47 protein-coding genes and 1 pseudogene (1 of these 48 only partly in view) are annotated in these 57,671 nt (G+C 46.5%); 22 read left to right on the top strand and 26 right to left on the bottom strand.

The genetic code is table 11. The annotated features are described in order from the left end of the window. The 6 genes and pseudogenes from ABUE30_RS13300 to ABUE30_RS13275 form a co-directional block, all read left to right on the top strand. A protein-coding gene (locus ABUE30_RS13300; protein ID WP_408624286.1) for an enolase C-terminal domain-like protein crosses the window boundary here: on the top strand, positions 1 to 895 show its 3' portion. 443 nt of this gene lie to the left of the window's left edge; the window shows 895 of its 1,338 coding nt (coding positions 444-1,338); its start codon lies off the left edge, out of view; it ends in the stop codon at positions 893 to 895. 1,078 nt (positions 896 to 1,973) lie between these two features. Next, a complete protein-coding gene (garL, locus tag ABUE30_RS13295) occupies positions 1,974 to 2,741 on the top strand; it encodes a 2-dehydro-3-deoxyglucarate aldolase (RefSeq protein WP_408624285.1) in 768 nt (255 codons plus the stop codon). Positions 2,742 to 2,778: 37 nt separating this feature from the next. After that, a pseudogene (gene garR, locus ABUE30_RS13290) lies at positions 2,779 to 3,672 on the top strand (2-hydroxy-3-oxopropionate reductase); the annotation flags it as partial. Positions 3,673 to 3,734: 62 nt separating this feature from the next. Further along, entirely contained in the window at positions 3,735 to 4,922 is a 1,188-nt protein-coding gene (locus tag ABUE30_RS13285) for a glycerate kinase (protein ID WP_408624284.1), read from the top strand. A gap of 25 nt (positions 4,923 to 4,947) precedes the next feature. Beyond that, positions 4,948 to 6,168, top strand: coding sequence for a sugar diacid recognition domain-containing protein (locus tag ABUE30_RS13280; protein ID WP_408624283.1), 1,221 nt, complete (start codon positions 4,948 to 4,950; stop codon positions 6,166 to 6,168). A 91-nt stretch (positions 6,169 to 6,259) separates the two neighbouring features. Next, a complete protein-coding gene (locus ABUE30_RS13275; protein ID WP_408624282.1) occupies positions 6,260 to 6,643 on the top strand; it encodes a hypothetical protein in 384 nt (127 codons plus the stop codon). Here ABUE30_RS13275 and ABUE30_RS13270 read toward each other — a convergent pair. After that, on the bottom strand, positions 6,614 to 7,012 hold the full coding sequence (locus ABUE30_RS13270) for a MerR family DNA-binding protein (protein WP_408624280.1): 399 nt from the start codon (positions 7,010 to 7,012) through the stop codon (positions 6,614 to 6,616). The genes ABUE30_RS13275 and ABUE30_RS13270 overlap by 30 nt on opposite strands. A gap of 63 nt (positions 7,013 to 7,075) precedes the next feature. After that, positions 7,076 to 9,433, bottom strand: a complete 2,358-nt coding sequence (locus ABUE30_RS13265) for a heavy metal translocating P-type ATPase (RefSeq protein ID WP_408624278.1) — start codon at positions 9,431 to 9,433, stop codon at positions 7,076 to 7,078. Positions 9,434 to 9,995: 562 nt separating this feature from the next. On the opposite strand from ABUE30_RS13265, the gene dnaA reads away from it, so the two are divergent. From dnaA to ABUE30_RS13240, 5 genes are all read left to right on the top strand, one after another. Continuing rightward, positions 9,996 to 11,399, top strand: coding sequence for a chromosomal replication initiator protein DnaA (gene dnaA / locus ABUE30_RS13260; RefSeq protein ID WP_408624276.1), 1,404 nt, complete (start codon positions 9,996 to 9,998; stop codon positions 11,397 to 11,399). A gap of 10 nt (positions 11,400 to 11,409) precedes the next feature. After that, complete coding sequence (gene dnaN, locus ABUE30_RS13255; RefSeq protein ID WP_408624275.1) at positions 11,410 to 12,513, top strand: DNA polymerase III subunit beta; 1,104 nt, start codon at positions 11,410 to 11,412, stop codon at positions 12,511 to 12,513. Between the two features lie 15 nt (positions 12,514 to 12,528). Continuing rightward, positions 12,529 to 13,593, top strand: coding sequence for a DNA replication/repair protein RecF (recF, locus tag ABUE30_RS13250; protein WP_408624273.1), 1,065 nt, complete (start codon positions 12,529 to 12,531; stop codon positions 13,591 to 13,593). 13 nt (positions 13,594 to 13,606) lie between these two features. Further along, entirely contained in the window at positions 13,607 to 16,030 is a 2,424-nt protein-coding gene (gene gyrB / locus ABUE30_RS13245; RefSeq protein ID WP_408624272.1) for a DNA topoisomerase (ATP-hydrolyzing) subunit B, read from the top strand. Positions 16,031 to 16,331: 301 nt separating this feature from the next. Continuing rightward, the gene (locus tag ABUE30_RS13240) at positions 16,332 to 16,802 is read left to right on the top strand and encodes an Hsp20 family protein (protein ID WP_408624271.1); all 471 of its coding nucleotides are present in this window, start codon (positions 16,332 to 16,334) and stop codon (positions 16,800 to 16,802) included. A 1,210-nt stretch (positions 16,803 to 18,012) separates the two neighbouring features. Here ABUE30_RS13240 and ABUE30_RS13235 read toward each other — a convergent pair. The 10 genes from ABUE30_RS13235 to glgC all read right to left on the bottom strand — a co-directional run bounded on the left by ABUE30_RS13235 (position 18,013) and on the right by glgC (position 26,486). Then, positions 18,013 to 18,447 (bottom strand): hypothetical protein, encoded by a 435-nt coding sequence (locus ABUE30_RS13235; RefSeq protein ID WP_408624270.1) that lies wholly within the window; start codon positions 18,445 to 18,447, stop codon positions 18,013 to 18,015. Positions 18,448 to 18,753: 306 nt separating this feature from the next. Beyond that, complete coding sequence (gene hemB, locus ABUE30_RS13230) at positions 18,754 to 19,761, bottom strand: porphobilinogen synthase (protein ID WP_408624269.1); 1,008 nt, start codon at positions 19,759 to 19,761, stop codon at positions 18,754 to 18,756. A gap of 19 nt (positions 19,762 to 19,780) precedes the next feature. Then, entirely contained in the window at positions 19,781 to 20,572 is a 792-nt protein-coding gene (locus ABUE30_RS13225) for a TatD family hydrolase (protein WP_408624268.1), read from the bottom strand. Beyond that, positions 20,565 to 21,341 (bottom strand): twin-arginine translocase subunit TatC, encoded by a 777-nt coding sequence (gene tatC / locus ABUE30_RS13220; protein ID WP_408624267.1) that lies wholly within the window; start codon positions 21,339 to 21,341, stop codon positions 20,565 to 20,567. The genes ABUE30_RS13225 and tatC overlap by 8 nt, the downstream gene beginning before the upstream one ends. Further along, on the bottom strand, positions 21,331 to 21,687 hold the full coding sequence (tatB, locus tag ABUE30_RS13215) for a Sec-independent protein translocase protein TatB (RefSeq protein WP_408624266.1): 357 nt from the start codon (positions 21,685 to 21,687) through the stop codon (positions 21,331 to 21,333). The genes tatC and tatB overlap by 11 nt, the downstream gene beginning before the upstream one ends. A 9-nt stretch (positions 21,688 to 21,696) precedes the next feature. Beyond that, on the bottom strand, positions 21,697 to 21,909 hold the full coding sequence (tatA, locus tag ABUE30_RS13210) for a Sec-independent protein translocase subunit TatA (protein ID WP_408624265.1): 213 nt from the start codon (positions 21,907 to 21,909) through the stop codon (positions 21,697 to 21,699). A gap of 32 nt (positions 21,910 to 21,941) precedes the next feature. Beyond that, entirely contained in the window at positions 21,942 to 23,567 is a 1,626-nt protein-coding gene (ubiB, locus tag ABUE30_RS13205) for a ubiquinone biosynthesis regulatory protein kinase UbiB (RefSeq protein ID WP_408624363.1), read from the bottom strand. Continuing rightward, entirely contained in the window at positions 23,557 to 24,165 is a 609-nt protein-coding gene (locus ABUE30_RS13200; protein ID WP_408624264.1) for a ubiquinone biosynthesis accessory factor UbiJ, read from the bottom strand. The genes ubiB and ABUE30_RS13200 overlap by 11 nt, the downstream gene beginning before the upstream one ends. Before the next feature lie 8 nt (positions 24,166 to 24,173). Beyond that, positions 24,174 to 24,929 (bottom strand): bifunctional demethylmenaquinone methyltransferase/2-methoxy-6-polyprenyl-1,4-benzoquinol methylase UbiE, encoded by a 756-nt coding sequence (gene ubiE / locus ABUE30_RS13195; RefSeq protein WP_408624263.1) that lies wholly within the window; start codon positions 24,927 to 24,929, stop codon positions 24,174 to 24,176. Positions 24,930 to 25,220: 291 nt separating this feature from the next. Beyond that, complete coding sequence (gene glgC / locus ABUE30_RS13190; RefSeq protein WP_408624262.1) at positions 25,221 to 26,486, bottom strand: glucose-1-phosphate adenylyltransferase; 1,266 nt, start codon at positions 26,484 to 26,486, stop codon at positions 25,221 to 25,223. A 478-nt stretch (positions 26,487 to 26,964) separates the two neighbouring features. On the opposite strand from glgC, the gene pstS reads away from it, so the two are divergent. From pstS to asd, 6 genes are all read left to right on the top strand, one after another. Beyond that, positions 26,965 to 28,002 (top strand): phosphate ABC transporter substrate-binding protein PstS, encoded by a 1,038-nt coding sequence (gene pstS / locus ABUE30_RS13185; protein WP_408624261.1) that lies wholly within the window; start codon positions 26,965 to 26,967, stop codon positions 28,000 to 28,002. 89 nt (positions 28,003 to 28,091) lie between these two features. After that, positions 28,092 to 29,054 carry a phosphate ABC transporter permease PstC gene (gene pstC / locus ABUE30_RS13180; protein WP_408624260.1) on the top strand — a complete coding sequence of 321 codons (963 nt, stop codon included), beginning with the start codon at positions 28,092 to 28,094 and terminating at the stop codon, positions 29,052 to 29,054. Then, positions 29,051 to 29,938 carry a phosphate ABC transporter permease PstA gene (pstA, locus tag ABUE30_RS13175; protein WP_408624259.1) on the top strand — a complete coding sequence of 296 codons (888 nt, stop codon included), beginning with the start codon at positions 29,051 to 29,053 and terminating at the stop codon, positions 29,936 to 29,938. Before pstC ends, pstA begins: the two co-directional genes overlap by 4 nt. 47 nt (positions 29,939 to 29,985) lie before the next feature. Continuing rightward, a complete protein-coding gene (pstB, locus tag ABUE30_RS13170; protein ID WP_408624258.1) occupies positions 29,986 to 30,762 on the top strand; it encodes a phosphate ABC transporter ATP-binding protein PstB in 777 nt (258 codons plus the stop codon). A gap of 17 nt (positions 30,763 to 30,779) precedes the next feature. Beyond that, positions 30,780 to 31,511 carry a phosphate signaling complex protein PhoU gene (gene phoU, locus ABUE30_RS13165; protein WP_408624257.1) on the top strand — a complete coding sequence of 244 codons (732 nt, stop codon included), beginning with the start codon at positions 30,780 to 30,782 and terminating at the stop codon, positions 31,509 to 31,511. Between the two features lie 221 nt (positions 31,512 to 31,732). Next, a complete protein-coding gene (asd, locus tag ABUE30_RS13160) occupies positions 31,733 to 32,842 on the top strand; it encodes an aspartate-semialdehyde dehydrogenase (protein ID WP_408624256.1) in 1,110 nt (369 codons plus the stop codon). Between the two features lie 53 nt (positions 32,843 to 32,895). On the opposite strand, the gene arfB is transcribed toward asd, so the two are convergent. The 3 genes from arfB to ABUE30_RS13145 all read right to left on the bottom strand — a co-directional run bounded on the left by arfB (position 32,896) and on the right by ABUE30_RS13145 (position 36,595). Then, on the bottom strand, positions 32,896 to 33,306 hold the full coding sequence (arfB, locus tag ABUE30_RS13155; RefSeq protein WP_408624255.1) for an alternative ribosome rescue aminoacyl-tRNA hydrolase ArfB: 411 nt from the start codon (positions 33,304 to 33,306) through the stop codon (positions 32,896 to 32,898). 123 nt (positions 33,307 to 33,429) lie between these two features. After that, positions 33,430 to 35,439: a methyl-accepting chemotaxis protein gene (locus tag ABUE30_RS13150; protein ID WP_408624254.1), complete on the bottom strand. Its 2,010-nt coding sequence runs from the start codon at positions 35,437 to 35,439 to the stop codon at positions 33,430 to 33,432. 544 nt (positions 35,440 to 35,983) lie between these two features. Then, positions 35,984 to 36,595, bottom strand: coding sequence for a trimeric intracellular cation channel family protein (locus ABUE30_RS13145; RefSeq protein WP_408624253.1), 612 nt, complete (start codon positions 36,593 to 36,595; stop codon positions 35,984 to 35,986). Positions 36,596 to 36,735: 140 nt separating this feature from the next. On the opposite strand from ABUE30_RS13145, the gene ABUE30_RS13140 reads away from it, so the two are divergent. Next, on the top strand, positions 36,736 to 38,166 hold the full coding sequence (locus tag ABUE30_RS13140) for a cryptochrome/photolyase family protein (RefSeq protein WP_408624252.1): 1,431 nt from the start codon (positions 36,736 to 36,738) through the stop codon (positions 38,164 to 38,166). Here ABUE30_RS13140 and ABUE30_RS13135 read toward each other — a convergent pair. Further along, positions 38,163 to 38,786: a LysE family translocator gene (locus ABUE30_RS13135; RefSeq protein WP_408624251.1), complete on the bottom strand. Its 624-nt coding sequence runs from the start codon at positions 38,784 to 38,786 to the stop codon at positions 38,163 to 38,165. The two genes, ABUE30_RS13140 and ABUE30_RS13135, sit on opposite strands and share 4 nt — an antisense overlap. Before the next feature lie 292 nt (positions 38,787 to 39,078). Between ABUE30_RS13135 and ABUE30_RS13130 the strand changes: the two genes are divergently transcribed. From ABUE30_RS13130 to ABUE30_RS13115, 4 genes are all read left to right on the top strand, one after another. After that, positions 39,079 to 40,110: an oxidoreductase gene (locus tag ABUE30_RS13130; RefSeq protein ID WP_408624250.1), complete on the top strand. Its 1,032-nt coding sequence runs from the start codon at positions 39,079 to 39,081 to the stop codon at positions 40,108 to 40,110. A 98-nt stretch (positions 40,111 to 40,208) separates the two neighbouring features. Then, positions 40,209 to 42,050 (top strand): 7TM diverse intracellular signaling domain-containing protein, encoded by a 1,842-nt coding sequence (locus ABUE30_RS13125; RefSeq protein WP_408624249.1) that lies wholly within the window; start codon positions 40,209 to 40,211, stop codon positions 42,048 to 42,050. A 527-nt stretch (positions 42,051 to 42,577) separates the two neighbouring features. After that, a complete protein-coding gene (nhaC, locus tag ABUE30_RS13120; RefSeq protein ID WP_408624248.1) occupies positions 42,578 to 44,071 on the top strand; it encodes a Na+/H+ antiporter NhaC in 1,494 nt (497 codons plus the stop codon). Between the two features lie 314 nt (positions 44,072 to 44,385). Continuing rightward, entirely contained in the window at positions 44,386 to 45,516 is a 1,131-nt protein-coding gene (locus ABUE30_RS13115; RefSeq protein ID WP_408624247.1) for a glycerol dehydrogenase, read from the top strand. A gap of 44 nt (positions 45,517 to 45,560) precedes the next feature. On the opposite strand, the gene ABUE30_RS13110 is transcribed toward ABUE30_RS13115, so the two are convergent. The 10 genes from ABUE30_RS13110 to ABUE30_RS13065 all read right to left on the bottom strand — a co-directional run bounded on the left by ABUE30_RS13110 (position 45,561) and on the right by ABUE30_RS13065 (position 57,480). Continuing rightward, entirely contained in the window at positions 45,561 to 46,844 is a 1,284-nt protein-coding gene (locus ABUE30_RS13110; RefSeq protein ID WP_408624362.1) for a cytosine permease, read from the bottom strand. 8 nt (positions 46,845 to 46,852) lie between these two features. Continuing rightward, positions 46,853 to 47,716 carry a pyridoxal kinase PdxY gene (pdxY, locus tag ABUE30_RS13105; RefSeq protein ID WP_408624246.1) on the bottom strand — a complete coding sequence of 288 codons (864 nt, stop codon included), beginning with the start codon at positions 47,714 to 47,716 and terminating at the stop codon, positions 46,853 to 46,855. Positions 47,717 to 47,795: 79 nt separating this feature from the next. Beyond that, positions 47,796 to 48,713, bottom strand: a complete 918-nt coding sequence (locus ABUE30_RS13100) for a hypothetical protein (protein WP_408624244.1) — start codon at positions 48,711 to 48,713, stop codon at positions 47,796 to 47,798. Between the two features lie 726 nt (positions 48,714 to 49,439). Beyond that, complete coding sequence (locus ABUE30_RS13095) at positions 49,440 to 51,377, bottom strand: glycosyltransferase (RefSeq protein WP_408624243.1); 1,938 nt, start codon at positions 51,375 to 51,377, stop codon at positions 49,440 to 49,442. A gap of 6 nt (positions 51,378 to 51,383) precedes the next feature. Next, entirely contained in the window at positions 51,384 to 51,962 is a 579-nt protein-coding gene (locus tag ABUE30_RS13090; protein ID WP_408624242.1) for a DedA family protein, read from the bottom strand. After that, on the bottom strand, positions 51,892 to 52,854 hold the full coding sequence (locus ABUE30_RS13085) for a UDP-2,3-diacylglucosamine diphosphatase (protein WP_408624241.1): 963 nt from the start codon (positions 52,852 to 52,854) through the stop codon (positions 51,892 to 51,894). The genes ABUE30_RS13090 and ABUE30_RS13085 overlap by 71 nt, the downstream gene beginning before the upstream one ends. 239 nt (positions 52,855 to 53,093) lie before the next feature. Then, on the bottom strand, positions 53,094 to 54,473 hold the full coding sequence (locus tag ABUE30_RS13080) for an ATP-binding protein (protein ID WP_408624240.1): 1,380 nt from the start codon (positions 54,471 to 54,473) through the stop codon (positions 53,094 to 53,096). Further along, positions 54,470 to 55,138 carry a response regulator gene (locus ABUE30_RS13075; protein WP_408624361.1) on the bottom strand — a complete coding sequence of 223 codons (669 nt, stop codon included), beginning with the start codon at positions 55,136 to 55,138 and terminating at the stop codon, positions 54,470 to 54,472. Before ABUE30_RS13075 ends, ABUE30_RS13080 begins: the two co-directional genes overlap by 4 nt. A 391-nt stretch (positions 55,139 to 55,529) precedes the next feature. Then, on the bottom strand, positions 55,530 to 56,897 hold the full coding sequence (gene eat / locus ABUE30_RS13070; RefSeq protein ID WP_408624239.1) for an ethanolamine permease: 1,368 nt from the start codon (positions 56,895 to 56,897) through the stop codon (positions 55,530 to 55,532). A gap of 181 nt (positions 56,898 to 57,078) precedes the next feature. Beyond that, positions 57,079 to 57,480: a hypothetical protein gene (locus ABUE30_RS13065; RefSeq protein WP_408624238.1), complete on the bottom strand. Its 402-nt coding sequence runs from the start codon at positions 57,478 to 57,480 to the stop codon at positions 57,079 to 57,081. Between the last annotated feature and the right edge of the window lie 191 nt (positions 57,481 to 57,671).

The following is a 57,671-nucleotide window of genomic DNA, read 5'->3' as shown; positions in this document are numbered from 1 at the left end:
TTATTTATTTTATGTCGGCGACAGCCAAAGAACAGATTGCCCCTACCTAACCGCCGACGACCAAATCGATGCTTGGTATCGTCTGCGTCGTAGACCCACCATGGATGCCCCAGCTATTGTAGCGCTAGCCGAAGCGGCCTTTGAAAAATATGGCTTTGCCGATTTCAAATTAAAAGGAGGCGTTCTCAACGCAGAGGACGAAGCGCAAGCTGTCACAGAGCTAAGCCAGCGCTTTCCCGAAGCACGGATTACCCTCGATCCAAACGGTTCGTGGAGTCTTCAACAAGCCATCAGCATAGGCCATCAGCTTAAGGATATACTCACTTATGCCGAAGACCCATGTGGCGCCGAACAAGGCTATTCGGGCCGTGAAATTATGGCTGAATTTCGTCGTGCAACGGGCATTCCGACCGCAACTAATATGATCGCAACCGATTGGCGACAGATGCAACATAGCATCCAACTTCATAGCGTTGATATCCCCCTAGCTGATCCGCATTTTTGGACCATGCAAGGCTCCATTCGGGTTGCGCAGATGTGTCACGAATGGGGGCTCACTTGGGGGTCTCACTCCAATAATCACTTCGATATCTCATTGGCGATGTTGACACAAGTAGCCGCCGCCGCGCCAGGAGAGATCACCGCCATCGATACCCACTGGATTTGGCAAGAAGGTGATGAACGATTGACTCGCGCACCACTTACCATCAACAATGGGATGATACAGCTTCCACAGCGCCCGGGACTGGGTGTCGAGATTGATATGGCTCAGATTGAGGCGGCGCATCGGCTATATGTAGACCAACATCTAGGTGCGCGGAATGATGCGCAAGGGATGCAATTTCTCATTCCTGATTGGCAATTTGATCCCAAACGCGCGGCCATGCTGCGCTAGCTCTTGTCATGGGTTCAAATCCATCAATTCGTTGCTCAACATTGAGCAGCGAGTTGGATTTATCAATTGATCCTCACGATTTCCATCAGCTTGATTCGCGCGAACTAAGTATCACACTCACATGACACAACATACTCAAACAAGTTTGAAATGATAGCCCAGCGACGATAAAAACCAGTTATCGCTTACCGAGGTATTTCAAAGGAAGGCACCCTCGAAATAGCTGTAAAATAAATAGAATAGTGATCAACCGATAAAACATGACTTGCCAATGCCACCAATGATTAATCATTTAGCACAGGGCTGTATGCAGCTCATCGATACATTAATTATCTATTACACATTATCCATAACACGATTCACGCAGATGCTTTTATAACGAATGAAGACAAAAGTTCAACTGAGTACCGGATCAAAATACTATTTTTAGCTTTTATTTGACGCCTATTTAATTATGAATGCAGTTCAAAGACACTATAACTGATTCATTTAAATATATTTTTAAGAAATGAATTCCCTCGCCTATTTCTAGAGAAATGAGATACGCTGCGACTGCGATCCTAAATAACTGTTCCTAATAGTGCTACATCTTGCTAGGGGCATTGTGCGACAAAATTTTCCCGTCATCAGTAGCAAGGTAACACAACAAGGATAGGCCACATTATGTGCTCAATATCTCTTAAAGTGATTGCATCAGTGCAGCGATCTACATTTAGGAGCCATTATTTAGAGACCACTTTATTTAACGTAATGTGGTCGAGTACTCTGTCACTCATAGTTTATTTCTAAATAAAACGTTTCACCAAAATGATTAAGAGTTCTGAGCAAGTCTTTCTTATTTTGATGATTTAGAAAATGAATAAATGGGGATTGAGACAGCACGTAACTCATTGATTTTTATAATTTGTGAAGGCAATACCGATCACTTGTTAAGTCGAACAAAAAAAATCTTAATATGTATCGTTGATTTGGGCAGTTGCCCAATGTCCTCATTCGATAGAACTCCTATGATGGTTATCACATTAACAAAGCCATCAAAGTCGACTCATCTATCTGAATTTTATGCAAGGACATCGATATGACAAACACAATAATACCCAATCGGCTGCGTGATAAACTCAAAGCCAGAGAACGCCTTATCGGGTGTTGGTCGGCACTCGCCAATCCTATCTCAACTGAGATATTGGGAATGGCAGGATTTGATTGGCTCCTGTTAGATTTAGAACACTCCACCAATGAATATAGTGATTTAATCCCCCAACTGATGGCGTTAAAAACCAGTACCAGCGCACCAATTGTTCGCCCTCAAGTCAATCGTCCGGAAGTGATTAAAAAACTGCTCGATATCGGTTTTTACAACTTTCTGATCCCTTATGTTGAAAATGCAGAGCAAGCTCAATTGGCCGTGAGTGCCACTCGCTATCCACCGGTTGGGATCCGCGGTGTCTCGGTAGCCCACCGCAGTAACTTGTTTGGCACACTGGCTAACTATTTCGCTGATATCAATGACTCGATCAGTGTCATTGTACAAATTGAATCTCAGCAAGGCGTCGACCATATCCAAGAGATCGCTGCCGTTAATGGCGTTGATGGAATTTTCATTGGACCAGCCGATCTATCGGCTTCTCTCGGTCATCTGGGTAATCCATCTCATCCCGACGTGCAAAAAGTAATTCGTTATGTTTTCAAGCAAGCAAGCAGCGCTAATAAAAGCATCGGTATTTTGGCGCCGAATCCGGATGATGCGCAGCGCTATCTCAGTTGGGGCGCCAATTTCGTTGGCGTGGGATCCGATCTAGGTCTGTTTAAATCAGCTTGTTTTAACTTAGCTCAAAGCTACAAGTAAACACTCACTTACAATTTAACAATATAAAGGGGATTCATCTATGGGTATTAAAATTGGCTTTATCGGCTTAGGCATTATGGGCAATCCGATGAGTAAAAACTTGTTGAAAGCAGGTTATGAAGTGATTGTTTATGACCATAACCCCGACAACATCGCAGAACTAAAAAAAGCTGGAGCCATAGTGGCCAGCTCTTCCAAAACGCTTGCTGAGCAGGTCAATGTGGTGATCACCATGTTGCCCAACTCACCACATGTGAGAGAAGCGGTATTCGGTCACGATGGTATTGCTGAAGGCTTTGCCGCCGGTGGCACTCTCATTGATATGAGCTCCATTGCACCATTGGCAAGCCGTGAAATAGCCACGCAATTGGCTAAGCAAGGTGTCGAAATGCTCGACGCTCCCGTAAGTGGCGGTGAGCCAAAAGCGATTGATGCCACGCTATCGGTGATGGTCGGCGGCAAACAGGAAGTATTCGATCGCTATCATGAATTACTCTCTTGTATGGCAAGCTCTGTCATTCGCACTGGCGAAGTGGGTGCTGGGAATGTGACAAAACTGGCCAATCAGGTGATTGTTGCCGTCAATATTGCGGCCATGTCCGAAGCTCTGACATTAGCGACCAAAGCAGGCGTTGAGCCAGAACTTGTCTATCAAGCCATTCGCGGCGGATTGGCAGGGAGTACCGTGCTGGATGCAAAAGCACCAATGGTATTAGACGGTAATTTCCAGCCCGGATTTCGCATCGATCTGCATATCAAAGATCTGACCAATGCACTTGAAACAGGGCACGGCATTCATAGCGCTTTGCCGCTAACCGCTTCTGTCATGGAAATGATGCAAGTTGTTAAAAATGACGGAGATGGGGAGTGTGACCACAGTGCCCTAGCTAAATATTATGAAAAATTAGCCAACATTGAAGTTCGAAAATAGAAATTTAGGCCAGCGTTTAAGGCTGGCATTTTCTTCGAATAGAGCCAGGAAGCATATCGATTATGAAGATTATCATCGCCCCCGATTCATTTAAAGAAAGTATGAGTGCACTCGATGTTGCCCAGCATATTGCTCACGGATTTCAAGAAGTCTACCCCAATGCTCGCTACACCTTAGTTCCCATTGCCGATGGTGGTGAAGGTACGGTTCAAGCCCTAATTACCTCGACTCATGGGCAATTTATACAAACACAAGTGACAGGACCTTTAGGCGAACCAGTCGTGGCTGAATTTGGGGTAACTGGAGATGGGCAAACAGCCGTGGTCGAAATGGCTTCAGCCAGTGGTTTGGCACTGCTCACTCCAGAGCAGCGACACCCTCTAGAAACAACCAGTTATGGCACCGGCCAACTGCTATTAGCAGCCGCCAAACAAGGGGTAAAACATATTATTCTTGGCGTAGGTGGGAGTGCCACCAATGATGGCGGCGCTGGCTTGTTGCAAGCGATTGGCGTTCATCTTCTCGATGCCATGGGTCAAGAGCTAAAACCTGGCGGCGGCGCACTCAATCAGTTGGTTAAGATTGACGCCTCTGGGCGAGATCCTATTTTTGACCAATGTCAGATTACCATTGCTTGTGATGTCACCAATCCATTACTCGGTCCACAAGGCGCCTCACACATATTTGGTCCACAAAAAGGGGCCGATCCAGAGACGGTTAGCCAGTTAGAAGCCAACTTGACACATTTTGCGAAAGTTCTTGAACAACAAACTGGGCGGATGATCGCCCACTATCCGGGGACCGGAGCCGGAGGCGGGATCAATGCCGCACTCTTGTGTTATCTCAATGCCGAGCTTCATTCAGGGGTCGAGCTAATCATGAGCGTTTTAAACTTAGAAGAGCAATTAAAAGATGCTGACCTTGTCATTACCGGCGAAGGGCGAATTGATAGCCAAAGTATCCATGGAAAAGTCCCCATCGGCGTGGCAAGACTTGCTAAAAAATATCACAAACCAGTGATCGGTATAGCCGGTAGCCTTAGCCAAGATGTAAAAGTCGTCTACAGTCACGGTTTGGACTGTGTTTTCAGTGTCATACTAAGTCCTTGTTCATTAGAAACAGCGTTTGCACAAACCGAGGCAAATATTCGTTTGACTGCCAGAAATATTGCCAAATCATTTCAGCTAGGTTGTCTGTCCGTCAATCGCGATGCCGTTATCCCGCAACATTCCATTTCAGTAGACCGCTAATGCGGCTTTATCTTGGAGCAGCAGTATGGATTCCCAGTTACAAGTGGCCGAATCTGCACCCAAATCTGTGCGAGAACATTATCAATATTATGACTTTTTAGATCAGCGACTCGCTCAAGCCATCGTCTCACGGACGATGGAAATTATCGGCTGTAATGTCAATATTATGGATGATCGCGGCGTCATCATCGGTAGTGGCGATCTAGAGCGAATTGGGCAGCTGCATGAAGGGGCATTATTGGCGCTCGCAAATGGCAAGATGTTCGCAGTCAATGACAGCTTAATGCCCCACCTGCAGGGCGTGCAGCCAGGCATCAATATGCCAATGCGCAAAGACAATAAAATTGTAGGGGTCATCGGTCTGACCGGTAATCCAGATAATCTTCAGCAGTATGCAAAACTAGTCACCATGACGGCAGAGATGATGCTAGAGCAATCACGGCTATTATCGATGCTAGCCCAAGACCAACGTCTGCGCGAAGAACTGGTACTTAACCTTATTCGCTGCGAAGTACTCTCTGATGAGCAGATGGAATGGGCGCAGCGTCTTAGCGTCGACCTATCTATTCCCCGAATCGCCGTCGTTATCGAGATCGACAGCGGCAAGCTACCCGTCGGTGATGCGATCTATGAATTTCAGCATCTACTTAATCGCCTCAGCCAACCCGATCACCATAATCTAGTAGCGCAGGTCTCTCTTAATCAAATTGTGGTGTTAAAGCCTGCACTGAATCGCTCGGGGGAATTTTGTCGCGATTGGATCCATCAACGGATTCAAAAATTGCTCTATGAGGTAAGCCAAACCAAAGGGCTCAAGCTCGTCATTGCAATGGGCCACTATTTTCAAGGACAAGGCAGTATTTGTCGCTCTTACAACACTGCAGATACCACCCTCAAAATCGGCAAAATTTACAATCCTAGTCAGCAAATTTATGACTATGCGGATCTACAACTGCCTGTGTTACTCGATTATCTGCATAATGGATGGCAGACGGCTGAATTTATGCGCCCGCTAAAGCGCTTAAAGAGTATGGACACAAGCGGATTATTACGTAAGACACTGCTGACATGGTTTCATCACAATACCCAACTTTCCAGTACGGCTAAAGCTCTTTTTATCCATCGCAATACCCTCGAGTATCGACTCAATAAGGTCTGTGAATTGACCAGCCTCAATATACGAGGTAATTTCTTTGACCGAATGCTTCTTTATATTGGTCTGCAACTCGATGGAGTGACTCATTAACCTAATAGCGGTTCGCCAAGTCAGCTTAATCTCTTTGGACAACTGCATTACACTGCAATAAAGAGGATGATTAACTTAGGTAACTAACCCCGTGACACAATCACCACTGAGCTCCCCCGAAGCATATGATGATCCCAGTCGCACTCAGAAGCGACTGTCTACTCTTGAAAAAGATAAAATGCGGCTGTGGAAAATGCAAAATGATCAGCATGTAACGATTGAAATGCTAACCCAGCAGCTGAGCGAGCAGGCGCAAAAGCTATCTAAACAGAGTACTTTTCAAGAACAACGACAGCAGCAACTGAGCAGTGCTAATGCCCAGCTTCAATTTAAACTAAAACGCACTCAACGCTTGCTCAACCTCAGCGTCATACTCATCGTGCTACTTGCGGTCACTCAAGTTAATTGGCTGCCGCTGTGGCATGCTAGCCAACATATTTGGCTATTAATCCAAGCTCGAATGACCGGCCAGTGAGTCAAGGATCGGGCAATTGGGTAGTTCATTGCCCGCGCAGCATCCGACCAATTGATGCAGACTCTCACGCAATTGGTTAAGCTGATTAAGGCGTGCTTCAATCTCATGTAAATGGGTATTGGCGATGCGCTGCACATCACTAGAGGCGCGATGTTTATCAACATACAGTGAAAGTAATTGCTCACATTGGCTAAGACTAAAGCCGATTTTTCGACAATTACCTAAAAACTGTAATTGATCCAATTGCGCCTGTGAATAGCTGCGATACCCATTATCTGCACGGCTTGCTTTAACAAGACCAATGTCATGATAATAGCGCACAGTTTTGACCGATAAACCACAGCGTTTGGCCACTTCGCCAATCTTCATCCAACCTCTCCTCGTGCTGTTATCGACTCCCCCAGCAACCCCTTATGACTAAGAGCATGGATATCATGATGCCTTTTCGGGCGTCCAGCGAGTTAATCGCACCGAGTTACTCACCACTGACAAGGAACTGATGGCCATCAAAGCCCCAGCAACCGCAGGATTCAGGACCCCAAATGCAGCCAAGGGAATACCAATCACATTGTAACCAAATGCCCAAAATAGATTCTGCTGAATCACCCGCCAGGTCTTACGCGCCAATTGCACTGCACTGACAATCAGCATTGGATCGTCACGCATCAATGCCACATCAGCGCTTTCAATGGCTAAGTCACTGCCGCCGCCCATGGCGATCCCCACATTAGCTTGCGCTAGAGCAGGCGCATCATTGACGCCATCACCGACCATTAATACGCGGTGCCCTTGCTGCTGACGCGTTTTTATCTGTTCGAGTTTGTCTTGGGGTTGTAGTTCACCCGCCCATTCGTCTAAATCAAGCTGGCGCGCCAGTTGCTCAGCAACACGTTGTTGGTCACCACTTAGCATGACGCAGCGTATGTTGAGCGCTTTGAGTTTATCGAGCGCTTTTTTTGCCGACTCACGCAGTGGATCGGCTGTTGCAATCACAGCACTCACTTGAGCATTTACCGCAACCCAGACACATGAGCCTTGATCGGCCATAGCATCAAGTCGGCGCTGCCATACAGGCGAAATTGCAACCGCGAAATGTTCCAACAATTTCTGATTTCCAATCAACAGCTGCGTGGTATCAGCACCGCCAAGCACAGCGCAAATGCCCATCCCCGGATAACTATCAAAGCGTTCAAGGGCAAGTAGTGGCTGCTCATTTGCCGCCAACATCGCTTTCGCAAGAGGATGTTGACTGCTTTGCTGAGCACTAGCCACCATTTGCAATAGCACCGTTTTATCATCATCACAGTCTATGACCGTGACTCGCGGTTCACCGATCGTTAATGTCCCTGTTTTATCAAAGATCACTTGGTCAACATTACGGGTACGTTCTAGCGCATCGATATTGCGATATAAAATGCCATAACGCGCTCCGCTTCCTGTTCCAGCCACCAACGCGGTCGGTATAGCTAACCCGAGTGAACAAGGACAAGCAATCACCAGCACTGAAATCGCGGCGGTAACCCCATTAGCCCATTGGCCTGTCAGCAGCCCCCAGCCGAGCAATGTTAGCAATGCAACACAGAGTACAATTGGCACAAAATAGAAACTTATTTTGTCAGCAAGCTTTTGGACTGGTGCCTTGCCAGCTTGAGCCTCGCTTACCATTTGGATCATTCGTCCTAGCGTGCTATCGGCATTGGCGCGAGTTACCTCTATTTTGACCGCCCCTTCACCATTTAGACTTCCCGCTAATACCGAATCATCAATCTGATGGGCGATCGGCTCACTTTCACCAGTAATGAGGGATTCATTAAATTCAGAGCCGCCCCAACGAATTACCCCATCAGCTGGCACTTTTTCCCCAGGTCTGACAAGCAACCAATCACCGACATGCAGGCTATCCACAGCCACTGACTCGACGTCATCACCACTCAATCGATGAGCTTGTATAGGCGCTTCACTAATCAACCCAGAAATCGCTTTAACCGCGCGCGCTTTGGCGCGATCTTCTAAGTGTCGCCCAAGCAAAATCAAGGTAATAATGACCGCTGCTCCATCAAAATACAGATGCGCAGATGTTCCTGATAAATATAGCCACACACTATAGCCATATGCAGCTGACGTCCCCAGAGTCACCAGTGTATCCATACTGCTGGAGCGGTTACGCAATGAATGCCAAGCACCTTTGTAGAAAGGCCAGCCGAGAATAAACTGGACAGGGGTGGCTAAAAGCCACTGCCAAGCCCCTGAAAGTTCAGCGATTGAAAATAACATAGGCACCAAGAGTGGGATGGTCAGTACTACACTGATAACCAATCGCCAAGGAAAATCCGCACTCGTTTTCGGTGCCTCAAGCTTTACCGATTGAGAGCCCTCAGCGTCGACAACTTGATACCCTGCATCACTGATAGCTTGTTTAATCGCAGCATCCATCGGGGCCCCAGTGATCGTGGTGACATCGGCCTGCCCTAAAGCATAATTGACCTCAGCATGAATAACCCCATCAAGATGACCTAACGCGCGCTCAACGGCCGCCGAACAGCCAGCACAGCGCATCCCGCTAATTTGCCACTGCTGGCGAGTGAGCGGCACTGGATAACCGGCTTTATCCAGAGCGTCTACTACATCAGGCAACGCCTTCGCATCATTGAGTTCAAAATGGGCTTGATTCAGCGCTAAATTCACTGAAGCGTGGCTGACAGCAGCCAGTTCATCAAGCGTTTTTTCCACGCGACTCACACACCCCGCGCAGCGCATCCCATCAACTGGGACCGTATATGATTGCGCCATTATAACCTCCTTTTAGGTTATTGTTTGACAGACCACATTACTATAAACCTTCCCATAGCAGTAAGGTCAAGTATTGCCTGTCATGCAGATCCAGTACATCTCATTATTTTAGGACTTTTTTTAGACTTTTATCAATGTGACGAAATTAATTGCATGAACACCTTTTCTGAGCGTTATAAGGAGCTTTATCGGCGCGAATACACGGAGTAATAATGACCAAACGGTACAAAATCAAAGGACAATGACGGGTTTTAAAACTATCTGAATATCACTTTTATACTCTAATGCTTTATTTTTATAATTTAGTGTCAAAAGAGTGCCTTATTCTGCCTCTTTAAGACGCTGTTTGTGGGTATCTACATCATAATGGCTACATAAACTTGATGAGATTCAATCTGCCAGCGCGGATACTTCATATCCGCATTTCTACACTTCAAGCTGCTTCTTTGAAAAACCACTCATATTTACATGAAATTTAATGGCTAATTCCCAACGAACCCTAGTGTTTATCTGCCTTCCGGTATAAAATGGTTGGTCATTTCGAGAGCTATTGGAGTTGCGTGTGAGTGTGTCGTTATGGCAGCAGATTGTCAGTCGATTGCAGGATGAGTTACCCGCTACAGAATTCAGTATGTGGATCCGCCCTCTGCAAGTTGAACAGGAAGATGAACTGCTGACGCTGTACGCGCCGAACCGATTTGTCCTTGATTGGGTCAAGGATAAATATTTGATCCAAATGAATGCTCTATTGGATGAATTTTGTGGACAACATAAGCCGAAGCTTCGCTTTGAGGTGGGTAGTCGTCCGAATCGTCCAGTCCCTAAAGCAGTAGTGCAACAAGCCCCACAGGTCATCGCCCAAGAACCGGTGCAACAGCGCCCGATGATGCAAGAGCGAAGCTGGGATCGAGATACTGGAGCAACCAGTGCCCATGCGATCCATCATCGTAATAACATTAACCCTAAACATAAATTTGATAACTTTGTCGAAGGTAAATCGAACCAACTGGCTCGCGCGGCAGCTTCTCAGGTTGCAAGTAACCCTGGCGGAGCTTATAACCCGTTGTTTTTATACGGCGGAACAGGGTTAGGTAAAACCCATCTGCTGCATGCTGTCGGCAATGGCATTTTGGAACGAAAAACCAATTCGCGCGTGGTCTACATGCACTCAGAGCGATTCGTCCAAGACATGGTCAAGGCACTGCAAAATAACGCCATTGAAGATTTTAAGCGTTACTACCGCAGTGTCGATGCGTTATTAATTGATGATATTCAATTTTTTGCCAACAAAGAACGCTCGCAAGAAGAATTTTTTCACACCTTTAATGCGCTTTTAGAAGGGAATCAACAGATTATTTTAACCAGTGATCGCTATCCAAAGGAGATCGATGGCGTAGAAGATCGCCTAAAAAGTCGCTTTGGATGGGGATTAACGGTTGCCATTGAGCCCCCAGAGTTAGAGACTCGGGTTGCGATTTTGATGACCAAGGCACAGGAAAACAAAATTAGCTTGCCAGACGAAGTCGCCTTTTTTATTGCGAAACGGCTGCGCTCGAATGTCCGTGAATTGGAAGGGGCACTTAACCGCGTCATCGCCAATGCCAACTTCACTGGCCGCGCGATCACCATTGATTTTGTCCGTGAAGCCCTGCGGGATTTATTAGCGCTGCAAGAAAAATTGGTCACCATCGATAATATTCAAAAGACCGTTGCAGAATATTACAAAATCAAAGTGGCAGACCTTTTGTCAAAACGGCGTTCACGCTCAGTGGCAAGACCACGACAGTTAGCCATGGCACTCGCTAAAGAGCTGACCAATCACAGTTTACCTGAAATTGGTGATGCGTTTGGCGGCCGCGACCATACCACGGTATTACATGCCTGTCGTAAAATCAATCAGCTCCGTGAAGAGAGCCATGATATTAAAGAAGATTATCAGAACTTGATTCGAACATTGTCATCGTAGGTAACCTATCATGCATTTTCAAATTAGTCGGGAAGCGCTTATCAAGCCATTGCAACTAGTCAGTAGTGCAATTGGCGGCCGACCCACTGTGCCTATTTTAGGCAACATTTTATTGGTCGTCAGCGAACACAGCTTATCCATGACGGGCACAGATATGGAAGTTGAGTTAGTTGCTCATCTGGCTATCGATGCGGCCTCACAAACAGGTTCAGTCACGGTCCCAGCGAAAAAATTTGTCGATATCTGTAAAGGCCTCCCCGATGGTTGCATCATTGAATGCAAAGCCCAAGGGGACCGTTTACAAGTTCGTTCTGGACGAAGCCGCTTCTCTTTAGCCACCCTACCCGCATCAGATTATCCAAATGTGGACAGTTGGCAACCCCAGCTGGACTTGGTCATCAAACAGGGGCAACTGAAGCAGCTTATCGATAAAACCCAGTTTTCGATGGCCAGCCAAGATGTTCGTTATTATTTAAATGGGATGCTCTTTGAGACTGAGGGACAAAAGCTGCGCACCGTAGCCTGTGATGGGCATCGAATTGCGTTGGCAGCAACCGATTTAGGCTGTGAGTTAGGGGCAATCCAAGTCATTGTGCCCCGTAAAGGCGTGCTTGAATTGATACGCCTGCTCGAACAAGATGATGCGGATATCCAGCTACAAATTGGAACCAATAATCTCAAAGCTATCGTACAAGGATTTACCTTTACCTGTAAATTGGTCGATGGACGCTTCCCAGACCTTCGCCGCGTCATTCCGAATGGCGGTGATAAGGTGTTGATCTCCGGTCGAGAAGAGCTTCGCCAAGCTTTTTCTCGCGCTGCCATTTTATCAAATGAAAAATTCCGCGGCGTACGCCTGCAATTGTCAGGGCAAACCCTCACCATTACAGCGAATAATCCAGAGCAGGAAGAGTCAGAGGAGATCTTAGATGTTGCTTATCAAGGCGATGATCTCGAGATCGGTTTTAATGTCTCTTATATTCTGGATGTGCTCAATGCGCTTAAATCCGATCAGGTACGATTGACGATGTCTGACAGCAGTACCGGCTCACTCATCGAAGATAGCGAACAAACAGGTCAAGCGCTGTATGTCATCATGCCAATGCGTTTGTAGGCAAGTAGTATACTGATGGCAATCAGCACATTGCAGGTAACGCAGTTCCGCAATATCGCGCAATCCCGAATGCAGTTTAGCTCGGGATTGAATGCGATCGTTGGCGACAATGGTAGCGGTAAAACTAGCGTGTTGGAGGCGATTTATCTTTTGGGATTCGGTCGCTCGTTTCGTAGTCCGCGGATCCGTCGCGTTATCCAGCATGAACAATCAGAGCTGGTGTTGTTTGCTCAGATTAATCACGATCGGATTGGTCTGAGCAAACAATTAACAGGGGAAACACAGCTACGTATCAATGGCGAAACCGTCAAAACGCAAGCTGCGCTATCGAAATTATTACCGGTACAGCTGATTCACCCAGAAGGATATGGCATCGTTAACGGTAGTCCTCGTTATCGTCGTGCCTTTTTAGATTGGGGTGTGTTTCACCAGGAGCAGAGCTTCCAAGAGGTGACGCACCGATATAAGCGGCTGCTTAAGCAGCGAAATGCACTACTGAAACGGCGCGCTAAATTTCGCGAGCTACAGATTTGGGATCGAGAATTAGTGATTCAAGCCGAACAAATCCGCGCTATGCGCCAGGATTATTTTGCCGAGCTTGTACCAGAAATTTTGGCTATCACGCATGACTTCTTACCTGAATATCAGTTTCAGTTTGAATTGTATGATGGATGGAATAGTGAAAATAAGCTTGCTGATATTCTAGAGGAAAACTATCCCCGAGAATGTCAGATGGGATTTACCTTAGCAGGCCCCCACAAAGCTGACATCCGAATCAAGACCGATCAGGGAAATGCCGCTGAGTGCATTTCCCGCGGTCAACTTAAGTTGTTGGTCTGTGCGCTGTTATTGGCACAAGGACAGTACGCATATCGCGTATTGAGTAAACCAACTATCTATTTAATTGATGACTTCGCCGCAGAACTCGATCCCAATAAACGCGCGTTATTAGCCGGATATCTCCAGCGTAATAATGCACAGGTTTTTATTACCGCGATTGAGCAAAAGATGCTTGAAGGTTTCAATTTAACTGATTGTCACCTGTTTCACGTGAAACAAGGTGATATCACTCAACAGTAAACGAGAGCGAAACATGGCTGAAAATAATTATGGTTCGTCAAGTATTAAGGTTTTAAAAGGCCTTGATGCAGTGAGAAAGCGTCCAGGGATGTATATTGGGGATACCGATGATGGTACCGGCCTACATCACATGGTCTTTGAAGTTGTCGATAACTCCATTGATGAAACATTAGCAGGCTACTGTAAAGATATTGTCGTCACAATCCACAGCGATGGTTCCGTTTCTGTCACTGATGATGGTCGTGGCATCCCGGTCGACTTACACGAAGAGGAAGGCGTTTCTGCAGCGCAAGTGATCATGACGGTCCTGCATGCTGGCGGCAAATTTGACGATAACTCTTATAAAGTATCAGGCGGCCTACATGGCGTAGGGATTTCGGTGGTCAACGCGCTATCGAGTAAACTTAAACTGGTTGTTCGTCGTCAAGGCCATGTCTATGAGCAGTATTACCGCCTTGGTGAGCCTGTTGAACCATTAAAGCAGATTGGTGAAACAGCCCAAACAGGGACCGCCATTCGTTTTTGGCCTAGTTCAGAAGTCTTTGCTGATGTCTTATTCCATTACGAAATCTTGGCGAAGCGCCTGCGTGAGCTGTCATTTTTGAACTCAGGGGTCTCTATTATACTGCGTGATGAACGCGATAATCGTGAAGATCATTTCATGTATGAAGGCGGGATCCGAGCCTTTGTTGAGTTTTTAAATCACAATAAAACACTGATCCATGATAAGCCATTCTACTTTAGCTGTGACAGAGAAGACGATGGTATTACCGTGGAAATTGCCATGCAGTGGAATGATAGCTATCAAGAGAATATCTATTGCTTCACTAACAATATTCCGCAACGTGATGGAGGCGCTCATTTAGCTGGTTTTCGTGCAGCCCTTACCCGCACTTTAAACAGCTACATGGATAAAGAGGCAGGTAACAACAAGAAGAATAAGACCAGTGCCGCCGGCGAAGATGCCCGTGAAGGACTCACTGCGGTCATTTCCGTGAAAGTACCAGATCCTAAATTTTCAAGCCAAACCAAAGATAAACTGGTTTCTTCCGAGGTTAAAACAGCCGTCGAACAGAGCATGGGAGAAAAATTTAGCGAATTTTTACTCGAACAGCCAAATGACGCAAAATGTATCACACAAAAAATTGTCGATGCAGCTCGCGCCCGTGAAGCCGCTCGTAAAGCCCGTGAAATGACCCGCCGCAAAGGTGCTCTTGATTTAGCAGGTCTACCCGGTAAATTGGCCGATTGTCAGGAAAAAAACCCTGGTCTATCTGAACTATACCTTGTGGAAGGGGACTCTGCCGGTGGCAGTGCAAAACAGGCGCGTAACCGCAAAAACCAAGCCGTTCTCCCCCTCAAAGGTAAAATTCTAAACGTTGAGAAGGCTCGCTTTGACAAAATGCTTTCGTCACAAGAAGTGGCAACACTAATTACGGCACTAGGCTGTGGTATTGGCCGTGATGAGTATAATCCAGATAAAACTCGCTATCACTACATCATTATTATGACCGATGCCGATGTTGATGGTTCACATATTCGGACCCTGCTGCTCACCTTCTTTTATCGGCAAATGCCAGAGATTATCGAACGTGGTTATGTCTACATTGCCCAGCCCCCTCTATATAAAATGAAAAAGGGCAAGCAAGAAACGTATATTAAAGATGATGTTGCGTTAATTGAATACTTCACATCGCTTGCTTTGGATGATTCAAGTTTGCATGTCAGCGAGCATGCCCCCGCAATTAGTGGGGAAACATTAGAAAGCATGGTTCGCCAATACAGAACTGTGCAAAAAATGATTGATCGTCTCGCAAGACGTTATCCGAAACAATTGCTCGACCAGATGATCTATCATCGAACCCTGCAGCCTGAAATGTTAAAAGACGAAGCGGCGACTCGCCAATGGATGGATGAACTCATTGCACCGATCAATGCCCGGCTACCTAGCGGCAATTATTATGAAACAATTATCGAAAAACACCCAGAACTACCCGTGTATCAACCCAAAGTCTCTCATCGGATGCATGGCGTTGACACACAATATCAGTTCGAACATGAGTTTTTCGAAAGCCATGAATATGGCAAGATTGTTGAACTCGGCCAAGTGATTGGTAATTTGCTTGAAGAAGGTGCCTATGTGGAGCGCGGGAATAAAAAATACCCCGTACAAACCTTTGAAGATGCGCTTAGTTGGTTGATGAATGATTCGAAAAAGGGTATTTCAGTACAGCGCTACAAAGGGCTAGGTGAGATGAACCCCGATCAGCTGTGGGAAACAACGATGGATCCGGACTCGCGTCGGATGCTTCAAGTGACCATTGAAGATGCCGTTGCCTGCGATCGATTATTCACCACACTCATGGGAGACCAAGTTGAGCCACGTCGTGAATTTATCGAAATGAATGCATTGAATGTAGCGAACCTAGATATCTAGCGTAACCTCACATCTTAGTAAGATATTAACAGTTCATTCAAAGCCAGGGTCTCCTGGCTTTTTTATTTCCTTTTTTCACTGTCACAAAAAAACTAAAAAATTCAATCAGTTATAAATAAATTTAAAAAGACAGTCTCATTTTTATAAAAAATTTAGTTGTATAACCCTTGAAAAATTTAACCGTGCACCCATCTTTATTATTGTGGAGCCAATGAGGACCACACAATACGTTTAAACTCGTAATGATTTGGATGATTTCATCGAATCATTGCATTAATTGCTCAATTAAGAGGATTATACAATGCGTAGTCAATTTGATTTTACCCCACTTTATCGTAGTGCTATCGGTTTTGATCGCTTAGCCAATCTTGTCGAAGCAGCAGCAAGCGCTTCAGCACAAAACGGTAATGGTTATCCCCCATATAATATAGAGTTGGTCGGGGACAATCACTATCGAATTACTCTTGCAGTTGCAGGTTTTAGTGAAGCCGAGTTAGATATTACTAGCCATGAAAACACACTAGTCGTTACAGGTAAAAAAGCAAACGATGAGGATGTCGCCACTCAAGAGCGAAAATTCCTTTATCAAGGAATTGCTGAACGTGGCTTTGAACGGCGCTATCAGTTGGCCGATCATGTCAAAGTCCATGCAGCCAATATCGAAAATGGCTTATTGAATATCGACTTGATTCGTGAGATACCTGAAGAATTGAAACCTAAAAAAATTGAGATTCGAGCCGGGAGAACACCTGATCTCATTGAAAATGCTTAAAATGATTTGTAATTAGGTGCACATATTTCGTAGCAAAGAAATATACCGATATAATTCGATAAATTTGGGCCCAGTGAATACTGGGCCTTTTTAATGAGAACTAACTTTAACCCTTCATAACGTATGATGAAAGCGCTAGCTAGAAGACTAATCAGCCGAGAAACTCATATTAATCTGAATGTGGCCAGCCCTCCCCCAATTATCCTGATTCTAGTTATTGCAGTTTTCTCCATGATCAGCATCAGCAGCCAGATTGAGTTATCCAGAATGACCGATAAATTTCTCGCCAAAAGTAGAGACAGACATATTGGTGTGAGTTGCGAGATCTAGTATCTGCATGGCAACATAGTAAAGTTACGTACTTTAAAGATAGCAAATCGAGACAAGCAGGATTTTCAATAGGTATTGTTTCACGTGAAACAATACCTATTTTTATGCTTTGGCACTTGGACGAACAAGGTATTATCCAAGAGTAATGTTCCTACCTCTAGCAAATTAGTCACAACTATCCATTGTAATATTTTCTTAATGTGTTTCACGTGAAACCACTGATAGTGCGTTTTTAAATGCCAATATAAAAATGACCAACAAGCTTAGCTAATAGCAGCGAACATAAAATTGGCCCACCTAAGACAACAATCTATTCGTTCCCCGCCCTTGCCACACAGCATAGATCAGCGGAAAAAGGCATCGACTGAGGCTGAGAGAAGACGCCGCAAGAAGAAGACTGGCCATTCTAGAAAGTGGATAACAAGGAGTAAGATAACGTATAACTCCGTGGGCAGGTCAATTTTACTTCGGCGATCACGACAATAATAAGTCAGTCAGCTTTAAGTCGCGTAACACGCGCGAGGCCAAATCAAGGCGTTTTTAAATTGCGTCACTTCACCCCTTAATAACAACTGATCTACAACAGCAGCTCTTAGCTCAGCAATTTAAATAGATCATAGCCTCCTTGAAGCATTACAGAAATGGAGAATAACGATAGGCAGTTCGATCAATCCGCGCCGCCGCCGCTACAAAAACACACTTTCTTTTATTAATTGTTTCACGTGAAACAATTTAGTTACACCCTTTACCTTTGACTAGCACGGTTTAAAAACGCCCACAAGTAAATCTCTGAGCCATGGCTCAACACGGCTAGTTTAGAATACTGATATGTTCACGTTATGTTTCACGTGAAACAAATTCTAATCTTCGATCAAACGGTCTACTTTTTGTTGATGTAGACGATCGCTGGCTGATGACTCACATCTAAGTAGAACTGATAAAATCCATCTTGCTTTGGCGTGAATTTCAAACTGTTAAATTGTGCACAACTATCGACAGCACGTGACTGCCCTAACACCATTGGGCTATCATCAGACAAATAACCAAAATCGGTACCACACTGCCAATCCTTATCGCCAATCTTCCATTCATATGGTTGGCCATCAGCAATTAGCTCAATCTGCGTCATCCAAAGTCCAGAATGTCCAGCCACTGGATGAAGCTGATATTGAGACTCTGCATCCCACCAAGTAAATACCCCGCGCAAATAAATAGGCTGGTCGATTGAAATACTCCGCTGCTGTGTAAGCTGCTTTGCACATCCTGATAATAATAAAATAGCCAGTATAATAGACCACCGATAGATATGTCTCATCTTGACTCCCTCTTATTTCGCTCTTTTGCTAGCTACTTTGATAATAACAGAATGATTTCTAGACAACAGCGAACAGCACAGCATATTGGCACTTTATACAGCTTTGCTATTCACCTAGCCAGACTGTTAAATGTCAATCGCATAACGACTGACTGATGCCCACAAATATAAAAACACTCTAAGCTATAGATGACTGAACAGTTAAATCTAGATGGGCGGCACAATCATAACGAGATGCCAAAATAGGTAGATCGTAAAAAGCACCTACTTATAGGTGCTTTTAGCAGATATAATTTTAATAGTCGGCTATTTTTTTTCGTTAAGCCACTGCGCTACACGCTTGGCAAAATAGGTTAAAATACCATCCGCTCCAGCGCGTTTAAAACAAAGTAATGATTCCATCACTGTAGAGCGTTCATCTAACCAGCCATTTTGGAATGCAGCCATCTGCATGGCATACTCACCGCTCACCTGATAGGCAAAGGTAGGAACACCAAAGGCATCTTTGGTTTGGCGCACTAAATCTAAATAAGGCATACCTGGTTTAATCATCACCATATCAGCACCCTCTTGAATATCAAGCCCCACTTCTTGCAGCGCTTCGCGGCCATTGGCAGGATCCATCTGATAAGTCTTTTTATTACCACCTTTAATATTGCCATTAGAGCCAATGGCATCCCGGAATGGGCCATAAAAACAAGATGCGTATTTCGCGGAGTAAGCCATAATTTGCGCGTTAACAAAACCAGCTTTTTCAAAAGCTTGACGCATTGCCAAAATACGTCCATCCATCATGTCACTAGGGGAAATCACATCAGCACCAGCTTCTAGATGCGAAAGTGCTTGCTTGACCAATACCTCAACGGATACATCATTGAGCACATAGCCGTTGTCATCAATGATGCCATCCTGACCGTGGGTGGTAAATGGGTCAAGCGCCACATCTGTCATCACGCCGATATCCGGACAGGCTGCTTTTATCGCTCGAATAGCACGTTGAATTAACCCATCATCGTTGTACGCTTCTTCAGCGCCTAGCGACTTCTTGTCCAATTCAACATAAGGAAATAGATCAATGACTGGGATCCCTAAAGCTTCGATCTCTTTAACTTCTTTGACTAATTCATCAATACTGTAGCGAAATACTCCTGGCATTGATGAAACTTCTTCAATGCGCCCGCTCCCTTCCAGCACAAACATTGGATAAATCAGATCATCGACTGTTAGCTGATTTTCAGCAACCAACCGGCGAGAAAAATCATGAGCACGAAGGCGTCGCATCCGGCGCAAGGGAAACTGACTTAATTCATTCACAGCACACTCCCGTTATAGACTAATTAGAGAAGATTTCATTCAAAAAAACCTGCTGAAAGTTCGTTTGAATCTGAGCGATTAATGGCTCAAGAGGCTCGCCTCGTAAGGTCGCAACTGTTTGGTAGATATGGGGCAGATAACCAGGCTCATTACGCCGATTTTTAGGCTTTTGTGGCAAATCTCGGGGCAATAGGTAAGGTGCATCGGTTTCTAAAAATAATCGAGAGGCTGGGATTTGGGGAACCAATTTTCGTAGACCTAAGCCGCGACGTTCATCGCAAATCCAACCGGTAATCCCAATATAGAGCCCTGCATCTAAATAACGCGTTAAGCTTCCGGCCGAGCCAGTAAAGCAGTGTAACACAGCCGCTGGGAGCTCAGCCAGCCTTGGGGCTAAAATGTCCATGAAGTCATCCTCGGCATCGCGCTCGTGCAGCAATACCGGCTTTTGCAGCTCTATGGCGATATCAAGCTGCTGCGCAAAGACATCGCGCTGCACACTCGGATCGCTATAGTTACGATTATAATCTAGACCACATTCGCCAACGGCAACCACTTTTCGATGCGCACATAATTGAGCGATGCGCTGACGATCACCCGTTTGGAAGGTACTGGCTTGATGGGGGTGACAACCTGCCGTTACATAAGCACCCGAAAAACTTTCGGCCATAGGCACTAACTGTTCGGCCTCGTTCACTTCACTCGCTAGCAATAAAAATTGGGTGACCCCAGCTTGGCTTGCGCGCTCAACCACATCAGCACGATCGGAGTCAAACTGGCTACTCGCTAAATTTAAGGCAATATCAATCATCGTTATCAGGTGTCTCTTGATGGTAACGGCGCTCGCCTCTACCAGTATAAAACTTGGCAAAGAACAACCCAAGCTCAAATAACAACCACATCGGGATTGCTAATAACGTTTGAGAGATCACATCTGGGGGCGTTAATAGCATCCCTATCACAAATACCGCAACAATCACATAAGGACGCTTGGCTCGCAACGCCGCAGGAGACGTTACCCCAGACCAACACAATAACACCGTCGCAACGGGGATCTCAAAAGCGGTACCAAAGGCAAAAAATAGCTTCAGCACAAAATCGAGGTAACTCGAAATATCGGTGGCTATCGTAACGCCCGCAGGGGCCACCGAGGTAAAAAAATGAAACGCAATCGGGAAAATGACAAAATAGGCAAATAGCATTCCGGAGTAAAAGAGCAAAGTACTGGCGACTACCAGTGGAAAAATAAGTCGCTTCTCATGAAGATATAATCCTGGAGCAATAAATAACCAAACTTGACTCAAGATATACGGCAGTGCCAACAACGCCGAAAACACGATGGTGAGTTTTATCGGTGTAAGTAGCGGCGCGGTAATATCAGTTGCAATCATCGAGGCATGCGCAGGAAGTACCGCCAAGAGCGGTTTCGCTACAAGCGCATAAATTTTGTCAGAAAAATATACAAGGCAGAGAAAAATCAGCAAAATGCTGGCTAAACTTGCCAACATTCGCCGTCGCAGTTCTAGTAGGTGATCAATCAGTGGTGAGTTCTGATTTACTGCATCATCACTATCGCTCATCAGATTCCTTGGTCGTAGCTATAACGGACTCTGACGAAGGCGCTGTGTTGACATCTTCTGAAGCACATTCAGAGTGAGGGCTATTAGTTTTTTCGCTTAGATCGATACTATCTTTAATTTGTCCACCAATCAGACGAGCGGACTGCCGAGCCTTATCAACTTCCTCGCGCAGTTCTTTGAGTTGGATCTCTTTTTCTAAGTCTTCTTTGACCTGGTTGGCCATACTGCGAATCGTATATACCCAGCGCATCACACCACGGATCGCACTAGGCAACCGTTCAGGGCCTAAAACAATGAGCCCGACTACGGCACACAGCACCAGTTCCCAAAACCCAATGTCGAACATAATCGCCGCTTACCGTAACGTCTTATCGTCTTTATCGTCATCGTGCTGACGCTGTTGAGCCTGATTGGCATGATCGCTAGGTTTGTCGTCGCTCATCGCATCTTTAAACCCTTTGACGGCTTGCCCCAAATCGCCACCCATGCCGCGTAGGCGCTTAGTGCCAAATAACAACACAACAATCACTGCAATAATCAGTAACTGCCAAATACTAATACCACCCATAGCGGACTCCTTAAAACGCTCTAGCACTCAAACTAATGCAGCTTGCGCCAACCTAGTAACCATAATACTAAAGCGATTGTTGCAAAAGTTGTGGCCAGTTCAATACTTGAACTATATAAAATTGAAGCGCTAATCAAACAGCCGCTTCCCCCTAAGCCATAAAACAGACTCGCTTGACGAGCTCGCTGGCGCTGCATATAGCGACTAGACAGGTCACCAAAATTCTGTTGGTGACGACGTGCTAATTGCAAATTATCATAAATTAATTCAGGGATCTCTGGAAATTTCTCGGCCCAATAGGGCGCTTTTGCTTTAATTGCATCAAGTAGCGCACCCGGTCCAACTTGATGGCGCATCCAGCGCTCTAAAAATGGCTTAGCTGTTTGCCATAAGTCCAGCTGAGGATAAAGCTGTCGCCCTAACCCTTCAATGTATAACAAGGTTTTTTGCAACAATACCAGCTGGGGCTGCACTTCCATGTTAAAACGTCGTGCGGTGTTAAATAAATTCAGTAACACATGGCCAAATGATATATCCGAAAGAGGTTTTTCAAAGATGGGCTCACAGACGGTGCGAATAGCCGCTTCAAATTCATTAACATTGGTATCAGCAGGCACCCAACCAGAGTCAACATGTAACTGCGCCACCATCCGATAATCACGATGAAAAAAAGCCAAAAAATTTTCGGCCAAATAGCGCTTATCTTCCCGATTTAAGGTGCCCACGATGCCACAATCGATACCGATATATAACGGATCTTCAGGATGTTCATAGGAGACAAATACGTTGCCAGGGTGCATATCCGCGTGAAAAAAGCTATCCCGAAAAACTTGGGTAAAAAAGACTTCAACACCTCGCTCTGCGAGCAATTTGAGATTGGTTCCTTGAGCAACCAAGCGCTCCACATCCGAAACTGGGATCCCATAGATGCGCTCCATAACCATGACATTGGTATGACACAAATCGCTGTAAACTTCAGGAATATAAAGCTGATTTGAGCCTTCAAAATTACGCCGCAGTTGAATCGCATTGGCTGCTTCTCGGATAAGATCTAACTCATCAAGTAAGGTGCGTCGATACTCTTCTATCACCTCTACAGGCCGCAACCGGCGGGCATCTGGAATAAGCCGAATCACGCGTGCAAACCGGCGCATTAAGCTCACATCCGAATCGATGATTTCATCAATTTTCGGACGAATCACCTTCACTACCACCTTGGCGCCATTTGAGCGTAGCGTGGCACAATGCACTTGAGCAATTGATGCTGAAGCTAATGGCTTAACATCAAACTCACTAAATATAGCCTCAATCGGCTGTCCCAAAGCATCTTCAATGCGTTGGCGCGCCGCTGCACCAGGAAACGGAGTAACTTGATCTTGTAGCATGGCCAGTGACTGGGCAATTTCAGGCGCAAGCAAATCACGCCGAGTGGAGAGCATTTGGCCTAACTTCACAAAAACCGGTCCTAGTGATTCAAGTGCTAAGCGCAAGCGTTCACCAATGGCTTTATCTTTATGCCGATTAGGCCAAAAAAATAGACAATTACGCGCAAAACGCAGTGGCCACGGCCAAAACCGTTTTGGGATCGCATCATCAATGCCAAACTGGCACATAGTGCGAATAATCACCCAAAAGCGCAACATGGCTTTAATTCCCATCATGGCACACCTGCTGCAAACGAGCGGCTAACGCATCAACATCAATTTGGAGTGTCGCCACATCGCTCGCGAACACAGAAAACTCGGTCTTTCCGGGAGTAAGATGCCATTCTTCGACACTCAGAGCCGTCGCGTTTTGTAACCCAGATTGCCAAAACTGACGCAAGCTGGCACTGACTCGGTATACTTGTCGAAACAATAAATGCGCTAACCCATCGCCTATAAATTGAGCAAGCTTATCTTCGAGCTCCGGCTCGACCTCACTGAATAATGCAGCAAACTGCTGGATCAAGCGGATATCGCCGGCAAGTGACACCTCATCGCTTTTGATCAACTCAGGCAGTCGGTTCGGGTCGACCAGCTTAGGCAAACTCCACGCAGCGAGCCGCAACTGGCTATCAGGTTTGCCTGAATAATGCTGCAAGACGTCGAGCTGACTATCTGAAACACTAAAAAAGAGCTCGGGAAAAGGGGAAATATCAATGGCAATCACCCGCCCACAGAGCGCCGACAAACGCTGCGGGCTGTCATCATCTAGATTAAGATAGTGATTACTAACTAGCTCGATACAAGCTGATACTAGTGGCGCAAATGGCATGCTCACTCCTAAAATTTATAGCCTCGATGCAAGGCAACGATCCCACCTGTCAGATTGAAATATTCGACCTTTTCAAAGCCAACTTGTTCCATCATCCCTTTTAAGGTTTCTTGATCAGGGTGCATGCGAATCGATTCAGCTAAATAGCGATAGCTGTCTGAATCTTGGGCAATCAATTTACCCATCATAGGCAGCACACGGAACGAATATTGATCGTACACTTTGCTTAAGAGCTGATACTGAGGTTTAGAGAATTCTAAGATCAGTAACCGTCCACCGGGTTTAAGAACACGAAACATCGAGGCCAACGCTTTGTCTTTGTCGGTCACATTACGTAGTCCAAAACTAATTGTGATGAGATCAAAGAAATCATCAGGGAACGGCAGCGCTTCGGCATTGGCTTGAACAAAGCGAACATTATCGGCAATCCCACGGTTACGTAACTTCGCCCGTCCCACTTTGAGCATCGAGTCATTTATATCGGCCAAAACCACTTGCCCAGTTGGACCGGTCAACCGCGAAAATTTTGCCGTTAGATCCCCAGTACCGCCTGCTAAATCGAGAACTTTCTGACCGGGACGAATACCGCTGCGGTCAATTGTAAAACGCTTCCATAATCGATGGATCCCCATCGACATCAGATCATTCATGATGTCATATTTAGCCGCAACAGAGTGGAATACATCGGCGACTAAATCAGCTTTTTTGGATTTATCAACTTGCGTAAAACCAAAATCGGTAGTTTCATCCTCGTGCTTGTTCATGGAGTTCGTCCTGACAACCTAAATATGATGAGTTAGTTTACTTGATGGGTCACGTATAGCCAAATGACTTCCGTTAGCGTTACTAATATTTATCAGCCAAGGGAGTGACTTATGGCCAGCTATATCCATGGAGGGAAGACAATGATAGCGCTCATCAACACTAAAAATAAGAGCACCGTCATGATGACAGTACTCTCTTTGACAAACCAATTTATAAAATGCTCAACCCGCCATGCGAGTGACCACATGCAGCAAGTCAACTTAGCCAAGCCGATAACCGCTTAGCTGATGTTATGTGCGCTCGCTAGTAAGCATTTCATTCGTGACAAGCACCACACCATTATCAGAGACAGTAAATCGGGCTTTATCATCCTCAGGATTGATCCCTATCTGCATCCCATCTGGGATGACGCAATTTTCGGCAAGAATCACTTTGTGTAACTGACAATTTTTTCCCACTTGAGCACCCGGTAATAGCACACAATCATGCACGTTACTATGCTCTTCAACACGGACATCAAACGACAATAATGAGTGTTTGATATAAGCGCCTGACACAATCACTCCCGCCGAAAGCATCGAGTCGACCGCATAGCCGCGCCGATCATCATCGTCGAAGACAAATTTAGCCCCTGGACGCTGTTTTTGATCCGTAATAATTGGCCACTGCGCATCATACATATTGAGCTCTGGTTCAGGAGCAAGTAGATCCATACTCGCTTCATAATAAGCATCTAGATCACCAACATCTCGCCAGTAACCATTATTGCCGGGGTGGCCATTGGCACCAAACACATAACCAAACACACGCCTTTTATCCAACAGTGATGGGATAATATTGTGCCCAAAATCATGTGCATAGCCTGGCTGTAGTAAGGCTGCTCGTAGCTCAGCATCGAGCACATCGGTATTAAAAATGTAGATCCCCATCGACACTAATGCATGATCAGGGCTGTATGGATCGCACTTAGGATCAGAAGGCTTTTCATCAAAGCTTTCAACCCGGCCATCTTTAGACAGCCCCATCACGCCAAAGGATGTCGCCTTATCCAGTGGCGTGCGAATACACGCAACTGTCACTTCAGCGTCATTTTCGGCATGAAAATTCACCATGCGGGAGTAATCCATTTTATAAACATGATCACCACCTAAAATCAGTACGCGATCAAAACGTTCACTGTCGATCAGATCGAGATTTTGATAGATCGCATCCGCTGTACCACGGTACCACTCCTCTCCGGTGCGTTGCTGAGCCGGAATAATGCTAACTTGCTCATCTAACGCAGAATTGAAAAATTGCCATCCAGATAACAGATGCATGATCAGATCATGCGCCATGTATTGAGTGAGCACACCTATTCGCCGAATCCCTGAATTCACGCAATTTGATAACGTAAAATCAATGATTCGATACTTTCCCCCAAATGAGACCGCAGGTTTAGCCACTCTGTTGGTCAGCTCACGTAATCGGGTTCCTTTGCCACCGGCTAAAATCATCGCCGTTGTACCTCGAATCAAACGATTACTCGAAACGTGTGAATAACGGTTTTCAGACATAGAATAAAAACTCCTTTGACAGCCCCTACTAATAGTTCAATTGACTTACATTCACCGTGGCCAGTTCAAAGCGCCTGACCATTCGGCTTTGAGGGGATGACAACGGACACCCAACCCAATACTCAATTATTTGCTAAAGTATCTGGAATACTCCCCCCTTATTAGCTTAGTCAATCGTCATCATTTCGCTGAAAATAACTAAATAAACAATAAATAAATATCCTATTCATAGTGGCTGTAATCATGCCTCGTCAGCGACTAAGATGAGCTGATACGCTAATAGCAGTCAGCACCAAGAATTTCTCGCCGCCATAGCGTTTTATCCGAATAAATTTCACTCATTTACTAGTTGTGTCACAATAATGTCATAAAAAAGAAATATCCTTGTCATGGAATTCATCTACCTTGCAAGACGTTGATAACCTATTTGATGAATCAGACAATGATGTCGATTCGGCTAATCCCATTAGGAGGGATCATGAAATTGATGCGTACGACTGTTGCAGGAATTATGGCTGCAACCCTGTCATTCACCACTCTTTCAGCTATGGCTGCACAAACAATCACTGGTGCAGGCTCAAGCTTCGCTGGCCCAATCTATTCAAAATGGGCAGCTGATTACCATAAGAAAACAGGTGTACAACTGAACTATCAGAGCATCGGTTCTTCAGGTGGGATCAAACAAATCAATGCAAAAACTGTTGATTTTGGTGCATCAGACAAACCATTGTCAGATGCAACTTTAGCAAAAGACGGTTTAGCACAATTCCCAACTGTTGTAGGTGGTATTGTTGTCGCCATTAACGTCCCTGGGATCAAACCAGGTCAGATGGTGCTTGATGGTAAAACATTAGCCGATATCTATCTGGGTAAAATCAAAAAATGGAATGACCCTGCGATTGAAAAACTCAATCCTGGATTAAGCCTGCCAAGCTCTGATATCGCGGTTGTTCGCCGTGCAGACGGTTCAGGTACATCATTTGTATTTACTGGCTACCTGTCTAAAGTAAGCAATGCTTGGAAAGAAAAAGTTGGTCAAGGCACTACTGTTAATTGGCCTGTTGGTCTGGGCGGTAAAGGTAACGATGGCGTAGCAGCATTTGTACAACGTGTGCGCGGTTCAATCGGTTATGTTGAGTATGCTTATGCTAAACAGAACCATTTGACTTATACCAAAATGGTTAACCATGACGGTAAAGTGTTAAGCCCTACTCGCTATAACTTCAGCCAAGCAGCTGCTGGTGCTGACTGGGCGCGTACTTTCGAACAAGATCTGACCAACAAACCTGGTGCACATGCTTGGCCGATTACTTCAGGAACTTACATTCTGATGCATGTTAAACCATCGGATCCTGCTCGCGTTAAAGCCGTAATGAAGTTTGTCGACTTTGGTTTCAAACATCCAAAATTGGCTGAAGCTTTAGATTATGCGCCTCTGCCAGAATCTGTAGTGAAAGTGATTCAACACGAATGGGCCACTAAATTCAAAAATGCTAGCGGTAAAGCGATTTGGTAAAACCATTTACTAACAGATTGATTTGAGTAATCATTCCCTACCCTCACCCGGGTGGGGAATTTATTTATCTTAAAGACAAAGAGAGAGTTATGGCTGAAGCGCAACTGCGAAGAAAGGCCCCAAAAAAATATGCTGACTACGTATTTGCTACGCTAGTTCGCATAGCAGCAATTGTGACGCTATTACTATTGGGTGGCATCATTGTATCCTTGATTATTTCGTCCTTGCCGACCATTCATAAATTTGGGTTTTCTTTTTTATGGCTCAAAGAGTGGGACCCTCCTGCAGATAAATATGGTGCACTCATTCCTATCTATGGCACCGTAGCCACTTCGGTTATTGCTTTGGTGATTGCCGTTCCAGTGAGCTTTGGGATCGCTCTGTTTTTGACAGAACTCTCACCCAACTGGTTAAAACGCCCTCTTGGAATTGCCATTGAACTATTGGCCGCGATTCCTAGTATCGTCTACGGGATGTGGGGACTGTTCATTTTTGCACCTTTATTTGCAACCTATTTCCAACAGCCGGTTGGCGACATCATGGCCAACGTACCGATCATTGGTGAGTTATTTTCAGGTCCTGCATTTGGTATTGGTATATTAACCGCTGGGGTGATCTTAGCCATTATGATTATTCCGTATATCTCATCGGTTATGCGTGATGTGTTCGAGCGCACCCCTGCGATGATGAAAGAGTCAGCTTATGGCCTCGGTTGCACCACTTGGGAAGTGATCTGGCACATTGTTCTCCCCTATACAAAAAATGGTGCGATTGGGGGGGTGATGTTAGGACTTGGCCGAGCATTAGGCGAAACCATGGCGGTGACGTTTGTGATCGGAAACACCTACAATATGAGCAGTTTCTCATTGTATCAACCAGGCAATAGTATTACCTCAGCGCTTGCCAATGAATTTGCTGAAGCTGGGCCAGGTTTACATACGTCAGCATTGATGGAATTAGGGCTGATTTTATTCGCGATTACATTCTTTGTGTTAGCCTTATCAAAATTAATGATCCTTCGTCTGTCAAAAAATGAAGGACGTAAATCATGAAAATGAATGAACGCCAAATACAAGAACTCGCCATTTCTCGGCGCAAAATGCAGGCTTATCGCAGCGGCAAAAACCGCATTGCATTAATACTTTCGATGGCGACCATGGCCTTTGGTTTATTCTGGCTAGCATGGATATTATATTCGACCTTTACAAGAGGAATATCCGGCATTAGTTGGACACTTTTTACTGAGTCAACACCACCGCCTAACACCGCCGGAGGGGGTCTTGCTAACGCGATTGTCGGCAGTGGCCTGTTTGTCTTTTGGTCGACCATTATTGGTACCCCATTAGGGATTTTAGCTGGTATCTATCTGGCCGAATACGGTATGAGCTCTAAGATGGCTGGGTTAATTCGATTTATTAACGACATCTTATTATCAGCACCATCTATCGTTGTCGGACTATTTGTCTATTCAATTGTCGTTGTGCATTCCGGCCATTTCTCAGGCTGGGCTGGGGTGTTATCCTTAGCGCTGCTGCAGATCCCCATTGTGATCCGCACCACCGAAAATATGCTCAAGCTGGTCCCGCTTAGTTTGCGTGAGGCGGCTTATGCACTTGGAACACCTAAGTGGAAGATCATCGCATCAATCACTCTCAAATCATCTATATCAGGGATTGTCACTGGTATTTTGTTAGCCATTGCCCGTATTGCCGGTGAAACCGCACCGCTACTTTTCACGGCGCTTTCAAACCAGTTCTACAATACCGATTTGGCCAACCCAACGGCGAGTTTGCCAGTGATTATCTATAATTTCGCGATGAGTGCCTTTAGCTCGTGGCAACAGCTCGCTTGGGCTGGGGTACTGCTGATTACGGTGTTTGTATTATTGCTTAATATTCTGGCGCGCATTGTTTTTGCCAAGAAAAAATATGGCTAAGTATCGACTTGATTGTCGGACCTGCAAGATTAAAGAGAGATGTTTGAATGAGTACTGAAACCTTGAATCTCGATACCAAAATTCAAGTGCGCGACATGAATTTCTACTACGGTAAATTTCACGCACTGAAAGACATTTCAATGGATGTTGCCACCAATAAGGTGACCGCGTTTATTGGCCCATCTGGCTGCGGTAAATCGACATTACTGCGCACCTTTAACAAAATGTACAGTCTCTACCCAGAGCAGCGAGCTGAAGGGGAAATTCTCCTCGATGGCAACAATATCCTTGCCGACAAGCAAGATGTGGCATTGCTACGTGCTCAAGTTGGCATGGTTTTCCAAAAACCGACACCATTTCCGATGTCGATTTATGACAACATTGCATTTGGGGTACGTTTGTTTGAAAAACTTTCACGCTCAGATATGGATGAGCGAGTCCGATGGGCTCTGGAAAAAGCAGCTCTGTGGACAGAAACCAAAGACAAGTTGAATCATAGCGGTCATAGTCTGTCAGGCGGGCAGCAGCAACGCTTGTGTATCGCACGTGGTATTGCTATTCGTCCTGAAGTATTATTACTCGATGAACCGTGCTCAGCGCTTGACCCTATCTCAACGGGGCGGATCGAAGAGCTTATCGGTGAGCTAAAATCAGAGTATACCGTGGTGATCGTCACGCACAACATGCAACAAGCAGCACGCTGTTCTGATTACACCGCCTTTATGTACTTAGGGGAACTTATCGAGTTCAACGATACCAACACCCTATTTACCACCCCAGGTCAGAGACAAACAGAAGACTATATTACTGGCCGTTACGGTTAACCACAGGAGCGTAAGCGATGGATAATCTCAACATCAATAAGCACATTTCGGCCCAGTATAATGCGGAGCTGGAATCTATTCGCAATCAAGTGTTGACCATGGGCGGTTTGGTTGAGCAACAATTAGTTGATGCGATCAAAGCGATGACCAAAGGCGATTCTGTGCTTGCTCAGCAAGTGATTACCAATGACCGTCAAGTCAATGCAATGGAAGTCGCGATCGATGAAGCATGTACCCAAATCATCGCCAAACGTCAGCCAACAGCAAGCGACTTGCGATTGATTATGTCCATTATTCGCACCGTCTCTGAATTAGAGCGCATTGGCGATGAAGCGGAAAAAATTTGTCGCACCGCACTGGAAAAATTTGGTAGCCAACATCAGACCTTGATTGTGAGTTTGGAATCACTCGGGCAACATACCACACGGATGTTGCACGATGTTCTCGATGTCTTAGCGCGGCTAGATATCGAGCAAGGGATCCGAGTCTATCGGGAAGATAAAAAAGTCGACCGTGAATATGAAGGTGTAGTCCGTCAACTGATTACCTACATGATGGAAGATCCGCGCACTATTCCTAGTGTGATGACCGCGATGTTCTGTGCCCGAGCCATTGAGCGAATCGGGGATCGTTGCCAGAATATCTGTGAATTTGTCTTCTATTTAGTCAAAGGGAAAGACTTCCGTCATGTGAATGGCGAATCACTGGAAAAGCTATTATCTGATGTAACCCCTCCAAAAAAACCATAGCGCATTTAGCAAACTGTCCCATATTCGGGACAGTTTGCAGTCAAAACAACTCTCTTATCTGCACCATTGCACATACCCTTCTGTTTCAACCGACTCACTAGATATCCCTTATCAGCAATGTTAATGTAAATTATTCGATGAGTAATAAATCAAGTCTTTCTATTTAAGTTCATTATTCATTTAAAACCCAATGACAACAAATACAGCGAGGACAGGTAGTCATGAATGTAGGCTTTGTGGGCTGGCGTGGAATGGTAGGTTCTGTGTTGATGGAACGGATGCAAGCTGAAGACGATTTCCAGCAGATTACTCCCGTGTTTTTTACCACCTCTCAGGTAGGACAAGATGGCCCAGCAATTGGTGCTCATCAACCTCTTAAAGACGCCACGGCTATTGATGAACTCAAGCAAATGGATGCGATTATCACCTGCCAAGGGGGTGATTACACCAAAGCGGTGCACCCCAAACTACGTCAAGCTGGTTGGCAAGGGTATTGGATCGATGCCGCATCGACTTTGCGTATGAGCGATGATGCTATAATTGTGCTCGATCCAATTAACCGCAATGTGATTGATGCAGCGCTGCGTGATGGTTACAAAACCTTTATTGGTGGTAACTGCACTGTTTCATTGATGTTGATGGCGATCGGCGGCCTGTTTGCACAAGATCTGATTGAATGGGTTACTCCGATGACCTATCAAGCGGCGTCTGGTGCTGGCGCGCGCAATATGCGCGAACTACTTAGCCAAATGGGCGAGCTGCATGATGAAGTGAGCGATGAACTGGCCAATCCGGCTTCAGCAATCCTTGATATTGACCGCAAAGTAGCTGAAAAAATGCGCAATGCGAACTTCCCGACCGACCAATTCGGCGTGCCGCTGGCGGGCAGTCTGATCCCTTGGATTGATGCCGAGCTACCATCTGGACAGAGTAAAGAAGAGTGGAAAGCGCAAGCTGAAGCCAACAAAATCATGGGGATCAGCAGCACTCCGGTTCCCATTGATGGATTATGTGTTCGTATCGGCGCAATGCGCTGTCACGCACAGGCCTTAACCATCAAGTTGAAAAAAGATCTCCCTGTCAGCGAAATTGAAGCCATACTCGCAGCGCATAATGATTGGGTGAAAGTGATCCCCAACGACAAACAGAGCAGCATCAATGAGCTCAGTCCAGCGACTGTCACAGGAACATTGAGCGTGCCCGTTGGGCGTATTCGTAAACTAAGTATGGGCCCTGAATATATCGCCGCATTTACCGTGGGCGACCAACTACTATGGGGCGCGGCCGAACCGCTACGCCGGATGCTGCGTATTCTGCTGCAAGCAGCTTAACCAATATAATCTATCGCAGCGCAAGCAAGCTCTGCGATAGTCGCTAAACTGACTTAGAACGGTTTAGCGCGCAGCGCCTTTTTATTCCCTTGTTGGTTTTTTTTATCTAATCGGCGTCCAACCGATGCCCGAGTCGGTCGGGTCTTTTTACGCCGTTTAGGTTGATACAAGGCTTGTGCAACCAGTTCCACAAGGCGCAATCGGGCATCTTCTAAATTAAGCTGGAATGTCCGGTATTGCTGCGCTTTGATAATCACCTCACCTTGACGGGTGATCCGCTGATCGCGATACTGCCGTAAGCGATGCTGCTGCGCATCGGTTAAGCCACTCGCAGCAATATCCAACCGTAGTTCTACAGCACTGGCCACCTTATTGACGTTTTGCCCGCCAGGACCACTGGCCCGAATTTGCTGAACGGAAATCGCCTGCTCAGAGATCGATACACCGACTTGGACATCTAACAAAAGTGCCTCCTGCTTGAATAGATAGGACTCCCATTGTAATGGGAGCTGGCCCTACGTGTATAGTCATGACTCGTGATGACAATAAAGGTATCCCTATTACCATCACACTAGCGCAAAGTAAGGTTAGTGAAAAAACTCAACCTGTTGATTAAGTTCGCCTGACTCAGAAGCTAAATCTTGCGCATATTCGACCGATTGTTTGGCTAAAGCTAAACTATCAGCACAATCATCACGGACTTGGGTCACGCCAGCCGCCAGTTCATGGGACACTTGCGCCTGCTGCTCAGCGGTGGCAGCAATACTATCGGACATCTGCGCAATAGTTTTAACTTGTTGGTCTATGTCTTTAAGCGCCACACCCGTTTGTTCAGCACTTTGTCCCACGCTGAGCCCCATCTCACGACAGCCATCCATAATCTGTACCGCTTCTTGGGTGCTTTGTTGCAAAGAGCTAATAATACCAACCACCTCTTTGACCGACAGCTGAGTACTCTGCGCCAAATTTCGTACTTCATCGGCGACCACAGCAAAACCACGGCCCTGTTCACCAGCGCGCGCCGCTTCGATCGCCGCATTTAAGGCCAACAGATTGGTTTTCTCGGCAATGCCATCAATCATTGCGGTCACTCGTTCAATGCTGCGACTCTGCTCCGCCACTTGATGAATCGCTTGCGATGAGCGCTGTAAATTTTGCTCTAATTGCAACACGGACTGCACCATCTGTTCCACCTGCTCGCGGCTTTTCGAACTATCGTGCTGAGCTGCATTCACTTCACCTGAAATCGCCTCTGATTGCTCGGCAACCGATCCGGCCGATGCAGCCATCTCCTCAATGGCCGTCGCCAGTTGATTGCTCTGTTGATCGACATCTTGCAACTGAGCGCGACTGGCGGAGGCCTGTTCGCCGACAGATTTGGATATATGTCTTAACCGCCCACTTGAATGTTTTAATTGGGCCACTAACGATTGCAAGCTATGACGCATATTAGCAACATTCGATGCCAACTGATGGATTTCGTTATTAGAATTTTCTTGGATATTATCAATCGGCTGGCTAATATGGCCTTGACCAAACGCTTTCACCTGTTGATTCAGTTTGGTCAAAGGTTTGAGTAGACGCCCTAATAAGAGCCATAACCCTGCGATAATCAATACACCAGCCCCCAAAGCGAGTATCAGCGTATGGATCAATAATTGCTGGGTTGCCTGCGTTAGTTCAGACACAAAAGTACCGCCGAGTAACACCCAATTCCAACCGGGTACATGCGCATAAGCTAAGAATTTTTGATGTATCTGGTTTTGCTGATCACCCCATGGAAAGGTAATCAACCCTGACTTATCAGTAAACAATTGGCCAAATGGATTTGCCTCGCCATTAGCCATTTTGAGTTTAAGAATAGATGTTCCAATCAGATTGGTATGTTGATTATACAGATACAGGCCTTTGTGCTCAGCGGAAGCATCGACAATAATGCTATAGCCAGTTTTCCCCCAGCGCACCTGTTTCAATGAACTGATGACATCATCAATCACATGTTGCAACGGCAAGCCAACAAACACCGAGCCAATTAGCGAGCCTTCGGCATCATTTAGCGGGACATAATAGCCCAAATAACGTCGGCCAAATAAGCTAACCACGCGGCTAAAGGGTTGATCATTTTGCAACTTATTCACCGCAGCTTGGTCTTGTAACACAGTGCCGTTAGCTTGTTGTCCATCTTGACGCTTCAACGAGGTTAAAACCCGCGTAAATTGCTGCCCATTATAGCTAAAGACAGTAACATCACTGCCGTAGCGCTGCTTAAACGTCTCAGCCACCTGTTCTTGCCCACGTAACGGCTTATCATTCATCATCAATTCGCCATCAACTCGATGAATGCCATTGAGCTGGTTATAGACGAAACTTTTCAATTCTACATCGGCCTGTTGGAGCGTTGCCTGATAGCGCCCTGATAAAGTTTTTGCCAATGCTCGAACTTGCTCAAGCTGCGCATTAAACTGATTTTCTCGCAAAATATCTGCCGATTGCCAGTACACCGCGAAGGAAATCGCCGCAAAAGCGACGACCGTTAGAGCGGTCGCAACATATAATATTTGCCGAGTGATCGGCTGCCGATAAAGCCAAGATATCATTCTCTTCTCCCTTTATTTTATAGACGGCGATCATGGTCACCGTTAATAATCATAGATGGAGGTGCCTTCAATAGGTCAGGTGGCGCTCAACTGACAAACAGGGACGATATTTTTGGCAAAATTCACTAATCGGCCCTGTCTGTTGCCAAAACCATCAGCAAATTCACACACTCTCATCGATAGCTTTGTTACTACCGCGGCGATGTTAATAGAAATTAACAAATAACAATTTGTTTCAAAACAAATCAGTCTGATTAAGGCTGTGCCAATGACCTCGGTTCTGCACAATCACCATTGAAAGCGACCCACCAAATACCATTGGAACATCATTGAGCCGCACAGCACATTGATGAAACCGAACAAAATAGATCGCCTTAGGTCATCATAGATAATGGAAGATTACAGTGAGGAAAATTTTTACCAACCGAGACAAGCGCCAACCGCGAAGATTCACGCGGATAGATGGATGAAGCCTCACATCAGCGCAGAAAGTAGTAGTACCACCACCGCGGCGACTGACAAATGCAATGAAGCTCGAATGCTTTTAGCGGCGATACATTAGCTTTGGCAAAGACAGATGATGGCGGATCGCCACCAAGCGAATCAGTAGTGCTGTTAACACACAGGCGAGCGTGCTGACCCATACTGGCGCGGCAACGTTTACCGCCAAGACCCACACTAACCCGCCGGCCAAACAAGCAGTAGCGTAGATCTCTTGGCGCAGTACCAATGGCACCCGATTAGCTAACACATCACGCAGCATCCCGCCGCCACAAGCGGTTAAGATCCCCATTAAAATGCACACTGACAGAGGAACGTCTAAGTGCTGTGCTTTAATGGCACCGATTGCCATAAATGTCGCCATCCCAATCGCATCAGCAACGGGCAATAGCCACCAGCGAGTCTGATTAAATCGCCATAGCGCCACAATGGTGGCAAATGAGGCCAGTAAAATAATCCATAAGTATGCCACTTGATGCACCCAAAATACCGGGGTATCACCGAGAGCCATATCGCGGATGGTGCCCCCGCCAATCGCTGTACAAGTCGCCAGCACCAATGCGCCAAAAGGGTCCATCCGCCGCTGTCCGGCCACCAGCACACCAGAGGCTGCAAAGATTGCAGTGCCAAAATAATCTAAATAGGTAATTAGCATCGTGGTATCGGCCAAATCGTCGTCAAAAGGCGCATATTAGACCTAATTTATCAACGAACTGCCAGCGAAAAACAAACTTGGGTTGTGAAAAGTGAGCAACCTCCCTATGATCAAGACTGGCATCGAAAATAGGAGTCACAATGGCAACATTAGTGTGGTTGCGACATGAACTCAGAACATTTGATAACCCATTGTTTGACAAAGCAATTGGATACAATGAACCAATCTATGCTTGCTATTTAATCACGCCCTCGCAGTGGCAATGCCAACATCATAGCCCACGGCGTAACCAATATGTATATCAGCGCTTAATCGCACTTCGCCAAGAGTTGCGCGAATTAAATATCCCGCTAGTTGTGATCAACGCTGATGACTATGCGCAAACCAGCAGTGTGCTTAGCCAATTATGTCTGTCGCTCTCAATTAAACAGGTCATTGTAGGCGAAGAATATGGGGTATGGGAGCGTCAGCGTGATGCCAAAGTAGAATGCCAACTACGAGAGCACAATATCCACAGCGAATGGCTGACCACACAAGTGTTTTTCAAGCCAGGTTCGATTGTAAGCGCCGCCAAACAACAACCTTATAAAGTCTTCACCCCGTTTGCTAACGCATGGCGACAACGCCTCAGCCGTGAAGGTGCGCACCCTAGCGCGGCGGTTGCGCTCGCTACGCCTATTGCTGATATCAATCAAGGATTGAATGATGCGCAGCTACACCAATTGGCAGAGGGCCCGAGTGACTGGCCGGTAAGCGAAGCCACCGTGTTAGCGCATCTGGGCCACTTCATTAAAAACATAGTAAGCACTTACCAGCAACATCGCGACTATCCTAATCTTCCGGCCACCAGTCGCTTATCACCCGCATTAGCCCATGGCATATTCTCGCCTGCCCAAGCGGTTAGTCTATTGCAACGCGAATACGCCGACCAATGCTTTGACCCCAAAACAGGCCCAGGCTGTTGGCTCAACGAACTCATTTGGCGAGAGTTCTATATTCATCTATTAGCACAGTTTGACAGCATTAGTTACGGTGTGGCCTTCAAACCAACCACCCGCGCTATCCAGTGGGACAACCATGCTGACTATTTGACTGCTTGGCAACAAGGTAAAACGGGCATTCCAATTGTCGATGCGGGAATGCGCCAGCTCAATGCGATAGGTTGGATGCATAATCGAGTACGGATGATATGCGCATCATTTCTATGTAAAAACTTGTGGCTCGATTGGCGCTTAGGTGAGCGTTATTTCATGGAGCAGCTGATCGACGGCCATCTTGCAGCTAATAATGGTGGCTGGCAATGGAGCGCCTCCACAGGCACTGACGCTGCGCCGTACTTTCGCGTCTTTAACCCAGTGAGTCAAAGCCAAAAATTTGATCCAGAGGGTGCATATATTCGCCGCTGGGTCGAAGAGCTGGCAAGCTTAGCGGGCAAAGCGATTCATCAGCCAAGTGAACACGACTGTGTGCGGCTGGGTTATCCAACGCCGATTGTCGATTTAAAAAGCTCACGCAAACGTGCCATTGAGCAATTTGCTGCGCAAACAAGGCAAACCACACATGAACATTAAGACAAAGCAGCGCTGATGGTTGTTAGCAAAATATATCCGCCAATACCTAATAGAATCAATCCAGTAAAGCGATCAAGATAACGCTGATGAGCGCGTAACCAATCTAAAATCCGCGCTTGGGAGAGCAGTAACACCACCAGCGAATACCAACAGCCATCAATCACCCAAGGTGTGGCAATTAACCACCCTCGATGGGCTGATTGAACGACAAATGGGCTAAATAAGGCAATAAAAAATAGCAATATTTTGGGATTCAATAAGGAGATAGACAAGCCATCACGGGCCGCGGCTAAAAGGCTCGATTGAGTGCTTGTTATGGGCAAAGTCGTTGCAGATTGGTCACAGCGAAAACTTCCCCAGCCAAGCCAGATAAGATAACCTCCGCCGATCATAGCAATCAGCGCAAACAGCGATCGCGCTTGCACCAATAAGGTCGCTAAACCAAAAACCGTCAGTGCTGCATACACCGCAATCCCCGAGGTATGGCACCACGCAGCCACTAAGCCATTGCGCCGCCCACCACCAACAGTATGGCGAATCACCATTGCTAAGCTGGGGCCCGGCGACATTGCCCCCAGTAAACAGACCATTGCTAATGGTAGCCAACTCCCCCACGCCATGTTGTTTCTCCTTTTCCCTTATGATGATGCCTTGCTATCCAATGTCTCGAGTCAATCAATTCGCTTCCTAGCCATATCAAAGGGGTTAACATAGGCCACGGCAGCACTAGCTTACCATTCTCGCTCAAATCACAAAACAAACAGTTAGCACGATAATTACATTGACACTAATGGCTAACTCTAGCAATGATAGGATCCCCTAATAATAAGGGAGCAAGCTGTGAAAATCACCCAGCAAGCAGCGATGGTGATTGACATGACTTACATCGATGGACCCTAAAAAGGAGTGGCTATGCAAGCTATTCGAGTCGCGATCATTGGCTATGGTAAGGCTGCAAAAACGTTCCATTTACCTTTTATCAATGCACTGACGTCCTACCAGTTGACGGCTATTAGCACCAGTCAACGTGAAGCATTACAAGCCGACTACCCCGATGTTGAGCACTACATGGATGCGAGTGAGTTGATCGAAAAAAGTGACGCTGATTTAATCGTTATCACCGCGCCCAACAAAGCCCACTATCCACTGGCAAAACTTGCAATTGCCCACGGCAAACATGTGCTTTTAGAAAAACCATTCGTGCTCAATATGGCCGAGGGAGAATCGCTCATTGCCCAAGCCAAAGCAGCCGGCGTTGTTTTGACAGTCAATCACAATCGCCGTTTAGATGGTGATTTTTTCACGATCAAACAGCTAATTGCAGAGAAGAAACTAGGTGAGCTGAAACTGTTTGAGTCGCATTATGACCGCTTTCGCCCAACTGTTCGGCAACGCTGGCGTGAAAATGCCGGAGAGCCTGGCTCAGGCATTTTGTATGATTTGGGTGCACATCTGATCGATCAGGCTCTGGAACTATTTGGCTTGCCGGACAAGCTCACCGCACATGCCTTATCACAACGACATAATTCGCAAGTCGTCGACTATTATCATCTAATACTGCACTATCCAAGCCATCAGGCTATTCTTCATTCCAGCTCTTTTTGTGCTGCGCCTGCACTGCGTTTCCATTTGGAAGGTGAACTCGGCAGTTATCAAAAATACGGTATGGATGGTCAAGAAGAGCAGCTCGTCGATGGCCACGTTGAATTCGCTGCAGAGGGTGAACTCGGGAGCGAACAGGGTTATCTCTATACGCAAGATACAAAGCAGCTGATCACGAATCAAAAGGGTCGATACTATCATTTTTATCAGCAACTTGCTGCAGCAATCCAACAGCAACAGCCTTTACTTGTTACGGCTGAACAGGCGCTTGAGACCATCCGCTTGATTGGACTTGCCATGCAAAGTGAAAAAGAACAACGGACTCTAAGCGTGCCTAAATAACGACCAATCAAGCTAGACGAATTGTTGCGCATATAGGCGAATTGTTGCGTATAGATGATATACTGTTCAGCAATGATTCGCCTAGGTTGAAAGTATAGATGAATGGCCAGCTCAGACAGTTCGGTAGATGGGAGTGGCAACTCTTCATTGGTATTCTATTATTTGGCTTTACTCATATTGCGCAGGCCCAGCGGCTCGTTATTGATCCAGCACAAAATCAAATTTTGGACGAGCATTTTGAAGTTTTAAACGATCCGTCTCGGACTTTGACACTTAAGCAGGTGATGAGCCAACCCGATAATTTTCATCCATCCGATGACCATCGCATCAATTTAGGCTACACCCAGCAAGCGGTGTGGCTGAAAGTTTCGCTCTATTCTGCAAGCGATCTTAGACGTATTTTGATGTTTCGATATCCTTACCTTGATCGCATTGATTGTTATATTATCGAAGGTAACCAAGTCCTGTCGCATCAATACAGCGGTTTTACCATTCCCCCAGCCGAGCGCTCAATTGAGGATATACACCCCACATTTTTACTGTCACTAAAAGCTGGGCACACTCAAAGTGTTTATCTGCGCATCATTGCCAATGGTGCAATGGCATTAAATTCAACGCTATTTGTTCCTAAGTTATTCCATCAGAGTAGTGAGCAAATGCTGTTTGCCCAAACCTTGTTTATTGGCATGGCGTTAGCACTCACTATTTATAATTTGTTCTTAGGGATAGTGCTGCGCCGATTACCGTTGTTACTCTATGCAGGGTTTATTAGTAGCTTTGCCGTGGCCACCATGGCCGCGAATGGTGTAGGCGGTTTATATTTGTGGCCACTACTCGGCCCGATCATTAATCATATCGTTCCCACTGGTTTTAGCATCGCAGTGGTATGGGCGTTGCTCTTTGCCCGTCACTTTTTAAATCTCCAAGAGATTGTTCCGCGGTTTAATAAAGTCCATCAGTGGGTGACTTATTTATGCCTCGTAATGGCATTATCAACCATCATATTACCCGTGCAAATAGGCGTGCAAATCATGTCATTGCTTGGAACCAGCATGGCGGCTTTTTTAATCCTATGTGGTTATATCGGCATTCGCCACAAGGTTCCTGCGGCGCGTTATTACTTAGCCGCATGGCTCTTTTTGTTGATCGGCTCAGCGATGGTGTCGATTCGTAACACGGGGCTCATTCCTTCCAACTTTATCACAGTCTATGGTATGCAAATAGGCTCAACCATCGAGATGCTGCTGCTTTCATTTGGTTTAGCTACGCATTTTAATGAGCTGAAAAAACAAAAGGAATATTCACAGACTGCTCTTTTAAACACCTTAAAAATGCAAGAGCATCTACTTGAGCAACGCGTCAGCGAACGCACTCAAGAGCTGGCATTAGTCAATGCAAAACTGGAGGTTATGGCCATCCATGATCCTCTCACTCAAACGTTGAACAGGCTAGGTCTAAGCAAACAATTTGATCAGCTCAAAGCGACTGCCTCAGTTGATCAACCGCTCGCGATTTTGCAGATCGACTTAGATGGTTTTAAACAGATTAATGACCAGTATGGCCACGCTGTCGGTGATGTGTTGCTCAAAGTGATCGCCAAACGCCTTCAATCTGAATGTCGCCCCACTGATCTTGTGGCCCGCATGGGCGGTGATGAATTTGCGGTGATCTGTTTCAACATAGATAATCGTCCGCAGTTACTTGGTTTTAGCTCACGCCTTCGAGACCAATTAGCAGCTCCCATTCAAATTAATAGCAGTTTGCAGATCCAAGTAGGAGCAAGTATAGGGGCATGTTTAAGTACCATCGGTCATTTTTCACTCGATCAATTACTCCAATATGCCGACCAAGCGATGTATCAAATCAAAAACAGCCATAAGGGTAATGTCGCGCTCGATGACCGAATTACTAACCTCTTTTTTAACAGTGCAGAGCCCTAATATGCGCCATCAAATATGAGTGGATCCTATAGCATGTCATTCATTCTTAAGTGCTTATCTTGAGGCTAGCAAGTCAGCATCGGTAGGTATCATGACGGAGCAAATGACATGCCCGTCGCATGCGCCATCTCAAAGCTCGGTTCAACAGCCTTATTCTGTTTACTCGATACACCTTTTCAAGGGACAACTCATTATCATTACTAAAGTTTATATATCTAATGATATATATCAGATACAGATAATAAAAATATTATAACAACATATTATTTATAGTTATTTTTAAAAAAAATAATCAATTAAATGGTTAGTGGTGAAACCATTTAATCCATATGTTACACTATATTCATCCACTGAATGTATTTATAGCTAACTGTGGCTGATCTATTGGATGATATAGATTGATAGAAACCTTCTATCCGAAAGCCGCATCTAGCTCTCAGCGCCAACCGCTGCAAAGTAAATAAAAAAACGTAGTAAATCTGTTCCTGAAGATCGATCTACGTTTTTGCTAAACAAAGGAGCAAAACATGGCGACATCATCGCCCGATCAAGATCAAACTCAATGTAAATTACCTAGCCTTCCCCTCGCGATTACGCCGATCATCCTCACTTTGATGTTACTCGGATTACAAATTTTCTATTTCGGCGACTTTACCCCACATATCCCACTCGCTCTAGGGTTAGCAATCACCTCTCTGGTCGGACTCAAACTGGGCCTTAAATGGGCCGATATTGAGAAAGGCATGCTCCATGTCGTCTCATTAGCACTGCCGTCCATCGCCGTACTCATTTGTGTTGGGATGATCATCGGTACTTGGATTGCCAGTGGTACAGTTCCCACATTGATCTATTATGGTCTGACCTTATTATCACCCCATATCTTCTTAGCGGCTGCCATGCTGCTTTGCTCGGTGGTTTCGCTAGCGCTTGGAACCTCTTGGGGCACCGTTGGCACCGTTGGTTTAGCCCTGATGGGGATTGGCTCTGGCTTTGGTATTCCCATGTATTGGACAGCCGGGGCAGTGGTATCCGGTTCTTTTTTTGGTGACAAAATGTCACCGCTTTCTGATACCACCAATTTGTCACCGGCAGTCACCGGAACAGATGTGTTCTCGCATATTAAAAATATGGTTCCAACAACGCTGCCTGCCATGCTGATTGCCTTTGTCATCTATTTGGTCGCAGGCTTTATGATGATCAAAGCAGGTCATGTGTCATTTGGTCAAATCGGCCAAGTCACCCAATCTCTGCAGCAGCATTTTGTGATCTCGCCTTGGTTATTGGCCCCCGCTGCCATTGTTATATTTTTAGCCGTGAAACGGATGCCTCCCATTCCATCACTCTTTGCTGGGGTACTCGCAGGTGGTGCCACGGCGATGATCGCCCAAGGGGCAAGTTTGCATGATGTGTTTAGCTTCGCCAGCAGTGGTTATAACATTCATACCAGTGTTGATACAGTCAACAGCTTGCTGAATCGCGGCGGCATTCAATCAATGATGTGGACCGTTTCACTGATTCTGATTGCCTTAAGCTTTGGTGGCGCCTTAGAAAAAACCCGTTGTTTGGAAGCAATTATCACCGCGATTGTTAATAAAGTGAGTAAATTTGCGCAACTACAAACGGCTGCAGCCGTGGCATCAATGGCGACCAACTTAGTCGCAGGCGACCCTTACTTATCAATTGCCCTACCGGGTCGAATGTTTGCGCCTGCATACCGAGGCATTAAATACTCGACGCTGAACTTATCACGAGCACTGGAAGAAGGCGGCACATTGATCTCGCCATTGGTGCCATGGAATGCCGGTGGTGCATTTGTGATTTCGGCATTAGGGCTTGGGATTTCGCAAGGCCACTTTGAGAACTTATTATATATCCCGCTCTCATTTGCCTGTTGGTTATCTCCCCTAACTGGGATTTTATTTGCCAACTTGGGGATCTTCTCGCCCAAAGCAACGCGCGAAGAGCGCAAGGCTTGGCGTGATAATGATGAGTTAATCGCTGTGGTTGATGGGATTGATTAATATCAACGCTAGGCATTAATGCTTTAAACCCAGTCTTTGGCTGGGTTTTTTATTTTTTGAGCCCAAAAATCACTACAACACCATTCATGCCACATAGAATCGACTAAGCATCATCAAGGTATTGAGCAACAACCATCAGGATGAGCATAATATTTACATCAATACATAAAAATCACACCGACAAAGGGTGACCATGGAGATTCGATACGTTAATCAATATTCTAATTGGCAATTAGTGTATAATAGACAATGTCTTATCGATATATCTGTATCACGTAATATCGAGTGAATGACAATCCATCAAAGGAGTCACTATGACCGATCTAGCCCCCGTTCGCACTGTCACCTCACCTAAACGCTTTGTCATTGGCAGTGACCTACTTATGAAACTACACGAGCATATGCTCGATTTGGGAAATCACGCACTGTTTATCTGTGATGAATTTATCGTAGAACGTATTCACGATGAAGTCTTACCTGCGCTGAAAAGCCACCAATTAAATGGGGTCGCGGTAAAATTCAACTATGAATGTACCCAGCAAGAAATTGACCGGCTCAGCGGTTTAAGCAAAACCAATCACTGCAATGTCATTGTCGGTATTGGTGGGGGTAAAACCTTGGACTCAGCCAAGGCCACTGCCAATCAGCTGAAACTGCCCGTGGTGATTATTCCAACACTGGCAGCAACCGATGCGCCATGTACGGCACTGGCCGTTCTGTACAAAGAAAATGGTGAATTTGATCGCTATCTATTTTTGCCTCAAAATCCCGATTTGGTCATCGCCGATCTGGCAATTATTACCGCCGCGCCCAAACGTTTCTTTAGTGCCGGGATTGGTGATGCGCTCGCAACCTACTTTGAAGCGCGTGCCTGCTATCAATCGGATGGCGTGAACTTAGTGTTAAAACGACCTTCACGAACAGGGCTCGGGCTTGCCAAAATGTGTTATGAGATCTTATGCGAAAATGCTGCGAATGCGATCGAAGCGGTTAATCAACATCTGATTACACCCGCACTCGAGCAAACCATCGAGGCAACCATCTATTTAAGTGGTGTAGGCGCAGAATCAGGTGGTCTAGCCGCCTCCCATGCTGTGAGCAATGGCTTAACCGCGGTCCCAGATCTACACCACAGCCAACATGGTGAAAAGGTTGGCTTTGGTCTGATGACACAACTCGTGTTGGAAAATGCGCCAGATAATGAGTGGCAGCAGGTGTTATCCATCATGTTCAACGCTCAATTGCCGATGACCATGCAAGCTCTGGGAATGAAAGAATTTGATGAAACGCAGTGGCGACAAGTCGCCAAAATAGCCTGCGATAAAAATGATACCATGGGCAATATGCCGATGCGAGTCAGCGAAGATGATGTCTATTACGCCATGCTAGCCGCCGATGCAATAGGTAAACGCTATCTGGCGCAGCACGCCGCACAACCTATTTAACCATCTGGTTTGCGTAAAAAAGCCCACAATTGTGGGCTTTTTTACTAAGACGCCGATTCTGGCTGTTTAAACTTGCATATCGGCAACCAACGCAGCCCCGCATAAATCAGTGCAGTGATCAGTAAAGACGGTAACGTTGCCCCCCAATCACTATAAAAATCGCTCACCAGATGATAGATCACCACGCCGATAATCCAAGCAAACAGCGCTGCGAGCACTTGGAATTTACTCGCCTTGACCGAGTGCGAGCGGCTCCCATAATCAACCAACAATAGCGCAAACAGTGGCACAAACACCGAACCAATCCAGAGTAGGAAATCAAGGTAGGCTTGGGTTGGGATCAACCACGCGATAAGAGTCGAAACAACGCCAAAACCCAGCGCTAAATGCCAAGTCCGCAGCGATGCAAACAGGCTTGCTGAAACCGCCGCAGAGTGGATGGGAGCGAAGGCATTTTCGGTTTCATCACACAGGATCAGCAGCAGCGGAAAACCAGCCATCGCTAACGCCAGCGAGCGCATTAACTGATCCCCCGAGCCAAGCACCAACGCATAGGCGGCACCCAGCACCATAATCCAAATGGTGCCTACCCAAAACCCGAGGGCCGTACCGTTAAACGCCGATTTTCCTGACTGGCCAAAACGAGTGTAGTCGGCGACCAAGGGCAACCAGCTGACAGCCATCGAGATCACAATATCAAGTCCAAGCCCAATCGGCATCGAGCCATCACCCGCTTGTAACCAAAGCTGCGTCAGTGAGTAATGCGCCAACCAATAAGCAGTCAGTCCCGTGCATCCACTTAGCACAATCCAACGGCCAAAGCGGCGCAGTAAGACTCGCACCCACGTCAGTGGACCAAGCACCGCTTGCCATGTGGCTAATGCGCCAAATAACGCAGTCCACAATAACGATGAACTCAGCCAGCTTTGAGTGGGAAACCATTGTTTGCACAGCTCGACACTGGCACTGCGCATCAATACGATCTCAAATGCACCCCAACCTATCAATTGCAAAAGATTCAACAATGCGGGGATATAACTGCCCGTGTGTCCCAATGAGCGCTGCATCAACGCCATCGACGAGAGCCCCTGTTGCTGGCCAAATAAGCCGATCACCGCCAGTAATAGCGCCCCTAATGATGAACCAATCACAATCACCCAGACTGCGCCGCGCAGCCCCAAACCTGGAGCAACTAAGGCACCGGTTTGTAATACAGCAAGACCAATCCCCAAAGAAAGCCACAACGCAAAAAAGTCGCTCTGTTGCAGTAACTTGTTATCGTCACTGACTTTTTCTCGGGCACTGTAGAGTTCATCGCTCATCGGTATTAAATCCCTTAACGCAGTCGTTTTAATTTAAATAGTTGTCGCGGATTGAGCATCAGATCCTGCGCGGCAATCAATTGCAGCTCTCGCTCTCCAGCTTGATAGGTTAATTCGAACAAAGCGTACACGGAGGCCGCCACAAACTGCAATGCTTGCTCAGGATCAGCCCCTTTAAGCAGCTGTGCTAAAAATAGCGCGCTGGTGACATCCCCCGCCCCATTTAGAGGAACAGGAAAATCCAACTTGGGCGTAGCCACCAGCCAACTTCCCTGAGCGCTATCGAGCAGAAGACCAATCTGATCAGAGGGCACCTCGTCAACCTCTAACGAGGTCACCAACACATATTTAGGGCCCCGCTCACGCACCTGAGCCGTAGCTTGCAGTGCATCCTTAAAGGTTTCAATACGCTGATCGGCTAGAAAACTTAATTCAAATTGATTGGGCGTAATCAGATCGGCATGAGGGATTGCGTAGTCTCTTATCCACTCAGGTAAACCCGGTTTAACAAAAAATCCGCGCCCGACATCCCCCATCACGGGGTCACAGCAATACAATGCATCTGGCCGATGGCGACGGATGCGCTGCAGCGCATCGAGTGTCACTTCACCGGTATATTGATCGCCCAAGTATCCCGTTAACAGAGCACTCATCTGTTTAAGCGCGCCGCGATCTTCAATGCCATCGAGCACCTCACGCAGATGCGCGGGGGTAAACACCTCGCCTTTAAATTCGCCATAGCCCGTATGATTAGAAAATTGCACGGTATGAATTGCGCTCACTTCAAAGCCTTGACGTTGCAACGGAAAAACAGCCGCGCTATTACCGACATGACCATAGGCAACATGGCTTTGAATTGAAAGTAAATGATGAGGCATATGTATGACATCCATTCAATGAGAAGATATAAACATTATGCTACTAAGCCGTTGTACACGAAACCCCCATAACCGAAAGTCATTGTATATTCGAGCTATTGCTTGGCTCATCCATCCAGCAATAGCGAAGTACTGGCATTCGGCCGGCTTGTAGCGCTGATTGAATTGAAGCCTCGTTACGACCATCGATAGTGCCAAACAATAGTGCATCTGAGGCCAGCTGCTGCATATAGGCCAACTGCGCCTTTGCTGAGAGATGCTGCCCTTGAAATGCTGGCGCAATCGCCTTATCAATGACGCTCAATCCATGCAAAAACTGATATGAACACGCCTGTACAATCAACACCCCAACCGCTTGCTGGCACCAATGAATGCGACAAACCTCACCGTCTTGAAGGTGCTCTTCGAGCTCATCATCACTGAGTGCATGAAGCCTCTTTTGTAGTTCTGGCTGGCGTTTAAACAGCTGCTGATAGGCATCATCAAGTAACGCTCGGCACCACTGTTTATCGGTGATATTCGCACCTGTCAAAAAAACCGTTGTATCTGCCTGAGCAGCTATCATCTCGCTCGCTTGGCCAAGATAGAGCTGTTGATCAATGGGATGCAAGGCTGGAGTGATGGTGGCGCTGCAATAGCGTACTCGAGTGGCATTAAGCCCCTGCCAGTTGGCCAAAATAGCCTTGACTGCCCGCTCACTCGGCGGCCCGCACGGCGCAATGATATCCACAAAAGGCGCATCGAGTTGCTGATTGACAAAACGTGGCCCCGTTAAATACTGAATGCCATCCACGTCGATGACACGCTGCAGAAAAAAATCTTGTGGTAAATCGAGCTGTTGAAAAGGAAAAAGCGCACCAAACTGCTCATCATGACACCACGACAACTGTTCATCCAAATAATCGCTTATCCATTGTGTTAAACGCTCACAAGCTACCGGCAGATGTTGCCAATGGGCGACAAATGGCGATAAAAAAACGGCTTTCACATCACTCATCCATGTTCTCTCTATTTGATAAACATTCAAATGTCAGGCAATCAATTACCAGGGAGCTGTTTTTATAGCATTAATGTCATCATCATCACAACCCGCCATGGCGTTGGTAATCCGACTGACTATGCAGACCTAATCAGTGAATAGTATGAACGGTTACAAACGCCCAGTGTAAATATCGGTCGCCGGCTATTTGCTGAATTGACTACTTTAATGGGCAAGAGAGGATGCGCGCGATACGGAGCTATTTATCGGCTTTGAACGGGTCACTGTGGTAGCAAGAGTTAATCCCCGAACAAGCCGCTGCCCATACAGGACATGATCGCGCTTGCACGAAAAGAGGATTAACCTTTGTAGGCAGCAGGGATCGGACTTAAACTGCTTCGACCACTGGCTCCAGCCCCGCGATAGCAACTGGTTGACATTGCCCTAGATAACGCATTAAGTAAGTTAACCTAAGCTATTTCGCTGATCAGTATAATAGCTCCAGCGACTACCGGCTTATCACCGGCGCGCGCATCAAACATCACCGCTCACAGTTTTCCCTGACACGGATGCACCAGCGGCTCGGGTAGCTTATGTGCAGCAAATTTTCTCACCGAGAAGCGAAAACTAGGACGCTGGTCAATGCTTCACAAGCGCTACCAGCTAATAAGCTCACCTCTTAAAGAAGGCTCATTTATCGCCCTGCCATATCTCGAGGCAACCATGCATTGGGTCCGATAAACGTTAGCGAATATCACGATACTCCGTAGTTGACGGCTTTTTACGAATCACTTCTGAGACAAAGTTCGCGACATAATGAGCCGCTGTGGCCAAAAAACCCTCTTCGCGTAGACGCCGTGCAGAAGTCTCCATCACCAGTTTCATGTCAAATAAGACCCGTCCTTTCTTATGTAGCCTTCGGGCAATATCGGTATCCTCACCATAGAACGCGATGGAGGTATCAAACCCACCAATTGCCAGCAACGCAGCCTTACTGGCAGCAAAGTTCCCGCCGACTGCCATATAACGGGTAAACCAATAGGTCGGTCTGGCTAGCATGCTCCAGTAAGCTTTCACCAACCAGCGCTGCACGATCGGTAAGTCATAATAACGATAAGGGCCACTGATACAGGTTAGGTTATTATCTGCTGCATAAGCATCCAATACCCGAGGTACCCAACCAGATGGCATTCGAGTATCCGCATCAATGAAAGCTAAGATCTCGCCCTGCGCCTCTTCGAGCCCGCGCTGCCGAGCACAGGTCAACCCCTTATTGGGCTCATAAACTACGCGCACTCCAGCAAACGTTGAAGCCACCTCGGCAGTGCGATCTGTACTGGCATTGTCGATGACAATGATCTCAAACAGCCCTAGATGTGCATACTTGGCCATTTCTGCACAAGCGTAAGTTAAACACTGCGCCAAATAGCGTTCTTCGTTATAGGCAGGAATAATCAAACTGAGCTTCATAACCGTGCTCCTATCATACGAGTTGATATATCTGGGGGTTAATGCATCGGTATAAATCTGCTCCCAAGTGCAGGTCACTCTATCGATGGAAAACTGCTGGGTTTTGTGCGTCGCGTACTCACCCATTTGAGCACGTAATTCAGGTTGTGATAACAATTTTAACAGCTGATGGGCAAACGCCTTAGCATCGCCCGGTGGGGCCGTAAAACCCGACTGGCCATCAATATATTCGGGCAATGCCCGCCAGTGTGCCCCCACCGCTGGCAAACCACAGCTCATCGCTTGTAATAGCACCATACTTTGAGTTTCCGAGGTGCTCGCGATGGCAAATGTATCGGCGCCTTGATAAACCTTCGCCAGCTCAGCTTTATTGAGTGTCCCTAAGAACTTCACTCGCTCAGCGATGCCCAGCGATTGCGCTAATTTATACAAACTCTCCCGTGCTGAGCCATGTCCGGCCAGAACCAACATCGCATTGGGAAGCTCTTCTACTACAATGGCCAAAGCTCGGATCAATACATCAATATTCTTTTCATTGGCCAAGCGCCCAGCATAACAAATAGTCTGATCGGTAAAACCAAACTGCTGTTTATAGGATGCTTTAGTTGCCCCATCAACTGGCTTAAACAAGTGGGTATCAATTGGATTGGATACGACCTGAGAGGGCACGCTAAGGCCAAATGAGAGCATCTCATCGAGCACTGACTGAGAAGGGCCACTAACTCTCAGGCAATGATTATAATAGCGCGTCACCCACTTCACGCTGGTGTGGCTAAAGAAATCTGCTGAAAACGGGGTGTAAGAGCCAAATTCGCCAATCGCCCAGTGGTTGGTGCCCACTATCGGCACATTTAAACGCCGAGAAGCTCTGAGCGCCTCCCAACCAGCACCCAGAAAAGTATGGGTATGAATGATATCCGGCTTAAAATCACGCAATTGACGCCAGCGCCGCCCCGTAGGAACAAGCAGTCGAGACTGCCCCGTGGAACTTGGGACTCGCACAGAACAGAGTCGGCAGATAGTCACATTGTCGCCAAGATCAATTTCTTGAGTAGGTAATCCAGCGAGTTGAAAATCTCGCGCAGGTGCGCTGGGCGCAAAAATCATCACCTGATGGCCGCGCTCGCCCAATGCTCGGCTGGTCAATAATACTGAATCTTGGATCCCCCCTAACTCTGGGTAAAAACTATCAGTGAATAGTGCAATACGCATAACTTTTTAACCCTCAAACCGAGTCAGTTTAAACATTCGGCGAATATAGAACAGACTAGCCACGACCAACACGGCAAGAATGACGCATGAAAACAGCCACAGATAAAAGTCGATGTGGTGATAAGCCGCCCCAGCAAAGAAACCGAGTAACACAAAAACGGCTGATTTAGGCAGCGTTGCCAAAAAATTAAACCCAAGGAAGATCCGCATCGGTATACGGGCAACGCCAGCACCGAGCAGTACAATAAAGCCAGCGGCATGGGTCAATTTGGCCGTGACCAATACTCTTCCAGGCCGAGTACGAAAACTCGCCAGCAGTGATGAAAATTTCAAATTCGCAGAACTATTTGGCCGTTTACGTAAAAATGACGACGACATCCAGCTACTGCGCCCAAGGCCATACAATAATAGATCGCCAAGCATATCGCCCAGCACCGACACCATATAAACCGCCGCGATATTTAATAACCCCTGCGATGCCAAAAAAGCACCGATAACCGCAGCAATAGGGCCTTCAACTAATGCGGCTATGAACAGCGCTACGTATCCGTAGTTGGAAATTGCGGACAGCATCCAATCCAGCATGTTCTTCTCCGACATCATAAGGTTGAAGGGGTTGTCCAGTTCGTAAGGTCGCTTTATGGTGAGCAGGGTATTGCGTAAAATCCCATTGAACGAGCTCAAAGCGCCCATCCAAGTACTCTACAATCCCCGAACAGGTTTCGACCCAGTCACCAGAGTTGAGATAACGCATCCCATCGATATCATGATCGGCAGCGTGATGAATATGACCACAAATCACGCCTTGAGCCCCTTTCTCTCTCGCCTCATTTAGCAAACTTTGCTCAAAGTGGCTCATATGTGTCACGACCCGCTTAACATTATGTTTACTCCATTGCGACAATGACCAGTAGTTCAGCCCAAGGCTGCGCCGGAGCACATTCAAACTAGCGTTTAAGGTCAGTAACGCATGATAGACACCATGCCCAATGTTGGCCAACCACGGCATATGGCGCATCACCACATCATATTGGTCACCGTGAGTCACCAGATACTTACGGCCATCGGCACTTTCGTGGATCGCATCGCGTTTTATTTCAATGCCAAGAAAGGTTTTACCAGCGCAGCGGCGCAGCTGGTAATCATGGTTACCGGGAATATAAATGATCCGAGTTCCCTGTCGGGCCCGCTCCAGCAATTCGTGGATCACCACATTTTGCCGCATGCTCCAACGGCGTTTGGATTTCAAACACTTACTCTCAAGAATGTCACCCACCAAGTAGATGGTCTGCACATCATAATTGTGCAAAAATTGGGTTAATAATTCAGCCTGACAGGCTCGAGTACCGAGGTGAACATCTGAAATAAACAACGCGCGAATAGAGCGACGCTCATCTGGCGCGGCTGACTTCGCCTGTTCATCAAAGGAGTAATCGTTTGGCCATACGTCAGTAGCATACTCTGTTGTGGTAGGCATCACATTCTCCAAAAGCGGCTTATCAATACGTGCAACAAAGCCTGGGCGATCCGCTAGGTTAAGCGCCACTGGCTACGCTTACTGAGATATTATCGAGGAGCAGCTTAAATTCTGCTTAAGATTTTTAAGAACAGTGACAAATGAGTCAAAGGTTTCTCGAAAAATTCAACAAATAATAAGTAAAAACAGTATATTGAAGAATTAATAAAGATTAATGACAATAGTCGACATTATAAACATCAGTCCGATTTTGGTGATGGGATTAAGGCGCTGACAGGAAACTGCACGTGAACCTTCAGACCTTGGCCATGATGACCCGAATGCAACGAGACCTGCGCGAAATGCCGCTCAGCGATCCGTTTAACAATAGACAGTCCTAGGCCACTGCCCGTATCGCGAGCCGAGCTGCCCCGATAAAAACGTTCCATCACCCGAATACGCTCCTCCTCAGGAATCCCAGGGCCATCATCACACACCGTCAACAGCACGCCTTGAGGGGTAATTCGAGTCGATAGCTCCACCGAACCACCCACATGTGAATAACGAATAGCGTTGTCGAGTAGATTATTAAGCAAAATTCGCAAGCTATCATAGTCACCAATAATGGCGATGGGTTGGCGCCCAGCACAACTGAGTTTAATCTGCCGAGCCTCGGCAAGCTGGTTATGCTCACTCATCACAGATTGACATAAATCAGGTAATTCAATAGATTGCAACACCATTGCAGCGTTAGGATCTAAACGTGCCAACGCCAACAATTGAGCGGTGATATGCGATAATCGATCGATACCGATTTGCAGTTGTTCGATAGTTTGCTGGCGGGCTTTCGGGTCATCACTACGCTGCAACAATTCAGTCTGAATAGCTAATCCCATAATCGGTGTTCGCAACTCATGAGCCGCGTCGGCAATAAAATCTTTTTGTACCTTAAACGAATACTCTAAGCGTAATAATAAATCATTTAAGGCATGGGCAAATGGATGGATCTCACCCGGCAGTAAATGGGTGTCGATAGGCTCCATACTGTTGGCATTACGCTGGGCCAGTTCAACGCTAATTAAGCGTAGTGGTTTAAGCCCATGACCTATCCCAAACCATAAAAACAGCGCCAACACCGGTAAGAGCGATAAAACCGGCCAAAACAGGTGCACCGCCACGCCCGCTAATGCTTCCCAGCGAGCATCCCGAGCCTGCCCCACAACAATCCAACGCTTGCCTCGCTTCATAGTAAACGTATGCCAGGTTTGCCCACTCAGCTGAACATTCAAAAAACCGCTTTGCTGCGGTTTAGGTAATAGCAGTCCACTGTCAGTGGTGTACTCAAGTTTGCCATTGAGCCAAACCTGCAACAGCACTTCATCGGCAAGATCACTACTGATACTTTTTTCGTGTTGTTTTTTGGGGTACTGAAAACTGACAGAGCCATCGTTGCCAACCTCAACATGTTCAGCAATATAGCGCATCTGATCACTCAGCAGATCATTGAGTTGATCGGCCGCGCCCCAGTATGTCCCCAGGCTTGCCAATAGACCGGCCAGAAAAGTAGCCGGCAATAACCATAGCAACAGTCGTCGGCGCAGCGATTGCTTAAACCAGCGAACTAAACGACGCCATTTCACTGACGTTCTCCAATACAATACCCCACACCTCGAACCGTTTGAATCACATGACTGCCCAGTTTTTTGCGCAAATTAGAGATATGCACTTCTACGGCATTACTGCCGATCTCCTCTCCCCAACCATATAAACGCTCTTCGAGCTGTTCTCGAGAAACGACCGCATCTGGTTCTTGCATCAGTTCGCGCAGCAGCGCGAACTCCTTAGGTGAAATAGAGACTTCTGCATCATTCAACCACAATTGATGACGCGTTGGGTCAAGGCGAATAGAACCGGCCATCAGCTGTGTCTGAGCCCGTCCGGCATGCCGCCGGCTGACGGCCCGAATACGAGAAATAAGTTCCTGTAAGGCAAAGGGTTTAACCAAATAATCATCAGCCCCCATATCAAGCCCTAACAAGCGATCAGGCAATGCATCACGAGCGGTAATAATAATTACTGGCAGGCGGTTATCGTCTTGGCGTAAATTTTTTAGTAACGTCATTCCATCCAGCTTAGGCAGTGAAAGATCGAGCAACGCCAGCGAATAAGGGACTGTTTTCATCGCTAATGCAGCGAGCGCTGCCTGTCCATCGGTCACCCAATCGACAGTAAACCCCTCTTGGCGTAACCCTTGCTGTAACCCTTGGCCGATTAACGGATCATCTTCTGCTAACAATAAACGCATATGCGATGTAGCCCATCTAAGCTTAGAAACAAGGCAAGTCATAAAAACCTGCATCACCAGCTCGCCCCAGCCAATTGCAGGCCGTTGACGTGTCAAATTAATTGCAGCTTAGCACTCAATAAACCTGCTCGTCCAAAATCCTAATTGAAAAGCATCGTATCACGCAACGCGGCCTAGGCGGTGAAAAGTGATGAAGGGCAAGGAGCAACGCTCAGTTTGGGCGGCACTCGATCCAAATTGGACTGGCGAGCCACCAGCTAATGAGTCACCAGCTTATGACGGGTAGCGCGGCATTGCGTTAGAGAATGTGCTGAAGCGGCGCGAATCATCCCATAAAAAAGCCTCTGGCAGAACCAGAGGCTTTATCAAATAAATAGCTAGCTGTCAGATGTTATTTATGACCCATTAGGAGCAAATCTTCTGGGGCAAGCAGACGCTGCTGGGCGGTCAGACGAAAATAGATATAAGCGAGTACCATCATCAACGCAAAGATAACCGCCAACATAAAGTTAAACCAGATCATCGCCACCAAACACAACACTGAAATGGCCAGCGCAATAGCGGGTACCACTGGGTAGCCGGGTGCATAATAACTGCGTTCTAAGTTTGGCTCATCGCGGCGCAGCTTAAACAAGCTCAGCATACTCATGATATACATGACAATGGCGCCAAAAACAGCCATGGTGATCATGGCAGCCGTCAATCCCATTCCCTGTAGGTTAATCAACCCATCACTAAAAATCGCCGCGCAGCCAATCACCCCACCCGCAATAATGGCGCGATGAGGCGTTTGAAAGACCGATAACTTAGCCAAACCTACGGGCAGATAGCCCGCACGTGCCAGCGCAAAAAACTGCCGCGAATAACCTAAGATAATCCCGTGGAAGCTGGCAATCAGCCCAAATAGGCCAATCCACACCAACATATGCAACCATCCAGAGTGTGTCCCTACAACCATTTTCATCGCTTGTGGCAACGGATCGTTAATACCTGAAAGTTTTTGCCAATCGCCAGCCCCACCAGCGAGCATCATCACACCAATGGCCAAAATCACGAGGGTTAAAATCCCTGTAATATAGGCTTTAGGAATGGTGCGCTTGGGATCTTTGGCTTCTTCAGCAGCCATCGCCGCCCCTTCAATAGCCAGGAAAAACCAGATCGCAAATGGAATCGCCGCAAACACCCCAGATAATGCTGAAGCGCTAAAATGATCACTGCCCGCCCAGCCATGCGCGACAAAATGGCTAATACTAAAACCCGGTGCCACCACGCCCATAAACACCAACAGCTCAATAACCGCTAAGATAGTCACACACAGCTCAAATGTTGCCGCCAGCTTCACACCTAAAATATTTAATGCCATAAAGATAATATAGGCACCCACCGCCGCATATTTCGGGTTCAACTCAGGGAACTGTACGTTAAGATAAGCGCCAATCGCCATAGCGATAGCTGGCGGAGCGAAGACAAATTCAATCAGCGTTGCCATTCCCGCAATCAAACCCCCCGTTTCACCAAAGGCGCGGCGACTATAGGCAAACGGGCCACCAGCATGAGGAATCGCCGTAGTGAGCTCGGTAAAACTAAAGATAAAACAAGTATACATCGTGGCAATCAGAGCGGTGGTGAGCAAAAAACCCAACGTTCCAGCCACGCCCCAACCATAACTCCAACCAAAATATTCACCTGATATCACCAGCCCAACCGCGATCCCCCATAAGTGAATGGTGCTGAGCGTGGGTTTAAGTTTTTCCGTCATAACAGATCTCCAATCATCAATGATTCGCATTATCGCCAGAGCAGCGGTTTCCTTGATATTGATCATCGATGATTGATAGTAAGAAAACTTGACTGTGATAGAGCACTCGTGCGACGCAAAGTTAACTTAGCAATTGAGTTGACTGAAGCGAGCAATGACCACCGATAAGTGCAATCCTCAGTCAAGCAATCCATTGCTGGAAATTAGATGGGAGGGCATGTTGACCATTTTTGCTCGCGAAATGAGAATCGATACTGGCCCGTAACTGCTGAGCTAAGGGGGTCGATGCGTGAATGACGGTGAGTATCCAAGTGTCACAGGCTATTCGACGTAAAGAAGGTTCGCAGTATGATCCCTTAATTGAGTCAATAGCAGTGATCTGTAATCTCCACTGGGTGATCGGTAAGATGCCAACCACAATCGTTGAACCCAAAAGCCTTTTCCAATGAGGGACATCACCGCAACACGTCACTAACCGGTGTAGCTGGCAGTCATGCTGACAACGAGATGCCACACCCCGACCATCACGATAAGTCGGTGCAACTGTATCTGCATGCTCGCTGAACCATCCCTCGTTACCCACGAGTGTTTAGCTGTGCACAGTCTTGGCACAAACGCGCAGCTGCGGTGCGATAAATGGGGCAATCAAACCGCAACCATCACCCCATCGATGAGTCATTCGCTATTTTTATACTGGTGTGATTTTTGCTTGTGATTGCTCATGATATATACAGCCTGAGGTGGCGATGACCCTATCAGTGAGCGCGACACAAC

This window comes from Celerinatantimonas yamalensis, from assembly GCF_046054155.1.
Lineage (GTDB): Bacteria > Pseudomonadota > Gammaproteobacteria > Enterobacterales > Celerinatantimonadaceae > Celerinatantimonas > Celerinatantimonas yamalensis.
The sequence above is the reverse complement of the archived record's forward strand: the minus strand, read 5'-3'. Positions and strand labels throughout refer to the sequence as shown.

Excerpts from the sequence above, each read along its gene's own strand:
- garL (WP_408624285.1), top strand. The coding sequence starts at position 1,974 with ATGACAAACACAATAATACCCAATCGGCTGCGTGATAAACTCAAAGCC.
- ABUE30_RS13285 (WP_408624284.1), top strand. The coding sequence starts at position 3,735 with ATGAAGATTATCATCGCCCCCGATTCATTTAAAGAAAGTATGAGTGCA.
- ABUE30_RS13280 (WP_408624283.1), top strand. The coding sequence starts at position 4,948 with ATGGATTCCCAGTTACAAGTGGCCGAATCTGCACCCAAATCTGTGCGA.
- ABUE30_RS13270 (WP_408624280.1), bottom strand. The coding sequence starts at position 7,012 with ATGAAGATTGGCGAAGTGGCCAAACGCTGTGGTTTATCGGTCAAAACT.
- ABUE30_RS13265 (WP_408624278.1), bottom strand. The coding sequence starts at position 9,433 with ATGGCGCAATCATATACGGTCCCAGTTGATGGGATGCGCTGCGCGGGG.
- dnaN (WP_408624275.1), top strand. The coding sequence starts at position 11,410 with ATGCATTTTCAAATTAGTCGGGAAGCGCTTATCAAGCCATTGCAACTA.
- recF (WP_408624273.1), top strand. The coding sequence starts at position 12,529 with ATGGCAATCAGCACATTGCAGGTAACGCAGTTCCGCAATATCGCGCAA.
- gyrB (WP_408624272.1), top strand. The coding sequence starts at position 13,607 with ATGGCTGAAAATAATTATGGTTCGTCAAGTATTAAGGTTTTAAAAGGC.
- ABUE30_RS13240 (WP_408624271.1), top strand. The coding sequence starts at position 16,332 with ATGCGTAGTCAATTTGATTTTACCCCACTTTATCGTAGTGCTATCGGT.
- ABUE30_RS13235 (WP_408624270.1), bottom strand. The coding sequence starts at position 18,447 with ATGAGACATATCTATCGGTGGTCTATTATACTGGCTATTTTATTATTA.
- ABUE30_RS13225 (WP_408624268.1), bottom strand. The coding sequence starts at position 20,572 with ATGATTGATATTGCCTTAAATTTAGCGAGTAGCCAGTTTGACTCCGAT.
- tatC (WP_408624267.1), bottom strand. The coding sequence starts at position 21,341 with ATGAGCGATAGTGATGATGCAGTAAATCAGAACTCACCACTGATTGAT.
- tatB (WP_408624266.1), bottom strand. The coding sequence starts at position 21,687 with ATGTTCGACATTGGGTTTTGGGAACTGGTGCTGTGTGCCGTAGTCGGG.
- tatA (WP_408624265.1), bottom strand. The coding sequence starts at position 21,909 with ATGGGTGGTATTAGTATTTGGCAGTTACTGATTATTGCAGTGATTGTT.
- ubiB (WP_408624363.1), bottom strand. The coding sequence starts at position 23,567 with ATGGGAATTAAAGCCATGTTGCGCTTTTGGGTGATTATTCGCACTATG.
- ABUE30_RS13200 (WP_408624264.1), bottom strand. The coding sequence starts at position 24,165 with ATGCCATTTGCGCCACTAGTATCAGCTTGTATCGAGCTAGTTAGTAAT.
- ubiE (WP_408624263.1), bottom strand. The coding sequence starts at position 24,929 with ATGAACAAGCACGAGGATGAAACTACCGATTTTGGTTTTACGCAAGTT.
- glgC (WP_408624262.1), bottom strand. The coding sequence starts at position 26,486 with ATGTCTGAAAACCGTTATTCACACGTTTCGAGTAATCGTTTGATTCGA.
- pstS (WP_408624261.1), top strand. The coding sequence starts at position 26,965 with ATGAAATTGATGCGTACGACTGTTGCAGGAATTATGGCTGCAACCCTG.
- pstC (WP_408624260.1), top strand. The coding sequence starts at position 28,092 with ATGGCTGAAGCGCAACTGCGAAGAAAGGCCCCAAAAAAATATGCTGAC.
- pstA (WP_408624259.1), top strand. The coding sequence starts at position 29,051 with ATGAAAATGAATGAACGCCAAATACAAGAACTCGCCATTTCTCGGCGC.
- pstB (WP_408624258.1), top strand. The coding sequence starts at position 29,986 with ATGAGTACTGAAACCTTGAATCTCGATACCAAAATTCAAGTGCGCGAC.
- phoU (WP_408624257.1), top strand. The coding sequence starts at position 30,780 with ATGGATAATCTCAACATCAATAAGCACATTTCGGCCCAGTATAATGCG.
- asd (WP_408624256.1), top strand. The coding sequence starts at position 31,733 with ATGAATGTAGGCTTTGTGGGCTGGCGTGGAATGGTAGGTTCTGTGTTG.
- ABUE30_RS13150 (WP_408624254.1), bottom strand. The coding sequence starts at position 35,439 with ATGATATCTTGGCTTTATCGGCAGCCGATCACTCGGCAAATATTATAT.
- ABUE30_RS13145 (WP_408624253.1), bottom strand. The coding sequence starts at position 36,595 with ATGCTAATTACCTATTTAGATTATTTTGGCACTGCAATCTTTGCAGCC.
- ABUE30_RS13140 (WP_408624252.1), top strand. The coding sequence starts at position 36,736 with ATGGCAACATTAGTGTGGTTGCGACATGAACTCAGAACATTTGATAAC.
- ABUE30_RS13135 (WP_408624251.1), bottom strand. The coding sequence starts at position 38,786 with ATGGCGTGGGGGAGTTGGCTACCATTAGCAATGGTCTGTTTACTGGGG.
- ABUE30_RS13130 (WP_408624250.1), top strand. The coding sequence starts at position 39,079 with ATGCAAGCTATTCGAGTCGCGATCATTGGCTATGGTAAGGCTGCAAAA.
- ABUE30_RS13125 (WP_408624249.1), top strand. The coding sequence starts at position 40,209 with ATGAATGGCCAGCTCAGACAGTTCGGTAGATGGGAGTGGCAACTCTTC.
- nhaC (WP_408624248.1), top strand. The coding sequence starts at position 42,578 with ATGGCGACATCATCGCCCGATCAAGATCAAACTCAATGTAAATTACCT.
- ABUE30_RS13115 (WP_408624247.1), top strand. The coding sequence starts at position 44,386 with ATGACCGATCTAGCCCCCGTTCGCACTGTCACCTCACCTAAACGCTTT.
- pdxY (WP_408624246.1), bottom strand. The coding sequence starts at position 47,716 with ATGCCTCATCATTTACTTTCAATTCAAAGCCATGTTGCCTATGGTCAT.
- ABUE30_RS13100 (WP_408624244.1), bottom strand. The coding sequence starts at position 48,713 with ATGAGTGATGTGAAAGCCGTTTTTTTATCGCCATTTGTCGCCCATTGG.
- ABUE30_RS13095 (WP_408624243.1), bottom strand. The coding sequence starts at position 51,377 with ATGCGTATTGCACTATTCACTGATAGTTTTTACCCAGAGTTAGGGGGG.
- ABUE30_RS13090 (WP_408624242.1), bottom strand. The coding sequence starts at position 51,962 with ATGCTGGATTGGATGCTGTCCGCAATTTCCAACTACGGATACGTAGCG.
- ABUE30_RS13085 (WP_408624241.1), bottom strand. The coding sequence starts at position 52,854 with ATGCCTACCACAACAGAGTATGCTACTGACGTATGGCCAAACGATTAC.
- ABUE30_RS13075 (WP_408624361.1), bottom strand. The coding sequence starts at position 55,138 with ATGCGTTTATTGTTAGCAGAAGATGATCCGTTAATCGGCCAAGGGTTA.
- eat (WP_408624239.1), bottom strand. The coding sequence starts at position 56,897 with ATGACGGAAAAACTTAAACCCACGCTCAGCACCATTCACTTATGGGGG.